We start from the raw sequence: 56096 nt of genomic DNA, 5'->3' as shown, positions 1-56096 counted from the left end.
GCAACGGCCATGCAACTGAATCGGCGGACACTTTTCGGAACCATACGAGCAGAAGACGCAGCAGTCGCCCGCCTTCGGGCGGATCACTGCCTTACATCCCACGCATTCGTGGAAAAAACGGCAGGAGTCTGAAGGCATTGTCTCCGTTGTCTCATAGCCGCAATGCGGGCAGGTGAGCACTGACTCGAGGACAACGCCCCAATCTGTCACCGTTGCATACCGTCATGCAGCTTTGAAGGGAAGCCCGCGTTCGTTGTCGCCTTCACCAGAGCCGATGGGTTTGCCTTCTCAGCGTCATACTTCACTGTCGCCGTCTTGTGATCGTAGTCCACCTTTGCGGACATCACCCCGGGAACCTTTTCAAGAGCTTTCCGAATCGTGATCGAGCACGTGGAACAGGTCATATTCTGTACATCGAGAACGGCGGTTTGAGGGGTCGCAGCCAGAGCGGCCACCGGCAACCCCATCAGCAGGACAGCAATCAGTCTTCGCATCGTACTTTCCTTTCAACGGTAGAAGAGCGGCATCAGCCACGGCGACGCGACCAGCAAGAGCAGCAGAGGAGCGACCAGCCAAAACAACACTTTCTGGAGTTTTCGTGTTCTCTCCGTGACACAAAGTCCATCTGCATCGCAATCGACAGGCGCCAGATAGAGCTTTCGGAAGGCGAGGCCAAGGAAGACAAAGACAAGCACAATGAAGACAGGTCGATAGGGCTCCAGCGCGGTCAGGTTGCCGATCCACGCCCCTCCAATCCCAAGGCTCAACAGCAGAAGCGGCCCCACGCAACAAGCAGACGCTCCGATACCCGCAAGCAGCCCTCCCGTCAACTCGATCTTCGTGTTCGGCGATCGCATCTCGAAGCGTCCCTTTCCACCATCACTCTAAGCTCCGTACCATAGTACGGAGTCAAGTGAGGCAGCGATGACCGACGAAATGACAATTGGAACCCTGGCAATCCATGGCGGCGTCAATGTTGAGACCATCCGCTACTATCAGAGGCGGGGCCTGCTGCATGAGCCATCGAAACCATCCGGCGGCTTTCGCCGCTATTCGACGGAAACCGTGAAGCGAGTGCGATTTATCAAAAGAGCTCAGGCCCTGGGGTTCACCCTCGAAGAGATTACAGGGCTTCTGGCGCTCGATGAAAGAAGGGCCTGCCTGGAGACTCGCCAGGCCGCCGCACAGAAGCTGGCGTTGATCGAAGAGAAGATTTCAGACCTGTCGAGAATAAAGAAGTCTCTCGCCCGGCTTGTGCATGCCTGCGACTCTTCTGCTGCCGGCGAACCATGTCCGATCATTCATCTGCTCATACAGGACTGAACCCTCGGGCGGCCAGCATCCTAGTCGAACTTCCTCAACCAGATATCGCGCACCGAGATCTTGCAGGGCTGGCTCTCGATCTCAAAGCCGATCAAACCCGGCTGGTTGTTCACCGAGTCCTTGTTGTCGTCGATGAAGACCGCCATCAACTGGCCGTTCATGATGTGCATCATCACGCCACCGCGGGCGATGATCTCGTAATCGTTCCACTCGTTGACCTTCACATAGCCGCCCAGCGCCTGTTTGTCGCCAATGTTTGCTACGAGCCGGTTGGTCTGCCCCGGCAGCGCCTGCGTCACCTGGCCGCGATACGCGAGGATGCCCTGCATGGTGTTCTCCGAGTACCACTGGCCGGTGTAAGCAGCCGCTGATGCGCGCACGGGGAACCAGAAGTCAGCCTGCGGGCCCGTCATCATGAATTTGAGGTCATAGGGCGGAAGACCGGCGGGCTGGGGCCTTGTCCACGGTATGCCAGTCTGGCTGCGGTACTGGATGCCGCCACCACCGCCCTTCTCGATCTTCATCTGGAGCTTCAGGTCAAAGTCGCGCATCCTGTCGCCACGATAGACGATGTAGTTGTTGCCCTTCGGCTTGCCCTCGAACGTCTCGCCAATCATGATCCCATCTTCGACCCGCCATATGCTGGGGTCGGCATCCCATCCGGCAAAACTTTTGCCGTCGAAAATCTGCTTGTAGCCCGTATGCTCGTCGATGTCGTAAGGCGCGGGATCGTGAAATTTCGGCATTCCCGGAAGCTTTTCACCGTGCGGCCCAGCCACCGGGGGCCGCGCAGCCGGAGACTCCAACGCCGGCGGCACCGTTTGAGCGCTAAGCGCAACCGGAAAAATCAGGAGCGTAGCTCCCCAAAGAAGTGATGACGAAACGAAGCGCGCACAAGAGCGATACGATGCCGGCATGAGTTTTCCGCCTTCCGAATTGAGACGATTCAAAAACAACGGAAGTTTAGCGGCAGCGACACACCTTTAGCGACATCTTTCTGAAAAAAATCTCGATCCATCACCAGAATGAATCCAGCTCACGGAAAGAATAAGAGCGTTTGATCAGGATGGAGGAAATTGTAATTTGATCCGACAGGGGCTCAGCCAATGGCCGATTCGACGCGAACCAAATGACACGGCCCTGTCCTTCTCCACTTTCAGAATAGCAAATCGAAACCATTGAAAACGAGACTGGTTTTCAGCCTGCTCTCCGGGTAATGTCAACGGACTAACCACCACGGAGGCTCCATGATTCCACAAGAAAAAAGCGAAGCTGTGACTCGCAGCCTGCGCGAGGCTTTCGGTGTAACCGAGATCGAAGACATCCGCCCGATCACCAAGGGACGTACCTCGGCGCTTGTCTTTCGCGTCGTCGCCCGAGGGTCTCCATTCCTGTTACGGATCATCATGCGTCCCAATGCGATGATCGGCCCTGCGCGCCACTTCACCTGCATGAGGGCGGCTGCGGAAGCAGGTCTCGCCCCGCATGTCTGGTACACCAGCATCGAAGACGGAATCTCTATCACCGATTTCGTCGAAGAGGTGCCCTTTCCGGTAAGCGAGGCCCTTGTACGGATGCCAGCTATGCTACGCACGCTACACGCTCTGCCGCCGTTTTCCGGAGTCGAGAATCACCTCAATACCACATGTATGTTCCTGATGAACCAGGGACCTGCCGTCGACGGGTTCATCCAGAAGTTTCAGGAGGCAAACATACTCTCCAGAGAGGAACGTGACGAAATCTTCGGCCGATATGCGCAAATGGCCGCAGCCTACACGCGTCACGAGGAGGACATGGTCTCAAGCCACAACGATCTCTTCAAGCCGGACAATATCCTCTTCGACGGAGACCGCGTATGGCTGGTCGACTGGGAGGCTGCTTTTCTGAACGACCGCTATGCTGATCTGGCAGTCGTTGCAAATATACTCGTCACTGATGACACAGAGGAGAGGGCCTTCCTTCAGGAGTACTTTGGACAGCCACCCGATCGGTACCATCTGGCCCGATTTTTCCTCAGCCGGCAGGTCGCCCACCTCTTCTACGCCACGGTCTTCCTCCTGCAGGGTTCATACGGCAAGCCGCTGAGTCAAAGTGAGAGTGTGCCGGGATACAGAGACTTTCAGCGGAAGTTCTGGGCAGGAGAGATCAGTCTCGTGGACAACCAGACAAAAACCGCCTATGGCAGAGTTCATCTGGAAGAGTTCTTAGAGAACACACGGCAGACACGATTTGATGAAGCATTAAGAATCGTCTCCGACCGCCATGCGTACCGGTGAGACAAGCAGGGCCGGCGCGGGCGAACTCCGCAACCGGCCCCTCTCAACCTCTAAAAACTCATATTAGTGGTTACCGGCGATCCCAGCCGCGATCGCCCCAGCCATCATGGCGTTCGTGCTCCCACCGCTCATGCTGCTCATGGCGCATCCATGCCTGCTGACGCTCCCAGGCCAGTTGGCGCTCGTACGCCTCACGACGCTCGCGCTCGCAACGAAATCGCTCATAGTAGTCTCGGTCGTAGTAACCACGTGGCGCATAGTAGCCTGGATAAACCACCGGCTGCCCAATCTGAACACCAATCCTGAACTGCTGTGCCTCAGACTGCTTTGCCCCGGCAAACATCACCGTACCGGCCACCAAACCCGCCATCATCGCCTTTGTCATCATCGACTTCATCTGAGCGGCTTTCATAACAACCCTCCTCGTTACACACTCAATGAACACACATTCAGTCGCTCGGTTGTGCGCAACTTTTTGTTCACCGGCATGTCTTTAGCGATGTCACCCTTCAAACAGAGTGCGCATCCTAAATTTGTAAGGAGATCTTGATATGGGTCTAATGGACGAAGCCGAAAAAATCGTAGGTGCCGTAGTCGCCGTTGAAGGCGCAAAGAAGATCAACCCCAACGCAAACATCCTCGAAGAAGGCGCCGCCGCCGTCGCGGGCTTTGAAGGAACCGGCGTCGTCAAGGGTGCCCTCGAAAACCTTCTCGGGAAGAAGACCGAGGGCGAGTCCCAGGGCTAAGCCTGCGATCGCTTGAGTTTACTCACACTATTTACGAACTTAGGGCCCTCCATATCGAGGGCCCTAAAGTTTTTGCGCGCAACGGCTCACTTCACCCTCGACAGATACTCCTGCAGACGTCCGAGATGCTGCTTCAGTCCAATCTCGGCCTGGAACGTCTCCTCTGTCCAGCGCTTCGACTCTGTCGTGTCGAAGATCATCGTCACCGTCAGCTTCGTCCTTCCGCCGCCGATATCTTCAAAGGTCACCGTCGTCCGATGGTGCGGCGTCGAGATGTGGTCGTACACCAGCCTCTCCGGCTCGACCACCTCACGATAGACGACGCTGTTCGGATAGTTGCGGCCATCGGGCCCGTGCATCACATGGACCCACTCACCGTCTGGCCGCACGTCCATCTTCTCCGTAGTGTTCGTAAACCCGTTTGGCCCCCACCATTGCGTGACGTGCGCCGGCTCCGTCCAGACCTTCCACAGCAGCTCGCGTGAGGCATTGACGATCCTCGTCTCCGCGATCTCCCTGTCGATTGTGGTCATGACTCTCTGCTCTGTCATTCTCTCTCCCTCCTGGCTGTTGAATCTTCGTTGCTCCATCGCCGGATTCGGTTTACCGGCGCGTTTTCTTCTTCTTTCGCGGCTTGTCCTGAGCCTGTAGTCGCTCGACGTAGGCCTCCATCCGGTCGAGGCTCTCGCTCCAGAACCGGCGGTAGTCCTCCATCCATTGCGCAACCTCCTTCAGCGCCTTCGGCTCAATACGGCAGGGCCGCCACTGCGCCTGGCGACTCTGGGAGATCAACCCGGCATGTTCCAGCACCTTGATATGCCGTGAGATCGCAGGCAGGCTCATGGCGAACGGCCTGGCCAGGTCCGTCACCGTGCTTTCGCCCTGGGCCAGCTTCGCAAGGATCGCCCGGCGCGTTGGATCGGCTAGCGCGGCAAATGTGATGTCCAGTGAATTCATGTAACTTGCCTTATACGTTAATTAACACATAGGTTAAATACAAAAATGAAGGGCCTCCTGTCAACCTGACGGATATCGCTATTTTCTGACTCTGGGAAGGGTTGTTTAGAGAGGCTCCGGGCATCTGATTCCCCTGTGCCGCTGTGTTAATCTCGATGAAGCGGGGTTTGCCGGATACTTGACCTCCAGATATCTCCCCTATGGACTTAATTCTGAAAAGGCCTCTTCTCCCGCTTCTCCTTGGGGCTATCGTTGCTCTGTCTTTTCAGCAAAACACTCTTGCGCAGAGTTCCAGTTCCTCCTCCAGCTCGCTTCCTGACGCCCCCGTGCCGCAGAATGCTGCGCCCGGTCCGCTCGCGCTGGCCGCCTCCATGACCAGCCGGAGCTCTCATACCGAAGACATCAACCTGGTAGGAATGCCCAAGCGCCTGCTGCGCGATCAGGAGGTCATCTGGACGAGTCCGGCGCGTCTCAGGCCAAAGGATGCAATGTGGCTCGTGCCCTTCGGAGTCGCGACGGGAATGCTGGTCGGAAGCGACCAGCACTCCATGACGAAGGCGATCCAGATCACCCCGGACGGACAGAACAAAGCCAATACGCTCTCCAATGGCGCGCTTGCCGGGATTGTCGCAATTCCCGCTTCGGGCTATCTCTGGAGCCTCGTCAACTATGCTCCCCAGGCCCATGAGACTGGACTGCTTGCCGGCGAAGCGCTCATCAACAGCTATGCGGTCAACACTGCGTTGAAAGCCGTCTTTCGGCGCGACCGTCCATTGGTTAATAATGCTGCTGGAAACTTCTTCAGCTCCGGCGCGACGGATTCATCCTTCCCCTCGAACCATGCCGTGCTGGCGTGGTCTGCCGCCGCAGTTGTCGCCTCGGAATATCCCGGATGGCTCACGCGCACAGCGGTCTATGGCCTCGCGAGCAGCGTCAGCGTCAGCCGCGTGCTGGCGGAACAACACTTTCCCTCCGACGTCCTGGTCGGTAGCGTCGCAGGCTGGATGATTGGGCGCTATGTGTACAAGGCCCACCACAGCTACACGCTGAACCCATACGATTCGCCACCGTTGCCGGACAACTATGTCGCCCGTAACACCTCCAACGGAGCCGGGCCGCAGCTTCCCACACCGCCGCCACCGCCGCAGTTTGCGCTTCCCTCCGCGCCAGCTGCGAAACGTACCCTGGTTCGCTACGACGGCGACCCCGATGCCATCGGCTCAACCAATGTGCCCATGGACAGTTGGATCTATCCCGCACTCGAGCGCCTCGCCAACCTCGGCCTCATTTCAACTCAGAACGTCTCGATTCGCCCCTGGACACGGCAGGAGTGCAAGCGTCAGCTTGAACAGGCCGAGGAACTCGCCGACCGGCTCAGCATCTCGAATCCCGGCCTGGTCAACGAGGCCAAACGCCTGATGGCCGATCTCGACCGCGAGCTTTCCGAGGAGTCGACGAGCTATCAGGAGCTTGCTCTCGAATCCGTCTACGCGCGCTATGGAACCATCGCAGGCCCCGCGCTGTATGACAGCTTCCACTTTGGCCAGACATGGTGGAACGACTACGGTCGCCCACTGGGCCGCGGCTCCAGCGCCATCGCAGGCTTTTCAACGCGCGCTCACTATGGGCGGCTCTTCTTTTACGCCCGCGAAGAGATGCAGCATGGCCCCGGCCGACCCAATGAGACGCCGGAAAGAAATCAATTAATCAACACGATCGATTTCATTCAGCCTGGCGATCCGCATATCGAACCCGTTCCCGGCAGCGCGGCCTTTACGCGCCAGCGGCCGCTTGAGCTATACGCTGGAGTGTCCTTCGCTGGGAACGCGTTGTCCTTCGGCAAACAACAGATCTATTGGGGGCCGACCACAATGGGCCCCTGGGCATTCTCGAGTAACGCCGAGCCGACATACAACTTCCGCTTTGTCTCCACCCGCCCACACCCGTTTCCTCTGGTGCCCTCGTGGGGCACATACCGGTTCGATGTCGTCCTCGGCAAGCTCTCCGGGCACTCATACCCTGCCCGCCCCTGGTTCAACGGCCAGAAGATATCTCTCAACTTCGGCGACAACCTTGAGCTGGGCTTCACAAGATGGTCCGTCTTCCTGGGTGTTGGACACCCAATGACGCTTCACACCTTCAAGGACAACATCTTCAGCTTCAACTCCACCGGCGGAGGAATTGGCGGCGGTGGTGGAAGCGCCGGTTATGGAGACCGCGGCGATCCGGGTGACAGGAAGAGCAACTTCGACTTCCGCTACAGGCTGCCCTACTTCGGCAAGTTTGTCACACTCTATGCTGATGCCTACTCCGATGACGATCCCAACCCGATGGCCGCACCACGGCGCGCCGCCTGGAGCCCGGGGATCTACTTCGCCCGGCTCCCATGGCTCCCCCATATGGATCTTCGCGTGGAGGCCGCCAGCAGCCAGGGCCTTGTGCGCGATTTCGGCGGGATACACTTCTTCATCAATAACCAGTATCTCGACAGCAATACCAACAAGGGATTTCTGCTGGGCAATGCCGTGGGCCGTGACGGCCGCGCCATTGAAGGACGCACCGGTTACTGGTTCTCGTCCCGGACGAGGGTTGAGTTGGGTTACCGCCAGAACAAGATCGCTAACGGCTATCTGCCGCAGGGCGGCACCATCACAGACGGATTCCTGAATGGTTCGTTCGCCATCAATCGCCACTGGACCGCGCAGGTCTTCACGCAATACGAGCGCTTCCTCATCCCTTCCTACAAACCGGGATCGCAGAACAATACCAGCGGCTGGCTGCAAATCACATGGAATCCAGAGCTTAGCCTTCGCGAGGGCTTTTCTGCAAAGTAGCCCTCCAGATCGTTTGCACCGCAGGGCAACGAGAAAACGAGGCATTTGAAGGTTGCAAAAATTGCCGTGCATACTTCGCCCCGTCTGCTCACAAGCAATCGTCGACCCGACAAAGAGAGACTCACGGACCCCAGCATTGGACATCTGTCAAGAGATCACCCGTTACGATCGAAGTTCCCACTAGATTGGCTGCAATGCCAACCTCTTGAGAGCTTTATAATCAGTGCAGTTCGCACACGGTTTGTGCCGATTTACCTGTATCTTCGCAGGGATCGTTCATCGCATTAGAACCAGATAGTAGACTGACGTGCGCGGCTCGCACAGATAACCATATTGGAGTTGGCATGGTCCGAAGCATTCGCTGCTTTACTTCTCCAAGGGAGTACGTTTAGATGGCTCGGATCGAAGCAGGCGATTCAGCGATGGACACAATTACACCGCAGGAGGGATCGACTTATCGTTTTTTCCTGTTTCTCGCCAGGCGCTGGCGTTTGATTTTGGGTGTAACCGGGGCCTTCGCGGTACTGGCAATTGTGGTATGCCTCCTAACGCCGAACGAATATACCGCAGAGATCATTGTGCTTCCTCCGGCTCAAAGTTCATCTCTAAGCTCGGCGCTGCTTAGTCAGGCAGGCGGGTCTGCTGCCCTGGCATCACTCGCAGGAAGCGGCCTTGGCATTCGGAATCCAGGCGAAACCTATGCCTCTCTCTTCCGTACAAATTCGCTCGAAGCGGCAATCGTCAATCGTTTTCACCTGACGGACCGGTACCATGTGCGTTATGTCACTGAAGCTGTCAGGAAGTTCGAGCAGCGAAGCAGCGTCAACCTGGGAGTCAAAGATGGCTTACTCCGTATCACTGTAAGCGATCGTGATCCTGGTTTTGCTGCCGAGATGGCCAACGGCTACATCGATGAGTTTCGCAAGCAGTCTGCAAATCTTGCAATTACGGAAGCATCGCAGCGTCGGCAGTTCTTCGAGCAACAGCTAGGGGATGCGAAGGGCCAGTTGGAGAATGCAGAACAGGCCTTTAAACACACTGAGCAAACAACGGGTATCGTGCAGCCGGATAGCCAGGCGCGGTCTCTCATTGAAGCGGCCGCCGTACTGCGAGCGCAGATTGTAACCAAACAAGTTCAGATTCAATCCATGCTCTCATACGCCACTCCCAATAACCCTGAAGTCGTAATGGCTCAGCAACAACTGTCCGCGCTACGCAATCAACTGAGCCGTCTTTCCGGAAGCAGCGAGGACTCGGATACGGGCGTCGTGCTGCCCAAGGGAAAGATTCCGGAAGCCGGTCTCGAATATCTTCGCAAGTATCGCGATGTGAAGTTTGCAGAGAACCTCTATCAGTTGCTTACGATCCAATATGAAGTCGCTCGCCTCGATGAGGCACGTGAAGGGGCGGGTATTCAGGTTGCCGACCCTGCCGTTCGTCCTGAGCTTAAATCCGGACCGCATCGCCTCATCATTATTTTTCTTACGACCCTCGTTGGGTTCGCTGTTTCACTTCTTTTTGCCCGCTTTTTCGATATCTATGTCATTGAATGGCGCACACCGGAGGGGAATCGCAAGGTCCGCATGCTACGGGAACAGTTTTCCGCCAGGGACTAGCCGAATCGAAAAACATGCCTGAGGTCACCAACAAATCGTGGGCCAACCACCTTGTCTCACCTTATGGTCTTGCTCTGTTCTCTTATCTTATATTTTTAATATCCTGTTTCATCCCACCCTCCTCATATACCGCATTCATGAACGAGCCAGATCTTATGTTCATGGATCTTCCGACGATCCTTTTTTACAGTCTCTGCGTAATAGCATTCCTAATAGGCGTCTGGATTTGGCAGTGTCTATTTCCAGCCCGCTCGCTCTCCGAAGAGCAATTGACTGTAAAAATGGACCCAGTGATCTTTGTTGCACTGCCACTTGTGGCGGCAATAGCCGGATCGTTGATATCAAACTATCTATTGCTAAGGAATAACCCTAATATCCTTCTGCTACTGCTCGCCCAGCAAGGGCGTCAGTTGAAGGGCGTAGATGCCCTCGACGACCAAGGCACCATGGTATTCATGGCTCCCATATTGAATGGAATACTTTGGTGGGCGTTCTTTCGTATACCTCAGTTGAAGCTATCGGGTATCAAAAGAACACTTCTCTGGGCTGGTGTGCTCGTGGGGATACTCGCTTCTCTTCTGTCCGCTACCCTCAAGCTCAGTCGCGCGAATTTATTGCTGGTATTTTGCGGACTGACTGTCTTGTACATCTACCGGAGAGCATCGCTGGGAAAACTCAGTACCGGCTCGGCATTGCGCGTCTTAGCGATTTTTCCTCTTACGATTGCGCTCCTTTTTGGTTCCTTTGCGCTGCTTCGCGGATCGGAAGGGATTGACGTCGTTGGCAATCAGCTTGCCGGTTATTCCATTGCATCCTATAACCGTTTGGCTGCCGTGGTGAACGGCAAGCTTCAGTACCCGTACAGCGGTACGGGAAAGACATTGTTTTCCGCCATCACCACAAGTAAGGCGATAGCAAAGGTTTTGCCTTTTCGGGATGCGATGAACTTACCTGACAATGCAGACTTGTTTGGTGGAGATTTTTCCGCAGTGTCTCGAGCCGGTCTGGATCCAACGCTTGTCTGGTCTGGCGCATTTGGCTACATTTTCTCTGATCTCGGGTGGTATTCGCCGTGGTTTCTTTTCGGGTACGGCTTGCTCTACGGTTATATTTGGCAAAGCCTTCTCAAAAAGAATCTCGTTGGCATACTGATCTATCCTTGGGCAGCTTTTGCAATCCTCTTTTGGATTGGCGGAAACTATCTGACCGATTCCAGTATTATCTACTTGGGATTTTGCGGGATTTCCTTAGGAGTATACGAACGTAAATTTTTAGTCCGCTCGCACGCAACTATCTAACAGGTTTCCTCTAATCCCCGAGTAGAGGCATCGACCCTCTTTTTCTTACCTGCAAAGAATAGACAATAAGAGCTGCGACAAGATGAACCCGCTTCTTAATGCGGAGGCGCCAACTTAGTGGAGTCGAGAGATTCTGCCGATGACGTCGATAAAAGAGGAGTGGCTCATCAAGGTATGCCACTTTTCCTCCGGTAATACTGTTGACGGCCATAATCCAGGCATCGTGTTCAACCCAATACTTCGCAGGAAAAGGAAGGATCTTGTAGACATCAGAAGACCGAATAGCCATTGTCGATCCGAGTACACGATTGGACCAGATGTTGGCGATTAATCCTGGGCGAAAACGAGGCCAATTTGAATAGACAGAGTCGTATGTAAACTCCCCGTCATTGTCGATAACTTTAAAACTGGTTGCGACAATCTGAACATCCCTATTACGGTCAAATGCTTGGCATACTTTGTCTACCTTGCCAGGGGGCCATATATCATCCTGGTCGCTAAGGAAAAGAATTTCACCAAGTGCATTCCGGATAGCATCTTCAAATGTCTTCTTTGCACCTGCATTCTTCTTATGCTGAATTAGCCGAATGCGATTATCTCCCATACCGGATATCAGCTCACAAGTTCTATCAGAAGAGCAGTCGTCTACAATGACTATCTCGTCATCTGAGTTGAGTTGTTCAAGAATTGACGCTAGTTGCACTTGAATATAGCGCTCACCATTGTAAGCCGCCATGCAAACGGAAATGCGCGGGCATCTGTGTCCAGATTCCCATCGGTTATCCTGAATACTTGACATTTACTCTCATCCATCAGCTAAAGATGATTACAGGTTGACTGTCTTCCCCATTCGCCCTGATATTCCATCTCGAATGCCCCGCCATATATTGCGAAGCTTTGCCACCTTCTGCTCTTCAAATATGACGAGCTTCACCAATTCTTGAATTGACGATAGGATATCGTGTTTGCACCAGCCCCAGTTACTGTGCAGGAACTTGCGATAGATGTAAATGCGATTCCTGGTGATGTAATATCGCCGTCCTGCATTGTGGTGTGTGCAACCAAATTCCAATCCAACGATTTTATAGGTACGCAAGTTGCCGAGCGAATGCAGCAAAATTGCGTTGGCGCACTCAACAATACTGTATCCATGATTCCTCAATCTTAGACAGAACTCATGGTCCACATAATCCATGAAGAATGCTTCCTCAAAACCTCCACACTCTTGAAACACTTCTGTCAGAACCAAGTTCCCCGAAGTCATGGCTGTATAAGGGTCGCCATTCTTATCAAGGACGGTGCGCAGATGCATGCCGCTTCTCGAATCGAAGTATTGCGGAAAAACCAAGCCGACTTTCTTGTGCTTGCGACAGGCGTCATCATACTCCGCCAGCATCTTGACCACAAACCCCGGTGTAATTGAAGAATCCTGATCGAAAGTAAAAATCGATTTGAATCCGCCATCGACTGCCAATTTAACGCCTTGATTCATCGCCGCTGCAATACCGAGGTTTTCTCCGAGAAGATGAACATGGCATAGCGGCATGCCTCGGAGCGCGTGTAAATGCTCAAGTGAATTGCCGACGGATCCATTGTCAATGACAAACACCCTCTCCACCTGCTGGAGCAACGCCGCGACATTTTGAACGATATGAGGCCCTGGGTAAAAACTAACAACGATAGCACAAGTACTCGGCCGCGCAGTGCTCGGCAGATTCATTGCGAAGCGCTCTTGCGGGAAGATGCTGCATGATCCACGTCCGATGGAACGCCCGTACGCAAAGACCGATATGGGCTGTTCTCATATCCAACCGAGTAATTTGCTGAAAGCGCGGCATACATAAGCGGATTAGGACACCAGATTCTCGTAAGAACATCTGCGGCAGATGTAAGCGGGGATATTAACCACTCATTGTGGGATATAAATCTGCGGAAGGTTCGCCTGAGAGGCGAAGTGGATTTTGGCATACATTCCGGCCACATGTCGTGGAACAGCCGATTCGATTTCCCTACCAATACTTGTCTGCTACATGCTCGCCTGAACGATGTCGGGTGCAAATGATGTGCCAGAGCTTTTGGGAGAAATGCAATTTCAAGCCCATGCTGAATTTGCATGCGATATCCGAGCTCAATGTCTTCCATTCCATACTTGGAAAAACCCTCGTTGAATGGATTCTGTCGCAGGAATTCTGTCTTCACTGAAAGGTTGCTTGTATAAAAATGCCTCCAGTCAGCGCGCGTTCCGCGTAGCAGATCGCCATATGCAAATTGGTTCCCGCTCTCGTCGAGCCAACGCATAAACTTAGTCACCAGCTGACCGGATTCGCTCCATTGCGTCAATCCCAGACAAGCTATATTCAATTCTGGTCTCTGCTGATGGAGAGTGAGATGGGTACGAACAAGATCCGGAGAGGCAAAGATATCATCGCCAATCATCAGGCACACAGGAGCTTGCATTACCGAAGCCGCAACGTTGCGCGCGCGGGCGGCACCGGCATTCTCCTGCCGAATATAGCGGACATGTAAGCGAGTTGAATCGAGGTAGCGTTCAAGCAGCTTCGGCGTCGAATCGGTGGAACCGTCATCAACGATGATCACCTCGAAATCGGCCCATGTTTGCCGCTCCAGATGCTCCAGGCACATCAGGATCGTGTCGGATCGGTTGTACGTGGGAATCACAATGCCAATCGGGAAAACAGCGAATCCCGGCCGCTGATCCTCCGATTGCGGATAAATATCCATACTGTCGCAGTGTAACAAATTAGAATAGTTGTGGGTTCTGTCACCGGACCGGCCAAGGAGAAGCGGCCCATCCAGTTTTTTCTACAGGCAATCGGCATCCGGCAGCAACTTCGACTGTTGGCTCTTCGTATTTGCCAAGTCAAATCCACTTCGTCTCTGCCGCTCTTTTCATCTGGCGGAAACCGTCAGGGACATTCATGGGAGTTGTTGTGCAAATCGTCGTAAGACAAATCAGCGGCCTGGGCAATCAACTGTTTCAATACGCAGCGGGGAAGTACTTCGCAAGACATTATGGTGCGAACATGAAATTGGCCCTCGATCCGCGAGGAGCCAATGCGAATGGCTACCCCAGGCCATTTCTGCTGAATCAATATTCGATTACGTCCCCTTACCACCCGCTCACAACAACGGAACGGATCATGTTATCGCCCAAGCCGCGACTACGGTTGGCAGGGAGCGCGCTTCGGCATTTCTCGCGCACGCAGATCGTGGTCGAAGCGGTAGATCAACGCTACAAGTTCCTTTCTGATTTCGAGTTTGAAAAGGACACGCAGACGATCTATCTCGTAGGCTATTGGCAGGCCTATCGTTTTGCCGACGAAGTCGAGGACGAGTTAAGGTCTGAATTGACACTGCAAATGTCTCCCTCAGGAGAGGATTTGCGTGTTCTTGGGCAAATCCAAGCCGCAGAACATCCTATTTCTCTCCATATGCGCCGAGGAGATTACGTTCTTGGAACGGATGGATTCGCAACCTTATCTGTCGACTATTACAACTGCGCAATACAGTACTTTAAAGAGCGGGTGATGAACCCTAAATTTTTCGTATTCTCGGACGATATCGACTTTGCAAAGAAGTCTCTACCGGCGAACGAACCAATCGTGTTTGTACACCACAACGACTCATCTACCGCCCATGAAGATCTTCGATTGATGTCCTCCTGCCGCGACCATATTATTGCCAACAGTTCTTTCTCATGGTGGGGTGCCTGGTTGAACCCCCGGCGAGACAAGACAGTTTACTCACCGCGCTATTGGCACCTTCACAGCAATCACTCCCTGTCGGAGTTGTTACCCGCCGGTTGGGTCCTTGCAGATAACGAGAGCGAACTTTGCAACCGTCAATTGTCCTCCGAATAGGCTTATGGACCCAAAATCCAGGCACATCATCGAACAAACCGAGTCGCACCCTACAGACGGAAACGATACATCAGTTTCAGGTCTTCCCACCGCATCAATAAAAAGGATGGCGAGGGCACGGCGTGCAGCGGGATTGGCCGCCAGATTCTTCCTTGGTCAAGGGGTGCTGCAAGCAATTCAAATCATTACAGGACTTCTGCTCATTCGCTGGATGAGCGTTGAAGCACTGGCGCAATTCGGATTGACCACTGGAGTCCAAGCGACCATGACTACGCTCATGGACCTGGGCATTTCAAGCACAATCATCCCCCTTATCGGTGACCGCCGAGACGACCGCGCTCTGCTTGGCAGATACGTACGGTCTGCGAAACATTTACGCAACAAAACCTTCCTGGCGCTTGCTCCAGCAACTGTCATCGCGTTTTCTGCCATGGCACACCCGCATCACTGGGACTGGCGTCTTGAGATCGTGCTTGTAGCATCAATCCTCCTGGCGCTGTATTCCAGCGGAAGCATGGCTTGTTTTTCTCCACCGCTTCTAATCTTTCGCCGCTTAGGCGACCTCTACCTGCCTCAAACTCTCGTTGGCACGGCAAGGCTCGTCGCATATCTGGTCTGCTGGGTTCTCGGTGCCCTCAACGCCTCGACTGCGTCCTGCATGAATGCGCTGAATATCGCGGTGAACGGTCTCATTTTAGGGAAACAAAGCCAGAAGTACATTGACTGGCCTCAGCAAAACGACGCTTCCGCGGAACGCGAAATCATTCACTATGCAATGCCAGTTATGCCGGCAATTATTTTTGCCGCTTTCCAGGGACAAATTTCTCTTTTTCTGATCAGCTTCTTCGGAAGCACTGTGTCGATCGCGCAAGTCACAGCGCTTAGCAAACTCGGACAGATGTTCTCGATCCTAATGACGTTCAATGTCGTCCTCATTGAACCGTATATTGCACAAATAAACAGGACTCGTCTTGCTAAATACTATTGCGGCTTCTTGATTTTGGGTGTGCTCTTCTGCGCCTCGATAACATTGCTTGCGTTTGTCTACCCTACTCCATTTCTCTGGCTGCTCGGCCCCAAATACGAAGACCTAAGGGATCTAATGGGATGGGTCGTTTTAGCTTCCTGCATCAACTATGTGGCAGGCATAGCCTGGATCATGAATCGGGCCAGAAAATGGATATTTTGGAGCGGCACAATCCTCGAGATCGCGCTTCTGCTTATCGTTCAGGTTTCCTACATCCTACTGATCGGTGTCCATACAACAAAGGATGCCGTGTTCTTCACATTTGCTTCCAGCTTTTGCTATGTAATCGCACATGGGTATGTGGGGATATACGGATTCCTTCATGGCCCAAAGAAAATGAAGGGAAGCTCCAGCGATGCGCCAATGCCTGAAATCGGAATGCCAGGCTGAACGGACTTCTGCAAAATCTGCCGTTAAGCAGCAATCCCGGTTTTTGTATGCCTGGACTTTATCGTCCCAAAACAGTATTCATTGCAGCCACAGCGATACCAAACTGACCGACGATCTGCGCAATGTCTACAACCGTTCGTAGAGTTTTGCCCTTGTCGAGATTTAGCGGGATAACGACCGTATCTCCTGGATACAGCCTCACTGAATCGAACCCGTGTCCGCGCAGGGATGAACTGTATTGTTTACTAATAACCGACCCTCCTGCGCGAATAACGAAAGCGCGATTTTTATCTGCATCGCGATTGGCACCGCCGGCCTGCTGCACATAGTCTCCCAGACGCAAATGCGGGTCATAGATGAATGAATTCTGGTTGTAGACCGCTCCATCAACGCTCACCGTCGAAGGAACGCGTGGCACCACAAACTTATCTCCATCTTCCAGCGGAAGATCCGGGAGTTGGGAGATATCATGCGCGTCTGGGGTCAATCCAAGCACAATGCGCCCCGTCGCTCGAGCATTGCGCAAATTCGCAACAATATTTTGTGCCTGGGATTGTTGTGCGGCAAGCGCAGTAGCATCTGTAGAACTGATCGCGCGACTCGCGCTGTTTTGCGCATTGGTACTTACCTGCAGGGCTATCTGGTCCACGTATTCGTTCAACTGCAACTGCTGCACACGGCGAGTCGACTCCCGAGTAAACTCCGCCCCATACAAGTAGGCCTCCGGCGAAAGGCCGCCCGCACGTTGAACCAGTTGCCGAAGGGTTTCGCCAGGCTTCACACTGTAGATGCCGGAGGACATAAACTCGCCCTCGAGACGGACAAAACGAGTTTGCTGCTGCTGAGGAACACGAAGATCTGCTTTTGAAAAGATCGTTACCACATCGCCTGGAAGCAGTGCGAGGTTCTCCGAATCATCTCCTCCAAGTACAACCTTTCCGAGATTGAATGAAAGAAGGGATGTCGTTAGATTTTCTTTGCTCTGCCTTTCAATAACTGCATACGACCAATTGATGTCCGGCTCGATGAGCTTTACATCATTCTTAGGCAAAAATTGACCGGCAGAAGCATTGGTAGTAGTCACACCTACACTTGCGTTTGCGGAACCCACTCGATTCGCGCTCGTCGCCTGCTGCGAAGGCACTTGCGGCGACGACAACTGCTGTCCCCCCGGTGTCATATCGCTAGGCGAGAATGGAACATACCCTTGAAAAGATGGCTGGCGCCCGCAATCCAAACCGCCATCCGTACCTACCGCCCCAGCGGCTGCAGCATCATTGTTCGCTAAAGCGTTTGTCGTGCGATCGTCAACGCTTGGCCTGACAACGTTCGTATCCGTCATCGGAAGACCAAGAAGACTTGTCGCGCCCGGATTTCTCACAGAAGAATAGCGCCAATATGGATCGTCTCCCTCATCTCCTACAGGAATGCCATACCGTAGTCCGGGAATACCGAATGGCGACGTCGGCAGGCATGTTGGTACATACGTCATCGACGACTGACCGAGTTGACTACGCTTCAACCAATAGTCTCGCGTTATCAATGCTTCCTTGTTTGGCAGGAGATCTCGTACACGCATCCCCTGCTTCCAGGCATACCGTCCCGGATTGGCAACATTTCCGCGCAAAGTTACTGCGTCCTTGTATTGACCTGCCAGTGCAATGACTTCAAGCAGGTCACCATCCCGCAGACGAACCGTTTTCCCCTCTCGTTCCAGGGAAACCTCCGTCATGCTCCGCATTCGACGCTCGTCCACTCGTTCCAACCGCGCAGTGTCGCCTGAAGCAACACTAGTCAGGCCGGCAGCCATGTCCAAAGCGACACTGACGCTGACTGTATCGTTTGATTTGAGCTCGTAAATGGCAGGAGTATTGACGCTTCCCGCAATTGCCACCTGCGGACCAACAGGTGGAATATAGATAACGTCCCCTTGAAGAAGGGGCACATCCTTCGATTTGTCCCCGTGCAGAATCAGGTCATACAGGTCGAAATCTACGATCAACTGGTTGCCACGCTTAAGCTGGATGTGTCGTAAACTCCCTTGTGGCGCCGGACCTCCGGTGGAGAAAATCGCGTTCACCAGTGTGCTCAACGAACTTACAGTCCAGGTCCCGGGACGACGGGCCTGGCCAACGACGAACACCTGAATCGAACGCAACTGGCCCATGTTGACGTTCAAATCGAAGTTGCGAAAGATCCTGCCCATCTGCGACTTCAGAAACGGTTGAAGCTCCGAAAATCGCAAACCGGCCACATGAACGTTTCCTACTTGTGGAATGTAAATCCCGCCGGAACGATCCACCACGAAGCGGTTGTTCATCGTGACCTGGCCCCATGATTGAATCAGAAGCTCATCGTTGGGCCCGATGATATAGTCCGGCGTAACCGGCACCTGATTCACAGGAGCAAAAGTCGACGGCAGAGTCCTGAATAGCTTCGCTCCATAAATAGGCAGCATTTTGCCCGTCGAATTTGCAACCATCTGCTGAAACTCTGTTGGAGGATCAAGCGGGAGATTCGTCTCTTGAAGCTGCACGCGCTGCTGTTGAGTCTGCGTTGGCAGCTGCTCGTCTAACGTCTGCTGGGTATTCAGATTGGCGCCACGAGTCTGGCTCTGCGGTTCGATGGAGGGGGTCCGTATCGGATTGCTATAGGAAGAACAGCTTGGGTCGGTCGGATTGCATGAACTTTGCTGCCCTGAATTTGGGTTTAATCCTTGATTCAGTATTGGCGACGTCAATTGTGCTGCTGCAGCTGCACAGGACAGCAACACCGCACCGCCCAAAAAACGCTTTACGAAACCGTACGGCATCTGCTAACCTCGCAACCTTCCAAGCTTCACTGGATCCTTTCGTCCGGATAACAACCGCCGTCGATACCGAACGGTGCCTCTTTTGAACGGAGAATACTCATTCCAGAATACTGGAAGTCCCCTCACAGGCCAGCTTAAAGGCCACCGGGGCAGCTTCCGCGATACCTCTTTTTAGAGTCCAACTAGAGGTCAGCGAAGGACGCTTTCCTGGCCGCTTTCCACCGCGCCGGCCACCCGCAGCATCGTGCCCTCATCGAAGTGCCTGCCCATCACCTGCACCCCGATCGGCAGCGCTGCCTTCGTCGTCCCGCACGGTACGCTTACTCCGCAGATTCCTGCCAGGCTCGCGGCCACAGAGTAGATGTCCTCGAGGTACATCTTCACCGGATCGTCCGTCTTCTCGCCCAGCTTGAACGCCGGAGTCGGAGTGACCGGGGCCACCAGCACATCCACGTCGTCGAACGCATTCAGAAAATCGCGCGTCAGCAGCGTCCTCACCTGCTGCGCCTTCTTGTAGTACGCGTCGTAGTAGCCCGCGCTCAGCGCATAGGTCCCCAGCAGGATCCTCCGCTTCACCTCGGCGCCAAAGCCTGCATCGCGCGTCTTGCGGAACATCGCCGACAGCGACTTCGCCTCCGCATCGCGCAGACCGTACCTCACGCCATCGAACCGCGAAAGGTTCGACGACGCCTCCGCCGTCGCGATCACGTAGTACGTTGGAATCGCATACTTCGTATGCGGCAGGCTCACCTTCTTCAGCACACAGCCCGCCGCCTTCAGGCCATCCAGGACCTTCTCGATCGCGGCACGGATCTCCAGGTCCAGCCCTTCGCCGAAGTACTCCTCCGGAATACCGACACGCAGACCTTCAACCGGCCGCTCCAGCTCCTTCACATAGCTCGCGACAGGGCGCGCGGACGACGTTGCATCCATGGCGTCGTGCCCGGCCAAGACCTCAAGCATCGTCGCCGCGTCCTTCACGTTCTTCGTAAACGGGCCCACGCGATCGAGCGACGAGGCAAACGCGATCAAGCCATACCGGCTTACGCGCCCGTAGGTAGGCAGAACACCCACCACACCGCAAAACGCCGCAGGCTGCCGAATCGAGCCGCCTGTATCGGTCCCCAGTGTCGCAACGGCAAAATCGGCAGCCACCGCAGCAGCCGAGCCTCCGCTCGAGCCTCCGGGCACGCGATCGAGCGCCCTTGGATTGAGCACTGGCCCATAAGCCGAGTTCTCGTTCGAGCTGCCCATCGCAAACTCATCGCAGTTGATCTTGCCCAGCAGCACCGCGCCCGCAGCCTCCAGCTTCGCAACCGCCGTGGCGTCATACGGTGGACGATAGCCCTTCAGGATCAGGGAGCCCGCTGTCGCCGGCGCTCCGCGCATCGCCAGCACGTCCTTGATCCCCACTGGCACACCGGCAAGAGGAGGCAGCGTATCGCCGCGTTGTGCCATCGCGTCCACCTTCGATGCCTGCTCCAGCGCGCGCTCCCTGCTCAACGACAGGTAGCTGTTAATCTTCGTGTCCCCGGACTTAATCCGAGCATACTGCTGCTCAGCCAGCGCTACCGCGGTCGTCCTGCCCGCAGCCACCGCCGACCGCACGTCATCGATCGTCAAACCTTCTACCGTCAAACTCATCTCTCTTTTGAAAAGCCCTTTTCTTTCGCTGGAACGCTAGCGTTCGATCACCTTCGGCACCTTGAAGAACCGTCCATCCGTCTCCGGCGCAGCAGCCATTACGGCAGCCCGGTCAACCGAGGGCCGCACAACATCCTGGCGCAGCGTTTCACCGTGGGAGAACACCTCCCCGCCCAGCACCTCGCCAACCTGCGCCATCGGCTCCACCGCGCTCGTATCCAACTCATTCAACTGCGCAATGTGTCCAAGAATGGAGTTCAGGTCGCGTTGCATGCGCGGCTCCTCCTCGGGCGTCAGCTCCAGGTTTGCCAGCTCGGCCACACGCCGCACGTCCTCAATCGATACACCGCTCATGCGTTCCGTTTACCTCTTCACTACAAAGTGTATCCCGGTTACAGGCACCCCGGCGATCCGTGCCAGCTCCGCCGCCAGCTCTGCGCGCATCGACTTCATCTGCTCCAGCCAGGCCCCGGTGGCTACCTCCACCTCTACGACTCCGCCGGAGTAGCCAATCACGGTGCCGCGGCCGGCCATCGCGCGGCCGCACGCAACCACCCAGGCCGCCGCCAGCCGGTCCGGCTCCTGCAACGAACCCAGGCTGCGGCTTATCCCTGTCTTCAGCACATTGCGAACACTATCCATTGGCCTGCTCCACAACGTCAGGTGCTGCCATCACGCCTGCGGCGCCGGGCATCACCGACACGATAAACTCACGCATTCTCTTGAGAAAAACCGCGGCTGCAAACTCCGCCGCCCAGGCGCGGATCGCCTCGCTGCGGAAGACTCCCCTGGCCTCGGCCTCTTCAAAATGAAGGATGCCCTCCATTAGCGAGTCGACCGACTGCTGGCCAAAGTGGACACCAGTTGCAACGCCCTTCGGATTCGCGCCTCCCAGCCCCCTGACCGTCTCGAGCGATCCTCCCGCTCCGTAGGCGATCACAGGCCGTCCGCATGCCTGGGCCTCCAACGGAACCATTCCAAAGTCTTCATCGGCCATAAACAGAAGCGCCCTGCACTCCGCATACTGCTTCCATAACTCGACCGTTGGGAGCTCGCCCAGAAATTCGACCTCTGCCGGACTGGCCAGACGGCGAAGACGGCCCTCCTCCGGCCCCGTACCGGCGATGCGAAGCGGTCTCTTCAGCTTCATACACGCCTCGATCATCAGCTCTGTGCGCTTGTAGCCCACCAGTCGCCCCGCGCAAAGATAGTGCTGTCCTGGCTGCGCAGCCGTTTGGGCGAGATGCAGGTCGATGGGAGGATGAATGACGACACTATCGCGTCCATAGACGCGGCGGATTCGATCGGCAACATAATGCGAGTTTGCGACGAAGTATGTCACCCTCCGTGCCGCCTTCCGGTCCCAGTTCCGCACACGGGAGGCGCTCATCGAAAAGAATGCGCGGGTTACCGGCCCCATCTGCCGGCGATAGGACTCGTAACCGTCATACAGGTAACGCATCGGGGAATGGCAGTAACAGATGTGCACTGCGCCCGGATCGAGCCGGACCCCTTTGATCGGTCCGCTGTCCGACGAGATCACAAGGTCGAACCCCCGCAGATCCAGCCCCTCGGTTGCCATCGGATAAAACGGCATCATGTGCCGGTGGTAGCTCTTCGCTAGAGGGACCTTCTGAAGAAATGACGTGTGGATCGTTCGCTGGGCCAGCCCTTCCGGAACTCCCTTTGCGTCCTTGACGAGGGTAAAGATCTCGGCGCCGGGAAACAGCGACGCAATACATTCGGCGACACGCTCTCCGCCGCCGCGCGTCACAAACCAGTGATGAAGGATCGCTATCCGCACACAACCTGGATTCTAAGCAATGTGCAGCTAAAATGCGCCATCCTGCTTCAAGACGGCACGGATCGTCTTCGCAAGGATTCTGAAGTCTTTTCGCAGGGACCAGCGGTTCACGTACTCGCAGTCCAGGGCCACACGCTCATCGTAAGTGAGTTCGCTTCGGCCCGAGACCTGCCAAAGTCCGGTCAGCCCGGGCTTCACACGGCAATAGCATTCGAACGAATCCGCATACTTCTCGACCTCGGCTGCGACGATCGGCCGCGGCCCCACCAGGCTCATATGTCCACTCAGAACATTCCATAGCTGAGGCAACTCATCGAGGCTGTATCGCCGCAGAAACGACCCGATGGGCGTAATCCGGGGATCGTGACGCAGCTTATGCGTCTTATTCCACTCCAGCCGGGCCTCCGGGTGTTTCGATAGATAGTCCTCAAGCACCTCGGCCGAGTTCACGCACATCGTGCGGAACTTCCACATCGAAAAGAAGGCGCCGTCTTTCCGGATTCTCCGGTGGGAGTAGAAGATCGGTCCGGGCGAACTCAACATCACGACCGCGGACACGGCAGCCATCAGCACCAGAAGCACCGGCGCGGCCACCAGAATCAGCAGGATATCCAGACTTCGCTTGACCACCCGATAGCGAAACAGATCCGCCGGCACCTGCACACGCTTCCGCGCTCGCACAGACGGTCCGGTTGCCGTGTCGATATAAGAATAGGAATCTTCGATGGCCGCAACATTCCGCGACTCAGGAGATTGATATTCAGCCTGCATTGAAAATCCGTGTCTGTATAACGTAGACCTCGCGGGTAGACGCGGCGGGGAAAGTCATACGGGTTGCTCAAGCGTGCTTTGCATTGCGGCAATGACCTCAAAAATCGATAACAGCTCAATTCGCTCAGTCAATTCCGCGTTCTTTTTCCTGCGTCTTGGCGATCACGGCCTTAGCGGCCGGAATCTTCCTGTTGCACTAATGCGCAGTGTTTTCTTTCTTCTATTTGCACGATCTGGGAAACCAATCACTCTATTGTACTAACTGGCTATCTTTTAGCACACTTACATTCTTGTTTCTGTAACCCCTTCGGCTAATGGCATACCCAATTCGGTATAGTCCGGCACTGGACTTCTAACCCGTCGTCTAAACTTGTGTGATGCAGGTATACTCTACGCCGCTGCACGATGTCCTACTCCTTCAACCCCGACGCTTTGGAGATAGTCGCGGTTGGTTCGCAGAAGTTTTCAACGCAACTGCCTTTGCTTCTGCCGGTTTACCATCCAGCTTTGTTCAGGACAACCAGTCCTTCTCCGCCCGGGGGGTACTCCGCGGCCTGCATTACCAACTCGGCAAACCACAGGGGAAGCTCGTTCGCGTCCTCTCCGGCCACATATGGGACGTCGCCGTCGACCTCCGCCGCAACTCGTCCAGCTTCGGAAAATGGGCCGGCTTCCATCTCAAACCCCGTAACGAGGCTGGTGAGCTTGAGATGCTCTGGATCCCGGAAGGCTTTGCCCACGGTTTTCTCGTCCTGTCCGAAACGGCGGAAGTCCTTTATAAGACGACAGATGTCTACTACCCGGCGGGGGAGCGATCGATACTCTGGAACGACCCCACCCTCAATATCGGCTGGCCCCTCGATGCCCTTCAGGGCGTTCAGCCCTCAGTCAGCGCCAAGGATGCCGCCGGGAGCCCGTTTCTCTCCGCCGAACTGCCCTGATCCTTCCCTGAATCAGCCGTGCTGAAGCAGCCAGGCTTCGACCTCGGAGAGTGTCTTGACATCAAGATAATCTCCGGGGCAGCCCGACTCCTCCGTTCCAGCGACCAGAAATGCCTGCCTCAACCCTGCTGCCTTTGCCGCAGCGATGTCGCTGCACCGGTCGCCGGCCATGACGCTCTCGGCCAGCGAGACGCCCAGATCGCGCACCGCGCGGAGCAGCATCCCTGTGCCGGGCTTTCTGTCCTCATGCTCGCGCCTGTACTCCCCCACACCGTGTTCGGGGTGGTAGGGGCAGTGATAGACAGCATCGAGCTCTACTCCATCCACCCTGAGTTGTTCTCGCATCCACGCCATCAGCGTCTCGTAGTCGGCCTCGGTGTAGAACCCCCGTGCGATCCCCGCCTGGTTGGTGACGACCACCAGCTTGTAGCCCAGGCGCATGGCGGTGCGGCAGAGAGAGACGATTCCCGGCACAAACTCAACATCTTCAATGCGATGCAGATAGCCGACCTCGACGTTGACCACGCCGTCCCGATCCAGAAACAGCGCCCGCGATGGTTTTTCGGGCTTCATGACTTGATCTCGTAGACGTGCTCGTGGCCGGGGGCCTCGATCAGCTCCACCATGAAGCGCTGCTGGGTGATCAAGAACTGCACCCTGGCGCCTCCGTAGGCTACCGCAGGCTTGGCGGGACCGGCCATCATGGAGCCCATCTGTTGCAGGCGGTCTGCCTCCGCATCGAGATCGGAGGTCAGGTACGCGACGTGGTTGAGGATGTTGATTCCCCGCTTCAGAGCTGTCCGCACCGGGCTGGCGTCGCTGAGCGGCGCAATCAGCTCGTAGCAGGGGCCTTCGGCCGTTCGCCCGAACTGCACATAGACATCGATGACAGGGTCCTCGAAGACCTGCGTCCAGCGATCGATCCCGAAGATGGCTTCGAGCGCTGCCCTTCCTTCGCCCATCTCGTCGACGACCAGGCCAATGTGATCGAACCGCAGCCCATTCATATCTCGGCCATGACCTCTTTCAGGGAGTCCTTCCAGTCCATCATCTTCCAGCCGAACTCCCGCCGCAGCTTCTCGTCGTTCATGCGTGAGTTGGAGGGTCTCCTGGCCGGGGTGGGATACTCAGCCGCCGTGATCGCTTCCAGCCCGGCAAACTTTGTGCCCGGTTCGCGTCCCGCGGCCAGCTTGACAGCCTCTTCTGCGAAGCCGAACCATGTCGTCTCGCCCGCACCCGCCGCGTGATAGATGCCGTTCCATTGCTGCAAGGCGTCTTTTAGCTCACGGCCACGCGCCGAGGCCTCGACGCGATCGATCGCGTGCGCCGTCATCCTCGCCAGGTCGCGTGCCCACGTGGGAGCGCCGTGTTGGTCGGCCACGATGCGCAGGTTCTCGCGTTCACGCGCCAGCTTGAGGATGGTCAGTAGAAAGTTCTTTCCGCTTGCTCCATACACCCAGCTTGTGCGAAAGATCATGTGTCCGGCGCCGCTTGCCGCCAGCGCACGCTCTCCAGCCAGCTTGCTGGCACCGTAGACACTGACCGGCCCCGGCGAATCGTCTTCGACGTAGGGTTTCGTACCTGTGCCGTCGAAGACATAATCGGTCGAGAAGTGGATGACACCGGCGCCGATCTTCTGTGCTTCTTCGCCGATGGCGCGCACTGCCGTCTCATTGATGGCGTAGGCCAGCTCCGGCTCACTCTCCGCCTTGTCTACAGCCGTGTAGGCTGCCGGATTGACGATCCAGCGCGGGCGCACGGAACGGATCTGCTCCCGCACAGAATCTTGATTGGCCAGGTCCATCTCGCCGCGCCGTGGGGCGACGATCTCTCCGAACGGTGCCAGCGTGCGAAGGAGTTCGGCACCTACCTGTCCTGTGGTGCCTGTGAGAAGAATTCTGTTTGTTGCCATCTTTAACATTCTGTCATGCGCTGCCGCGCGGGCCTCCTGCGCGGACGGCGGTCACTTCGTGACTTGTGCCGAGCTTCGCGTGGACCTCCCGCTGGTCGGCAAGAGGAATCGCGTCTCAGTAGACCGTCTCCTCAAGCAGCCGCAGAAGATACTGCCCGTAGGTGCCTTTGGCGATCCTGTTTGCAAGCTCTCGCAACTGGTCTGCGGAGATGTAGCCCAAACGGTAGACGATCTCCTCGGGACAGGCGACCTTGAGCCCCTGGCGTTTCTCGATGGTGTGGATGAAGGTCGCCGCCTCGAGCAGGGAGTCGTGCGTTCCCGTGTCGAGCCACGCCATGCCGCGGCCCAGGACCTCGGTCCTCAACTGGCCGCGCTCGAGATACCAGCGATTGACGTCCGTAATCTCAAGCTCGCCGCGCGGCGAAGGCTTGAGACCTTCAGCAATGCCGACCACCTGCCCGTCGTAGAAGTAGATTCCAGTGACAGCGTAGCGCGACTTCGGCTTCAGCGGCTTCTCTTCGATCGAGATCGCCTTGCGGTTGGCATCGAACTCGACAACGCCATAGCGCTCGGGATCAAGGACGGGGTAGGCAAAGACGGTCGCTCCGTCCTTATTTGCCGCTGCCGAGCGCAGCGTCTTGACGATGTCGTGGCCGTAGAAGATGTTGTCGCCCAGCACCAGGCAGCATGGCCCGCCGCCGAGAAACTCCTTGCCGATGAGGAAGGCCTGTGCCAGGCCATCGGGAGAGGGCTGCACGGCGTATTCGAGCGTGACGCCCCACTGGCTTCCATCGCCGAGAAGCTGCCTGAAGCGCGGAGTATCTTCGGGCGTCGAGATGACGAGGATCTCGCGGATTCCCGCCAGCAGCAGTACGCTGAGCGGGTAGTAGATCATCGGCTTGTCGTAGACAGGCAGAAGCTGTTTGGAGACGGCCTGCGTGACTGGATGAAGACGTGTGCCGGAGCCGCCGGCGAGGATGATGCCCTTCATCGCGCGCCTCCTGCTACGGCTTCGCGACCGCCGTAGTTCTTATCGACCCACTGCTGATAGGCCCCGCTGGTGACGCGCTCGACCCATCCGGGGTTCGCCAGATACCACTCGACCGTCTTGCGCAGGCCGGTCTCGAAACTCTCCTCGGCGCGCCAGCCCAGCTCGCCTTCGAGCTTGCGCGCGTCGATGGCGTAGCGGCGGTCATGACCCGGACGGTCGGCGACGTACTGGATCAGTTGCGCGTGCGGCTTGAACTTCGAGTCCGGCACCAACTCGTCGAGCAGAGCGCAGAGCGTGTTGACGACCTCGAGATTACTGCGCTGGTTGCCTCCACCGACGTTGTAGGTCTCGCCGACGCGGCCCTTCTCAAGCACGGTCATCAATGCGCGGCAGTGGTCGGCGACGTAGAGCCAGTCGCGGACCTGCTGCCCGTCGCCATAGACGGGAAGCGGCTTGCCCTTCTGCGCATTCGAGATCATCAGCGGAATCAGCTTCTCGGGGAAGTGATGCGGGCCGTAGTTGTTCGAGCAGTTGGTAATCATCGCCGGAAGGCCGTAGGTATGCACCCAGGCGCGGACGAGGTGGTCGCTGGCGGCCTTCGACGCCGCATAGGGAGAGTTCGGCGCGTAGGGCGTCTCCTCGTGAAACGCCGGGTCGTCAGGCTCAAGCGTGCCGTAAACCTCATCGGTGGAGACGTGCAGGAAGCGGAAGCGGGCCTTCTCCTCTCCTGAGAGCGAGTCGTAGTAGGCGCGGGCGGCCTTGAGCAGCTTGAAGGTGCCGTCGATGTTTGTCTTCAGGAACGCTTCAGGCCCGAGGATCGAGCGGTCGACGTGGCTTTCGGCGGCGAAGTGCAGCACGGCGCGGGGGCGGTGCTGCGTCAGCAGGCTTGCCACCAGCTCTTCGTCGCAGATATCGCCGTGGACGAAGGTGTACGCGGGGTTGCTGGCGACGGAGGCAAGATTCTCAGGGTTGCCCGCATAGGTGAGCTTGTCGAGATTGACCAGCGGCCCCCTACCCGCCGCCATCCACTCCAGCACAAAGTTCGAGCCGATGAAGCCCGCTCCTCCGGTGACCAGGACAGTCGCCCCGGAGCAAGCCGCATCTTTTACCTGCGTTGCATCCATGCTCTTTGTGAGCTCCCTCTACAGAAGTACGTCAAAACTCAATGATCGCCGGAACATACGGGTGCTCAGCAATCCCCAATTCGCATCACCACAAGAGTACCGCACCCATCTGCTGCCTGCCGTTCCCTGAAATCGCAGGAGCATTTTCGTCCGATCTCGCGCGCTGAAGGCTGACTGGAAACAAAACCTTTATTTGCTGTACTTTGAGCGTCGGCCCGCGAGGTTTTTGCGCAGCAAATCCAACTGCGGGGAGCGGCCCCGGCATCCAATTCAGTATTGCGCAAGCAATAAAGGACTGACTCATGAGTTACTCAGACTGTCCCCAGGTCGAGGTTCTTACACGCCGGTTGGTGGATGCCTACCGCGAGATGAGTGAAAGCGAGATCGAGTCCGGAGAGTTCGTCAACGACCTGCACCTCGCAATCATGGAACATAAGGCGAGCTGCATTCTCTGCAAGAGGATGCTGTTCAAGTCATCCGCTTCGGTTGCCATCATGGGAACGCAGCGCGTCGCCTAGGTGATAGACGCGTTGCCATCTATGGCACTACCGGCGAAGAGCAGATTCTTCCGCTCGCGCTTTGCGCTTCGGTCGGAATGACAAGAAAATTTGAGATCGCAACAACTCGTTAAAGAATTTTCCCTTGAGGTGTAGCTCATCTCTGAGAACGTATGTGCCGCGCCTTCAGCGCTCTGGTTGATCTTCGGCCTGTAAACCTAGGCCTTCGGCCTAGGCTGGTATGTTGGCGGGCCTTCGGCCCTAAAGCAAGAACTACACCTATAAGAAGGAAAATTCTCTAGTCCAGTTGCATCATGTCGCGCATCTGGATGTGCAGATGCTCCATCTTTTGCTGAAGTTCGGGTGAGTTCATGCGCTGACGGGTGGCGTCTGCGGCGGCCTGCACCTGGCGTTGCGCCGTCTCCATCTGGCGCTGGAACTCCGGGTTTGACGACCATGCCTGGAGCTTCGCCATCATCTGCGTCATCTCGGGGGTGGCGCGGACCTCTTCAAGCCGCTGCCGCATACTGGCTGCCATGGCGTCGAACATCGGTTCGAGCTCGGCGAGCGTGGCGCGGGTTTGCTCGGCCTGATCGGAGTTGCCGAAGAACTCCTCGAGGCCGGTGCCGGCGTCGACGCTGGAGCGCTTCTTTTCGTCGGGTCGCAGGGTCAGTGTCTGCTCCTTCTTGTCGCGAAGGATGTCGACGTTGACCTGCTTGCCGCGGTTCTCGTGGATGGTCTTCGTCCAGTCGCTGCCGGTGACCACGGCCTGCGAGTTCAACCTGACGACGACATCGCCGGCCTTCATCCCGGCATCGGCGGCGGGCGAGTTGGGGTCGACCTGGCGAACGAGAAGACCGGCGCTGCCCTGCGCGCCGAAGAACTCCGCCAACTGCGGCCCCATCACCTCAAGCTTGGCGCCGGTGTAGGACGAGCTGACGAGCATGCTCGTACCAAGGAAGCTGTGCGTTCCCTTGAGCGCGCCCGAGGCCGACGGCGAGGAGTGGAAGAAAGAGTTGCCGCGTTTGGGTGCATACACCGGCGCGTTGTCCGGCTCGGGCACGGTGTAGCGATTCTCCCACGCCAGACGCTCGACCTCGTCGCGATTGGCCATCTGCGTGTTGACGTTGCGCTGTTGTCCGTCGCGGCTGACGACGAAGCTCACCTGGCGGCCCGCCGGGGTCTCGCGCAGGATGCGACGAAGCTGCTCGGATCCCTCGATGCTCTGCCCATTGACCTGAAGAATGACATCGTGGACTTCGATGCCTGCCTTGCAGGCGGGACCGTCGTGGTCTACACCCACCACCTCGGCGCCGTGGGCCTCCTTCATTTTGAGCGAGGCGAGCTGTTCGTCACTGACGTCGCGGATGTCGACTCCAAGATAGCCCTGCGTGCTGCGCGGTGTACCGGTCTTGATGGAGCCGGACTGCGCCTGCGCCTGTGCCGCGAAGCCTCCCGGGAAGAGGCTTACACCCGCCAGCGCTAGAACACCGATCGATCTCGTCACCGCCGAGCCCAAGTTCATTCCTGCGTGTGCCATCTTGTCTTCCCTACTGGATCGAGTCCGATCCCTGCAATGCGTTGTAGCTCACCGTGCGGATGTATGGGTTTTCGTCCTGCGTGGAGGCGTTGCGGAGGACCTTGCGCACGCTGGAGTCGTGCTGTACCGGCTCAAGCAGGCTGACGGTCGCCATACGCACCTTGGCATCGGGGTCGCTGGCCAGCGAGTCGAGGATTGCGTCGCGGACCTTCTGGTCCTGCGCGACGTAGGGCTCGAGCCCTTCGAGGGCCTTCAGACGCACGCCGGCGTCCTTGTCGTAGCGCAGAGCGACCAGCAGCGCGTTGCGGACTCCCTTGCCATCGTCGCGCGACGGGCACTGGTGGCCGGCCTTGCACTCACCCGCCAGCATACTGACTGACTCGGCGCGAACGTTGTCGGTGGGAGCCATGGCACCCTTCAACAGCAGCTCACGGATCTCGGCCGAGTCAAGCGAGCCCTCCACCGTCTCGGGAACGATCTTGTTGTAGTGCACCTGCACCAGCTCGGAGTCCGGCGTACGGTCGATGCCGGTGACATTGCCAATCACGGCATGTGTCTCGTTGGTATACGTGGGGCCGGTGCGCGGACGAGGCTGACTCGCCACCTCGTAGCGGTTCAGAAAGTTGCCGCCGATGAAACCGACGCCGACCAGCAGCGTCGCCAGCGCGGGCGCGCTTCTAAGATGGCCCATCCATGCGAAAAAATTTGTCCTGAGGCGGGTGAGGAAGCCGTGGGGTGGAATCGAGTCGAGCGCGTCGTCGAGACGCATGCGCGACTGGGCGAGCAGGTTGGGTGTGGGCTCGACCATGGGGATGGCGGCCAGCGGAGTCTCCATGGCCTGGATCGCCTCAAGCTCATGCCTGCACTCCTCGCATGTCATCAGGTGCTGCTCGAGCGATCCAGCCAGCTCATCGGGCAGTTCACCGTAATACGCGAGGATTACGTTGTCCTTTGCCATTTCGCACTTCATCTCTCTACCTCAACTGACCTCAAAATCTCTTTCCTGGCCGGGTCTGTACAGCCTGCCCGTACCTTGTTTCCTGCATCTCGTACTAAGCTCCACGAAGCTCGGCGAGGTTGGCCCGCAGCTTGCGCGTGGCCCGGAACAGCGTGTTCTTCGCTGTTTCCTCCGTGGTGCTCAACATCTCTCCAATCGTCCTCAGCTTCAGGCCCTGGTAGTGCTTCAGCTCGAAGACCATCCGCTCGCGCGGAGTGAGCTTGTCGAGCGCCTCCCGTATGCGCTCGCCCATCATCTTGCGCTCCAGCTCACGGGCGGGGTTCGCCATCGCCCGGTCGTCGGAGATGTTCGCCAGCAGGTCCATCTCGTCGCCGCTGGAGTCGATCGCGGTGGACGGGTCTTCGCGGCGGCTCTTGCGGCGGCGCAACTGGTCGAGACAGAGGTTCGTCACGATCCGGTAGAGCCACGTATAAAAACTGCACTCGAACCGGAAGTTGCCGAGGTGCCGGTAGGCCTTGATGAAGGCCTCCTGGTGCACGTCCTGCGCATCCTGTTCGTTGCCGAGCATGTGCAGCGCCAGCCGCAGCACGCTCTGGTCGTAGCGGCGGACGAGGGTGTCGAAGGCCGCGCGCTGCCCCTTCTGGGCCTCGCGGATCAGCTCGTCATCCTCGGCGCGCTGCTGGGCGCGGGCCTCCAACTGGGCCTGCGTCAGCTTGCCGCCTCGTGCGCCGGGTTGGGTCGCTGCCTTTGCCATCGCTGGCAAAGATTCTACCGTCCCGGCGCGTAAAACCGCGCCATCGCGCCATCCGGGGGAAAAAGTTCCGGGACGCCGCCCCTTGGGGGCCATGGGGAGACTGCTCGCCAGCTCCCCGCCAGGATTCACTGTTACTTCAGCATTCATGCATCTGACTCCGGAGTCAGGACATCTTGTTACTGCTTGAATAGACCGCATCAGCACCCGGAAGGTAAGCAGGCTCCATGCGAACGAATAGGGGATGCAGCCGCCGGATGTTGCCTTTCCTATAAACTCGACGGATGTCCCAACGCTCCGCTCCCAGCCTCTTCGCCGAAACCGCGCCCTCCAACCCCTCAGGGTGGGTGACGGCCCACTGCGACGGCGGCGCGCGCGGCAACCCCGGCCCGGCAGGCTACGGCGCGGTGATGACCGGTCCCAACGGCGAGCCGCTGGCGGAACTGAGCGAGTTTCTGGGCTTCCGCACCAACAACTTCGCTGAGTACTCCGGCCTGCTCGGGGTGCTCGACTACGCGCTGGAGCATGGCTACCGGCGGCTGAAGGTAGTCTCGGACTCGGAGCTGATGGTGAAGCAGATCCAGGGCAAGTACAAGGTCAGCTCGCCCGACCTGAAGCCCCTCTGGCAGGAGGCGAAGAGTCGCATCGCAAAGCTCGAAGCCTTCGAAATATCACATGCCCTCCGGCACAAGAACAAGGACGCCGACCGGCTGGCCAATCAGGCCATGGACCGGGGGATGAAGCGCCCTCATGCTCCGGGGCAGCCTGTTCCCGCTCCGTTGAAGGCGACGCCTTATCCGGCGAAGTCCCCGGCGCCGCCAAACCCCGATGCCCGCCCGGCAGCTCCTGGCCCCAGCGCGATGCTGCGCGGGTTTACCCGTGACGGCGTGGTGCATGTGCTTGGAGGCAAGACGTTGCCGGATGGAGTCTTTGTGAAGATCATTCCGGAGTGAGGAAGTGGTTCTCACTTGTCGGTTGGCTTCCTGAAGCATCCTGCAAAGAAATACAGGTCCTTCGACTGCGCTCCCTTCGGTCGCTTCGCTCAGGATGACAAAATTTTGAGTTCGAGTTTGAAGGGCCGGAACAGCCTGCATCAACACTAGAATTTTAGTTTGCTTATCCCTGAGTAAGACGCGAGCACAGGCGCTCTACCGCATCCATCTGTTTCAGCATTGTCTCGAGTTTTGTTGCTCCGACTTCAACTTCGATCTGCGACTGCATGCGGTCGAGGATTCCGGCAACCCGGGCCGCGCGCTTCTTCCCTGCGGGTTCCAGCTCGAGCAGGAAGCCGCGTGCGTCTTCGGAGTCGATGCGGCGGCGAATGAGGCGTTTGGCTTCGAGCGATGAGATCGAGTGGCTGACGTTGCCGCGCGTGGTCTCGAAGGTGCGGGCCAGCTCGGAGGGACGAACGCGCTTCTTCTCAAGGAAGATCGCCGCCAGCATCAAAGATTCGGAGAGGGTGAGTCCCTCGTGTCTCAGAATGGCGTTCAGCGACGCCTCCATGCGGCGCGCGACGCGGCTGGCCTGGAAGACAGGGCTTTGCTGTAAGAATGACTCGATCCGCATCGTGTTCTCCCTTAGTGAAGCGCACAAACCCGGGTGCCCCATCTTCGCGACGGTTTTATCGTCGCTGAGGTGGGTTTTGCAGGATATTGAGTGCAACGCCGGATCGCCCTCAGGCGCGATTGCCACCTTAGCCGCTGCGCGGCGAAGATGGGGCACCCGATTTCTTACTTCACGAAGATTTTAGTTGAAGTGGTCAATTACTTACATGCGAACAAAACTACCTGCACTGTGAGACGGTGTTGGTAGATCATCGTTCTGTGTTTGTTCTTCGATCAGCCGTGTTTTTCGCAATCGGAGCTGCGTCGCTCGCAGCTCAGCAGCCTCAGTCCTCTGCACAGGTGAAGCCGGTCGAGCAGTCGGTCACCGTCACGACAGCGATTCCGCCGATGCCGCTTTCGGAGTCCAACCGCTCCGTCATGACGCTGGACACGCGCGAGCAGCCGTTACTCTTCAACAACGTGACCGATTACCTGCGCCAGGACACCTCCTTGAATGTGCAATCGCGCGCGGCGAACGGCGTGCAGGCTGATCTGTCGATTCGCGGCACGACGTTCGAGCAGTCGCTGATTCTCGTCAACGGGCTGCGCGTCAACGATCCTGAGACGGGGCACCTGAACCTCGACATCTCCGTGCCACTCGATGCGTTGGCGCGGGTTGAGGTGTTGCACGGGTCGGGTTCGACGTTCTACGGCTCGGACGCGATCGGCGGTGCGGTGAACATGATCACGGAGCGTCCGGCGACAGACAAGCGACTAAGCCTGATTGCGAAGTCAGGCGCGGGAAACTACGGCTCGCTCGAGAATCACCTCCGCGCCGACTATTCCACCCACCGCGTGTCGGAGCAGTTGACCGGGAGCCGCGATACGTCGAACGGCTTTATCGCCGATCGCAATTATTCGAGCAACGCTCTGTCGTCGGAGACGTGGCTGAACGTGTTGAAGCCGGGCACGACGGACATTCTGCTGGCCGCGAGCGACCGGCCCTATGGGGCGAACCTTTTCTACGGGCCTTACAACTCGTGGGAGAGGACGAAGGGATGGTTCGCGGCGATCCAGCAACAGCTTGGCGAGCGAACCTCGGGGTCGTTTGCCTACCGCAAGCACACCGACCTGTTTGTGCTCTTCCTCGACCGGCCAAACTACTACTGCAACAACCACGTCACCACAGCGTGGCAGAGTGCCCTGCGACGAGCCGATCCCATTAGCACCAACACGACACTCTCCTATGGGCTTGAGGCGAACGGCGATGGGATTCACAGCACGAACTTGGGCGTTCATGCGCGTAATCAGGGAGCGGGTTATGTGAACCTGTCGCTGCGTTCGCTGAAGCGGTTTTCGCTGTCAGCCGGTGCGCGAGTACAGGTCTTCAGCGGAGGCGATGCCGTCTTCTCGCCATCGGTGGCAGCCGCTTATGCGCTTAGCGGCACGGTGCGCGTGCGCGGCTCAGTGGGGCATGGCTACCGGCAGCCGACGTATCTCGACCTGTACTACTCGGACCCGACGACGATTGGGAACCCAAACCTGAAGCCGGAGTCGTCGTGGAGCTACGAGGGAGGGCTGGACTGGACGCCATCGCGCGCGCCGCTGACGCTCTCGGCCACGGGCTTCAGCCTGCGGCAGAAGGACGGCATCGACTACTCCAAGTACGACCTGACGAAGCGATGGCAGGCGGTGAACGTCGCCGACTTCGCCTATAACGGCGCGGAGGCGAATGTACGGCTGCGGCTGCCGGCTTCGCAACAGCTTCAACTGGGATACACGGCGGTCCAGGCGACGTCGCCGCCGAAGGTGCTTATCTCGCTTTACGCCTTCAACTACGCGGCGCAGTCGGCGCTGATCGCGTGGAGCGGGCAGCTGCCTCTCCAGATCGCCGCGCGCACGCAGCTTGCCGTAATCCAGAAGACGACGCAGCAGCCATATCCGCTATGGGATGTGTCGCTGGCGCGCGATGCGGGGCGCGTACGGCCGTATGTGCGGGCGCTGAATCTAACGGGCACGGCGTACCAGGAGGTGCCGGGGGTTCCGGTGCAGGGGCGCACCATCATGGCGGGGGCAGAGTTGAACTGGTCGCGGCGGCAGTGATGCCTGTAAACAAATTCATCTCTGCCTGACGCCGCTTTGTGAGTCCTGCCACGACCTTGCCGCCTGCTCTGTTCCAGCGGAGAAACTGCGGCGCGGCATCGCTGAAGTCGCCAGCGTTGACCAGCCGCAGAAGCGTGGACTGGCCTAGGCTGGCGCAGCCGAGGTTGAAGACGAAGTCCACCATCGCGTCGAACTGGTTCTGGTTGATGTTCGAGGTAACAAACTTGTTGACGCAGGTGAGGGCCCACGCCACATCGGCGGCAAGCAGGATGGAGGCCTGGTCTTCGGTGATCGTCAGGCCCTGCTTGACGTCGGTGCCGGTGTGGCCGTAGCCGATCGTCCATACGCCGACCTGGTCCTGATATGCGGTCAGAACACACCCCTCAAATTGTTTGGTAAGAGCCAGCCCCACCGCGCTGTATGTGAAGTTTGCCATAGCCATCTCCAGAAAAGAAAATGGGAAAGCGCCTTCGGGCCCTCTCCCATTTCGTTGAACAAAATTAGTCCTGCTTGTTAAGGATAGCAACTGGCAGGTATCTAATGCGCACTTTGCGACTGGCCAATTTTTCTTTCTGAATGAATGATTTACGAGGAAAGTGGGGCCTTTACCCTCTTGACAGCTTTTCGCTGCAAATCGCAATCGTCTTGCGACCGGCGCAAAAATGCAGGTTCTTCGACTCGCCACGCTCGCTCAGGATCACAGGTTCATGGGAGTTCCGGCAGCGTGGAGTTTCCCGGTACCCTACTTTGCCAGCTCTGCCTTCACCAGTTCGCTGACGAGCTTGCCGTCGGCGCGCAGTGCGGCTGCGGCGATCTTCTGTTGCGCGGCCTTCATGACGGTGCCCATGTCGCGCGGGCCGGGCTTGTTGCCGGTGGCGGCGGCCACCTCGGCGATGGCTGCAACGACGACGGCGCGGACCTCGTCTTCGCCTGCGGCCTGGGGCAGGTAGCCCTCGATCATCGCGATCTCGATGCGCTCTTTCTCGGCGAGCTCCGGGCGGTTGCCTTTGGTGAAGCTCTCCACCGACTCCTTGCGCTGCTTGATCAGGGTGGTCAGTATCTGCGACTCCTCGGCGTCGGTCAGCTCGGCGCGCTTGTCGATGGCCTTGTTCTTGAGCGCGGACTTCACCATGCGGAGGGTCGTCAGCCGGTGCTCTTCCTTTGCTTTCATGGCCGCGATGATGTCGGCGTCGATCTTCTGGGCAATTGCCATGCTGCTGTCTCCGTTCAGGTATGACTCTCCATTTTAGAACGGCGGCCGTTTACCGCCCCATCGCTACAATAGAAGCATGATCCGGAAAACGCGCCTCTTCACCCCTGGGCCAACGCCCCTGCTTCCCGCCGCCCAGTTTGCCATGGCGGCTGCGGATATTCACCATCGCACGCCCGAGTTTCGCGCCCTGTTCACCCGCGTCCTCTCGCAGCTCAAGGACTTCGTTGGCACCTCGACCGGCGACGTCATCGTGCTCTCCAGCTCGGGCACCGGAGCGATGGAGGCCGCCGTCTCGAACCTGACCTCACCCGGCGACCGCGTACTCGTTCTGACGGCTGGCAAGTTCGGCGAACGCTGGACCGCGCTGACCAAGGCCTTCGGCTGCCACGCCGACGTGGTGGAGAAGCCCTATGGACAGACCTTCACGCTCGACGAGGTGAAGGCCGCCCTCAAGCTCGAGACCCGCGCCGTCTTCGTGCAGGCCACCGAGAGCTCGACCGGCGTGCGCCACGACGTGCAGGGCATCGCGAAGCTGCTGAAGGACGAGAAGTCCGAGGCGCTGCTCATCGTCGACGCCATCACCGGACTCGGCACGACGCACCTCGACATGGACGCGTGGGGCATCGACGTTCTGATCGGCGGATCGCAGAAGGCCGTGATGATGCCCCCGGGGCTCAGCTATATCGCCATCAGCCCGCGCGCGTGGGACCGCATGGAGTCGACCTACAACCCGCGCTACTACTTCGACCTGCGCAAGGAGCGCAAAAACGCCGCCAAGGGCGAGAGCGCGTACACGCCTCCCGTGGCGCTGATCGCCGCACTGGGAGCTTCGCTCGACTACATCGCGGGACAAGCTGACGGCAATCTCGCCGAGGGCCGCAAGAAACTGGTGAACAACGCCGAGACCTGCGCCGCGATGACTCGCGCCGCGGCGACGGCACTTGGCTTCAAACTCTTTGCTCCGAAGGGCTACGAAGCTGCTGCCGCAACGGCCATCATGGCTCCCGAGGGAACGGATTCGGGCACGCTGGTGAAGGGCCTGAAGTCGCAGTTCGCCGCTATCGTGACGGACGGACAGGGCGACATGAAGGGCTCGCTGTTCCGCATCGCGCACATCGGCTTCTTCGATTACATGGACACCATCGCCATCATCGGCGCTCTGGAACAGGTGATCGCGAAGGTGAAGACGCCGCTGCCGGGGTTTGAGTTCGGTAAGGGGCTGGTGGCTGCTCAGAAGGTGTTCGTCGAGCACACCTCGAAGTAAGTACCAATGTATGTAGAGCCCGCACCGGTACACTCAGGTGCGGGCTCGTTTTCTGCCATGAAGCCATTCATCCACATTGCCGGAAGCCTTCTCGCGGTGACGCTTCTTATCGTCTCGCCATCCTTTGCCGCTCCCGTCGCGCCCTGTAAGGTGGTGGCGAAGCTTCCACATTCGACGGAGAACTATACCGAGGGCTTCTTCTACCGGGACGGCCACTTCTACGAGGGCACGGGACGCGAGGGGCATTCCTCTCTCATAATCACGGAACCTGCAACAGGCAAGGTGCTTCAGCGTCACGACCTTCCCTCCACGTACTTCGGTGAGGGTATCGTCGATTGGCATGACAATCTGCTGGAGTGGACGTGGCAGTCGCATACCGGCTTCATTCTTGACCGTGTCTCCCTGCGCATCATCGGCCAATTCCACTACGATGGCGAGGGTTGGGGGATGACTCGTACTGCAACGGAGCTGATCACCAGCGATGGCTCAGCCATCCTGCGCTTCCGCAATCCTGATACTTTCGATAAGACGCGGCAGATCGTTGTGCGTGATGGCGACAGACCAGTACAACAGCTCAACGAGCTTGAGTTTGTCGATGGCGAAATTTACGCCAACATCTGGCACTCCGATCGCATCGCGCGTATCTCTCCAAAAGATGGCCGCGTGCTGGGATGGATAGACTGCACTGGCTTGCTTGATGCCAGTCAAAAGATAGATGCTGAGTCCGTACTGAATGGCATTGCTTACGATGCACAGCATCACCGGCTCTTCGTCACAGGCAAACAATGGCCGAATATCTTCGAGATTCGAGTGCCGACCGCACGGTGATTTTTGATTGCTGTGATGTTTTCGTTGAAACTGGAGAAGGCGAATGCTGAGATTCTTCGCTGCGCTCAGAATGACGGTGTTTGGCGGTCTTGCGGCTGTTTGCCTCGCAGGCATTCTGAAGGCTCAGATGCAGGATCCGCGGCCCCTCATCTTCACCTTCGATGTGCAGATCACTCTCTCCGACAAGGCGGCAATGCGGCTGAAGATGCGGAACGAGAGCATCGTGGTTTCTGCGGCCTACTCGGGCGAGCCGAAGAAGGATGCTGAAGGACGCGCCAACGAGATCGGCATGATCGATCTCGGCGTGGAGAGCGTTGAGGTGGTCGGCGCCGAGGGTCTGGTGCGTGTGACCGGCACGAAGATCGACATCAAGCGGCTGGACTGGATCAAGGGGCCGGTGATGCTGAACGTGAATCTGTTTTCGGGAAGACATGCGAGCGCGGACAACATTCTGGCGTGCGACTTCTTTGACGGCAAGCTGAGCAGCGCGGTGCGGAAGACGCCGCAGTTGCATTGCTCGTTGATTGAGGAGCAGGAGAAGACGGAGCACAGGCACTAAGACCGCAGTGCAACCTTGAACCTGAATCCTGCAATCTGGGTACCCCATCTTCGCGACGGCTTCATTGTCGCTAAAGTGGGTTTGCAGGGAGCCTGGTGAGATAAACCGGTTCGAGCTTCGCTCGAATGATCCAGCCGAGTGCACCGCAAAGTAAGAATCGTTAGTTACGCAAGTAGGACGGTAAAGTAACGGATCTAAATTTCTGGTGTTGATACATTTGTTTCTAATCCCCCAAGGCTACTACCTTAGGGGGATTAGAAATTTGTTGCACCATCTTGTCGCGAACTACATAAGATCCCTTTTCCACTATCCAGTATGATATTTCGGCCGATCCCAGGATCATCAGAACAATCAGCCAACGCCGTCCATGAAATAAAAAGGACGGTCCCACATACAATTGCTGCCACAAATAAAGACCGTACGAAATTATCCCGAAATGACAGACCACTCGATTGTTCAGGAGCTTACCGATCAAAGTGTTTGGGTTTGCGATGGAGTAAAGCATGATGTAGGCGAGGAGTATGCCCTCAAGACTTATTCCTACGAGAGCCTGGAAATACGAAGATTGCATGTTCAGCCTCAGAACCGCAACTAATACCAGAAGAGCTGCTAACCCAGATATTTTGCTTGTAGTCAATGCGACAAGTAATGAGCGCCATCGTGGAATGGCCCAGATTAGAGCCAGAACACTCCCAGCGATAATCGTATCGATACGCGTGTGAAACATTCGGAAAACCTGACCGTCAAATGCGAGCCCTGGATAAGAGTTCAACATTATGAGGCGGGAAACCGGCACCACGAGCAACAGAGCTATTCCAACTTTAATCGACTTATCTTTGCCAAGAAAATGCAAAGATACAGGCCAGAAAAGATAGAACTGTTCTTCTAAGCTCAGCGACCAAGTATGCCCTACGAGCCATCCTTGCGACTCTGGGTGGCTAAGAGAATAGGGATAGTAGTTAGAGGTGTAAGTAGCAGCGGAGATCAGACCTCCCCAATTCAGGGGGACCCTATGGTTAATCCACAGGATGGTGATGACAAAGAGATAAAAATAAAAGGGCGGGAAGATGCGAAAACAACGGCGCAAGTAAAAACGCTTTAAGTCTATTCGGCCGGTTTCGAGCCTTTCTTTCAAGAGTAATGTTGTAATGAGATACCCACTGATAACGAAAAACAGGGATACACCCAAATCACCTGCGTCTATTTTCAGGATGGTCGATGCGATGCCAAGATGGGACTTGGCTGCGAACGACTCTACCTTCTCAACAAAGCCAACATGGGCGAAGATCACCAAAAGAACAGCGATTGCCCGAAGGCCGTCAAGACTGGGTATTGACCGCTTGGGCGAGTCCAATGGTTGACCTCTCATCACCGACTGGATTCGGTTTGCTAAAAGATATCCGTGCACGTTGCTGCTAGCTGACACTCATCATAAGCCAGCGAAACTCGACATCGCAATCACCCGTTCCAAGCATGAAAGCCAGGTCCATGCATGAAGCGCGCAGCGCTCCGGCCGGGATGACAATCTCGAAATAGAGAGTCCTTACGTAGTTCTTCGCCTCGAAGTGACGAGATGCCTGCACTTTTACAGCTTCGTTGGCCCGCGACTTGTTACTCTGAGTAGCGACGCCATGCGCCGTTCGACCAAAGTCGCCGCTCCCCTTCTCGCCGCAACAGCTCTCGCGATGATGAGCGGCTGCCGCAAGCCGGAGATGCAGCGCTGCGTCGACGAGAACAATAAGGTCGTCGACGACAGCTTTTGCGCGAACCTTCCGCAGAACAATGGCAATCAGCAGTATCCGAACATGGGCGGAGGTGGTTTTGTGCCCTACGTCCCGCTCTACCACCGCTACTACGGCGGCTGGGGAGGCTATGCGCTCGGCACGCTGGTGGGAGGCGGAAGCACCTCTCCCGTTGAGGGACACAGCTACATCACCTCGCGCGGCGTCCGTACAGGTACCGTCCGCGGCGGCTTCGGGCGGTCGATGTCCTCGGGAAGCCACGGCGGCGGAGCAGGTGAGTAATGGAGCGGCTGCCCATCACCCCACGCGACGCCTGGGAAGACAAGGTGGCTTCCGCCGGCCTGGTGTATCACTCGCCTGCCGGTGAAGGCCCCGGCTCTCCGCAATCAGATCGCCCTTACTGGGACGAGTCCGCATGCTATCGCTTTACCGAGGCCGAGATCGACACGCTGGAGGCGGCGGGAAACACGCTACAGCAGATGTGCCTCAACGCCGCGCAGCACATCATCGACAAGAAGCGCTATGCCGAGCTTGAGATTCCTACGGCTGCTATTCCTGCGATCGAGTGGGCGTGGGAGAACGAGCCTCCCGCCATCTACAGCCGCTTCGACGTGGCATACAACGGCGACGACCCGCCCAAGCTGCTGGAGTACAACGCAGACACACCGACATCGCTGCTTGAGGCGGCGGTCATCCAGTGGGCGTGGCTCGAGGAGCAGTTCCCGAACGCCGACCAGTTCAACTCGATCCACGAAAAGCTGATCGCCAAGTGGCAGGATGTCGCGCCGTACCTCTCGAAGCCGGTCTACTTCGCCGGGCTCGACAACGCGGAAGACCAGTTGACGCTGGCTTACCTCCGCGACACCGCCGAGCAGGCCGGTCTGCCGGCACAGCCGCTGCTGATGGAAGAGATCGGATGGAACGCCGACCGTCAGGCCTTCGTCGACCCGGACGAGCGGCAGATCTTCTCCATCTTCAAGCTGTATCCGTGGGAGATGATGCTCGACGAAGAATTTGGCCCGGCGGCGCTCGAAACATACAAGGACATGCGCTGGATCGAGCCGATATGGAAGATGCTTCTCTCGAACAAGGGCCTGCTGCCGATCCTCTGGGAGCTTTACCCCAACCACGAGCTTCTGCTGAAGTCATGCTTCGAGGGACGCGCCAGCGATGGCTCGTTGCGCGACTACGTTCGCAAGCCGCTGCACTCGCGCGAAGGCGCAAACATCACGGTGGTGCGCAACGGCGTCACCGTAGCCGAGACCGAAGGCCCCTATGCAGGCCCCGCGATCATCCAGGCTCTGGCGCCTGAGGCGTCGTTCGCCGACAACCTGCGCCCCGGAGCCGCCCGCTACCCCGTCGTCGGCCTGTGGATGATCGATCAGGAGTGCTGCGGCATGGGGATTCGCGAGTCCTCGGGCCCGATTACCGACAACCTGAGCTCCTTCGTACCACACTACTTTGAATAGCGTGCGAGTCGCGTCACCCCGTCTGGCGGTGGCAGAGATGACGAGGATTGCGCTTCCCTCTACCACCGGCTTTCGTTACGATTGGGCACTCTGAGATGTACGGCTGAGGAGTGCTCTTATGCTGCGGTTTATCGGCGGTCTGATCCGTCCCTATCGCGGGACGCTGGTGATCATCCTGGTTGCCATGCTGGTCGAGACGCTGATGAGCCTCGCTGCTCCCTGGCCGCTCAAGATCATCCTCGACAACGTCGTTGCCGACAAGAAGATGGCTCCGTGGCTCCACGACATCCTGAGCCCGATGCTGGAGCACAGCGGGCGGCTGCACGTTGCGCTGGTAGCGGCGTGCCTTTACGTTGCGATCTCTGCGCTGGGAGCGCTGGCCTCGTACATCGACAACTACTTCACCGAGAGCGCCGGGCAGTGGGTGGCGCACGACCTGCGCATGAGGATGTACAACCACCTGCAGCGGCTCTCGCTGGGCTACTACAGCACACACCAGACGGGGCCGATCCTCAGCACGCTGACCTCGGACATCTCGACGATCCAGGGCTTCGCCTCGTCGTCCACACTCGACATTCTCGTCGATATGCTCACCATCGTCTCCATGCTGGGGCTGATGTTCTGGCTCAACTGGGACTTCACGCTGATCGCAGTTGCCGTCACGCCGTTTCTGCTGTTCTTCGTCTCGCGTTTCAAGAAGGCCGTGAAAGCCGCGACGCACGAGGTGCGCAAAGAGCAGAGCGCCATCGTCGCCGTGGTGCAGCAGGGGCTGGAGTCGATACAGGCCGTCAAGGCCTTCGGGCAGGAGAAGACCGAGGAAGAGATGCTGCAAACCGTGAGCCAGGCCACGGTAGCCGCCGCTTTGAAGGCGCGCAGCGTCAAAGCCCTTCTGTCGCCTGTGGTGACGGTCGTTGTAGCCCTTTGCACGGCGATTGTGCTGTGGCGCGGAGCCGCGTTGATCCTGGCCGGAACGATGACGGTGGGTTCGCTGACTGTGTATCTCGCCTACCTGAGCCGCTTCTTCAAGCCGGTCAAAGACCTCGCCACGACCACCAACGCCATTGCGCAGGTTACGGTAGGCGTGGAGCGCGTTCGCTCGATCCTCGACACCGACACCGTCATTCCCGAGAAGAGCGATCCCATCGATGCGACGAAGATCAAGGGCGACATCGAGTTGCGCAACGTGGCCTTCGGCTACGATGCCGCGACGCCGATCCTTACCGACGTCTCGTTCCGCATCGGGCCGGGTGAGTTCGTTGGCATCGTAGGGCCAACGGGCGCGGGCAAATCCACCGTCGTCAGCCTGATTCCCCGCTTCTACGACGTGCAGGGCGGTTCTGTGCTGGTCGATGGCATCGACGTGCGCGACTACCGCATTCCATCGCTGCGCGACAACATCGGCTACGTATTGCAGGATACGGTGCTCTTTCACGGCACCATCTACGAGAACATCGCCTTCGGAAATCCGCACGCCACGAAGGACGAGGTGATGGCCGCCGCGAAGCTGGCTAACGCCGACGAGTTCATCGCGAAGATGCCGCTCGGGTACGACACGCCCGTGGGGGAGCGCGGTTCTACACTCTCGGGCGGGCAGCGACAACGCATTGGCATTGCCCGGGTGATGGTGCGCGATAACCCCATCCTGTTGCTGGACGAGCCAACAGCGGCCCTCGATTCCGAATCGGAGAAGCTGGTGATCGACGCCCTGGAGAAACTGATGAAGGGCAAGACAGTGATCGCCATTGCGCATAGGCTGACGACCATCCGTGACGCCGACCAGATCATTGTCATCTCCGGCGGCGTGGTTGCCGAAGACGGATCGCACGCGGAGCTGCTCCAGAAGAACGGAATCTACGCCGATCTCTACCGGACGCAGTTCGATACCGGCGAAAAGGCAGCCGTCTCGTAGAATAGGGATGTACACGAGATTTGTCTGCTTCTCTGCCGGAATGCCACCAGCCTCGGCACAAAGGAACGGTAATGTCGCGCTCGCTCATAGTTTTGCCCGACGATTCGGCGCAACCACTGCTGGATGCGATCAAAGGCGCAAAGTCGTCTCTACGCATCAAGATGTTTGTCTTCTCGGATACCTCGCTGCTGGACGAAGTGCTTGCGGCGCATAAACGCGGTGTCAAGGTGCGCGTGATGCTCAACCCCGAACGCCGCGATGGCAAGAAGGAGAACGGCGAGACGCGTGCCAGACTGAGTGCAGCAGGAGTCGAAGTGCTGGACAGCAATCCCTGCTTTGACGTCACGCACGAGAAGTCGATGGTGGTTGATGACGCCACGGCCTTTATCGAATCGCTCAACTGGGAACAACGCAATCTGACGGAGACACGCGACTACGCCGTCGTTACCTCACACAAGCACGAAGTGGACGAGGTGATGCAGGGCTTCGACGCCGACTGGAACCGCACCGACTTCAAGTCCGGCGAGCACTCCCACCTGATCTGGTGCATCGGCAACGGCCGGCAGCGCATGTGCGAGTTCATCGATAAGGCAAAGCATACTCTGTGGTTGCAGAATGAGCGCTACCAGGACCCCGTCGTCATCGAGCACCTCGTTCGAGCGCACGCGCGTGGGGTGAAGATTCATGTGATGGCGCGCCCTCCGCACAAGCTGAAGAAAGAGAAACTGGTAGAGGGTGTCAGCGGCCTGCGCACCCTCGCCGATCTTGGAGTGCCCATTCACAAACTGAAGCACATCAAACTGCATGGCAAGCTGATGCTGGCCGACGACGCCCGCGCCATCATCGGCTCGATCAACATTGCGCCGGGCAGCTTCGACAGCCGACGCGAGCTGGCAATACAGATTGATGACGATCACTTAATCAAGCGCATCATCAAGACGGTTCATCGCGACTGGGAGAACTCAAGGCCCCTCGACCTTTCGGACGAAGGCCTGCTGAAAGAGTTGGAGAGCTACGACCCTGACGTGGTAGAGGACCTTGGCATCACCACAGACCGCAAATGAAACTTCTGCAAAGAATCGTCGCACAGCAAAAGGGCGCATCCTCGCGCTGTTGTTGATCTGCAACTCTCTTTTCCCCGCCGTATCTTCCTCGTCCACCTTGTCAAAGTAAAATAGGAGTTACATGAAGATCGTTCTCGCTGAAAAAGTCTCCCCCGCCACAGCCGCCATCTTCCAGCAGGAGCCCGGCTGGCAGATCGTTACCGCCGACCAGATTAAGAACGGCCTCGCCGCCGAACTTGCCGACGCCGACGCTCTCGTCGTGCGCTCCGCCGTCCAGGCCGACGCCAAGCTGCTTGAGTCCGCGCCAAAGCTTCGCGTCATCGGTCGCGCCGGCGTGGGCGTCGACAACATCGACACCGACGCGGCTACCCGCAAGGGTATCGTGGTGATGAACACACCCGGAGCCAACGCCATCGCCGTGGCCGAGCTGACGCTGGGCCTGATGGTGGCGCTCGCGCGTTCCATTCCACGCGCCACCGCGACCATGCATGCCGGCAAATGGGAGAAAAAATCGCTGCAAGGACAGGAGCTTCGCGGCAAGACCTTCGGCATCGTGGGCCTGGGCCGCATCGGCCTCGAGGTCGCGCGCCGCGCGCGCAGCTTCGGCATGGAGCTGATCGGCTACGACCCCTTCATCGCGCCTGTGATCGCGCGCGAGAACGACGTCACGCTCGTGCCGATCGACGAGATCTTCCGCCGCTCGGATTATCTAACGTTGCACGTCGGCCTGACGCCGCAGACCGAGGGCCTGATCAACGCCACCTCGCTGGCCATCATGAAGAAGGGCGTGCGCATCATCAACTGCGCGCGCGGCGAGCTGATCGTCGAACAAGCGCTTGCCGACGCGCTGAAGTCCGGCCACGTGGGCGGCGCCGCGCTCGACGTCTTTCACCAGGAGCCGCTTAAGGACTCGCCCTTCTTCGGGCTCGACAACGTCATCCTCTCACCGCACATTGCGGGCTCCACCGATGAGGCGCAGGAGGCCATCGGCATCCAGCTTGCGCGCCAGGTGCGCGACTACCTGAAGCTCGGCGTGGTGCAGAACGCCGTCAATGTGCCCTCGCTCACGCACGAGGAGTACACCGAGATCGCGCCCTACATCGAGATGGCCGACCGTCTCGGGCAGTTCCTCTCGCACGCCACGCCGGGTAATCTTGAGAACATTCAGATCAGCTACTCCGGCCGCCTTGCTGCGGGCAAGACGGACCTCGTTCGCAACGCCGCGCTGGCCGGCGTCTTCGCCGACTCCGACGGCGGCAGCACCGCCAACCGCATCAACGCCGCTTCGGTCGCGGAAGAGCGCGGCATCCGCGTGCAGGAAGACAAGAAGGAGTTCACCACCGGCGGCGCGGGCTCTGTACTCAAGATGATCCTGCACTCCTCCGAGGGCGATGCCTCGGCGTCAGCGACGGTGCTACACGGCACCTCGCCACGCCTGCTGACCTATGACGGCATCGACATCGAGGCGCCGCTCACGGGAACGCTGGTCGCCATCCGCAATCACGACGTGCCCGGAGTGATCGGCCGCATCGGAACGATCCTGGGCGACAACTCGGTGAACATCGCCAACTTCGCCCTGGGCCGCGCCAACGACCCCGCACGCGAAGCAAAATCGCAGCGCGTACCGCAGGGCCAGGCGCTCGCCGTCGTACAGATCGACGTGCCCAACGCGGCAGCCGCCAACGCAGCCATCGAGGCGCTGCGCAAGGTCGAGGCCATCGCCAGCGTTCGCCTGATTGAGCTTGGGAAGCTGTAACCGACGCCTGAAGAGTTAATTTGCATTTAACTGCTCCATCCGTTTATATATGGGCGGAGCAGTTTATTTTATAAATACCAGCAATAACCTCTAACCTACAGGAAGACTAGGCTAATGACGAATGATTCCAGAACCACCCTTTCCACAATTAGCGACGTCGAAAGTGCCATACAGGCAGGTCTCGAAGCTCTGCGTAACGCTCCGTTAAACGATAGGATTACCGCTGCGCTCAGCTTTCTGGCACCGGAGGGCTTTACCCCGGTGATTCAGCTTGAGGAAGACGGCAGAAAAAAGCGCAACACGGCTGCCGCTTCGAACTGGAGCCCGGAGAACGGTGAAATCCTCATCTACTTCGAGCCGGCACCGAATAAAGCATCGACCTCCGCAGGAGCCACGCCGGAGCCGACCTTGACGTCCCAGCAAACTGCATCGCCAGAGGCTCCGCCAGCCTCGCTGAGGTCGACTGGAGTCACTACCGACGAGATCAGGCAGTGCTGCGAGGCGCTGGCCGAAGTGGAGATCGGAAAGCTCTTCGTTGCATTGACCCGGTTTCGCGATAAGGACCTTCCCCGATATCCCTTTGCCTGGGCTGCATCGGCCGACTCACGTCACCGCGTTCTAACGGGCGCGATCGAAAGCGGCGCCATCCTTGTGAATAAAATTCACAATCCAAAGTCGGAACATCAGACGACAACCGTCAAACTGAACCGGAGCGGGCAGATGCGACAGATCGTCTCCGCACGCTTCCACCCGGTTCCCGTCCGAGGTGAGCCGGTATCGGCGACGATCATGCGCGAAAGGGGAAGCCTCTGACGCATTACTTCATCGACTCCAGCGCCCTCGTCAAGCTCTTTGTCGCCGAGGCCGGCTCGGAGTCCATCGTTCAACTTGTGACCGAGGTCGACGATCAGAGGAAGCAGGTCTCTGCGCTTGCCTTGATCGAAGTGAGGTCAGCCATACGGCGGCGTCAGCGGGCGGGAGATATCTCGGATGCTGACGCCGATTCTTCGATTGCAGCCTTGGTTGGCGAGTCCCAGCGCCTCCTCGAGCACCCGGTCACGGCAGCGATCGTGGAACATGCGTCCGCCCTGGTTGATCGTCAAGACCTTCGCGCTCTGGACTCTCTCCAGCTCGCCTCCGCGATCGTCGCAAGAGACTCCATGCGCGGGGATGACAGGCTTCAGTTTGTCACTTCGGACCAGAAGCTCCTCAAGGCCGCGCAGTCAGAGGGCTTCGACGTATGGGACCCGCAGGCCGATACTTAGTTTTGCAGCCGCTTTACATCAGGAAAAGGACCATCTATGCCGCTTTACGAATACGAATGCACCAACTGCCACAAACGCACGGAAAAGATACAGAAGTTCTCAGACCCTGAGATTACCGAGTGCCCGCACTGCAAAGGCCACCTGGAGCGCGTGCTCTCGGCGCCAGCTGTCTCCTTCAAGGGCGGTGGATGGTATGCGGACGGCTATGGCAACGCCAAACCTAAGTCATCCGGCGACTCGAGCGGCAGTGCGGCTTCGCCGTCGGCAAAATCCGAGACGACGAGCACCGCTCCCGCTGCGCCAGCGGCTTCCTCACCCGCACCCGCTGCGGCATCAGCCTCCTCCGCCGCTTCGTCCGGCAAATAGTTACCTTTCTGGAAGAAGCATTTACCGTCGCATGTTATCTGCGCTCAGTGCAGGTGACGCCTGCGTCTCCAGATCACGAGCCACGCAAGAACTCCCATTGCGATCATGCCGATGAGCCGCAGCAGCATCCTCCGCATCCACGTCGGCGTGCGCTCAAGCGAACCGTCCTGCCATGCCGCCTTCACCTGCGTAAGGTCATCGGCGAGTCCCGGTATCGTAATCGCGTTGAGATTGCCGGTTGGCAGCGAGCCGAAGATGCGCTCCGGCGATGGCAGACCTCCGTCAGTGTCTTTCGGTATCGCCGACATCATCGCATTTACTTCCTCATCGCGAGGATCGTCGAACAGCGATGTGTCTGCCGTATTCGGAAACAGCGAGTCGCTGCCCGTCATCTTCTTTTCAATCGCCGCGACGCCATCCTGGCAGACGCCAAGCGGGTAGTAGCCCCCGAAGGGAAGATCGGGACGGCGCAGATGCTGGTGCATGAAGGCTACGACCATCTTGCCGACGAGCCGTGTCACTTCGACAGCATCCTTATCGCGATAGGTGTGCGCGTGGCGGCCCAGCACCCACGCCTGGTCCTGCGTGTCCATGGTGCGGAACTCGCTCTTGCCGTCGATCCCGAAGTACCAGCTGATGTTGGCGTTGATCTTCGGCCCGCGAATCTCCCACTCGTATTCCGCATGACTCACAGGCACCAGCAGCGAACGCTTTGATCCGGGGATCGCAATCTGCGAGTCGACCCAGAACGGCATCATCACCTCCTGCCCCTTGAAGTGGAAGTGGCCGAAGTTGGCGAAGTAGCGCGCATCGTAGACGCTGACGGTATGACCAGATGCCGTAAGGGCTATCACCAGCTCTTCGGGAGTCGAAGCTGTATGAGCGTCGATGGTCGCTGTTACCGGCCTGACGCCATGCAACGCATTCATGCTGAGCCGATTCATCACATCGGCCAGACGCTGGCTCTCGGCATGTAAAGGAGCAAGCGTTGCGTTCGGCCCATCGCCGCGCATGACTCCCGCGCCAAGTTCGCTGACGATGCCTTCGGTCGTAAACCCCGGCAGGGTCGAAGGCTTGCCCAGGTCGACTGTCTCCGCATGCTCCAGCGTGTAGGGCCCAAGATCGATGTACGGCTTCACGCGCTCCGTCGTCGCAGGCGTGTTATCGACAGGAGCGCTCTCCTTCACTCCACCGCTGTGGTCCGGTGTGCCATCGTCTTTTTTAGTAAAGATGCGCCCGGCGATCTTTACCGTCGGATTGATGCCTGCAAGCGTCCAGCCGGGAAAACGATCCAGCCCCTGCCAATCCTTGCCGAGGATCATGTCCTTCAATGTCTTGATCAGGCGCGGCGACATCAGCGCCGGCCCCTGCTTGTTGCCGTTCAACTGTGCGATCAGAGAATCGGTAAAGCCGGGGGTTGCCGAAAGCTCGCGCATCATTCCCGATAGAAGAATTGTGTTTGGCGGTAACGGATCTTCAGGCACCACGTACGGTTCGTCTCCCATGCACCCGGCCAGTGCCAACGATACCACTGCGCCAAGAACGCCCGCACGCAGATACGGCTTCATCATTCGCCCATTAACCTCAAGAGCCGATGTTGCGATTGCTTTTTCAGCAGTTGAACCTGCCGCTACAGCACAGGCGAATCGTCGTGCAGCATCGCCTTGCGGATGACCTTGACCGGCGCAAAGCCCTGGCGCATGAAGTCGTCGTGGAACTGTTGCAGGCTGAAGGCCGCGCCCTGCTTCTTCTTCACGTCTTCGCGCAGCTTCATGATCTCCAGCTTGCCCAGCGTGTAGTAGAGATACGTCGCGTCGGCGGTGCCGCGCTTGGTTTCGACCAGCCCCACCGAGCGTGACTGGTAGCCTTCCTTCACAAAGAAGTCGACCGCCTGATCGATCGTCCACTTGCCGCCCGGTTCACCCAGCCCCGTGTGCAGCTTGATCGAGTTGACGAAGCGCGCGTCGCGCAGAAGAGCGTCCTGCAATTGGCCAAGTTTAATGAGTCTCGCCTCGCGCACCTGCGCCGGCGTGGCGTTCGGAGGCGCGGCGGCGTAGCCCTCGTCGAGCATCATCTCCTCGGTGTAGTGCGCCCAACCCTCGATGTTCGAGTTCGCCCAAACGATCTTCCTCACCTTCGACGGAAACTGGTTCTGAAAGAGGAACTGCACATAGTGGCCGGGATAGGCCTCGTGAATGCTGGTCGAGATGATGGTTCCCACGTTGAAGCTTGCCATGTGCCCGGCAACATGCTCCTGCGACCAGCCTTTTTCCGGTAGTGTGACGTTGAAGTACGCCTTCGTCGATCGCGTCTCGAACGGCCCCGGAGGGTCCATCGAAGCGAAGGTCGTTGCGCGCATGAAGGGCGGCGTCTCCTCGAGCACCGGCTGCACGTCGCTGGGGATCGTGATGATCTTGTGCGCGCGTATGTAGGCAATCAGGGAGTCGAAGGTGCCGTGAAAGGTGTCGAGAAGTTTGTCCGGCGCGGGATGAATGGTCGCCAGCTCGGCCAGCACCTCTAGCGGCGTCTTCGATGGATCGACCTCCTTCGCGATGCGCGCGAACTCCTGCTGGTTGCGGTGCAGGTCGGCCATCGCGATATCGAGAAGACGCGGCAGCGGAACATCGACCATCTCGTCGTAGCTGAGCTTCTTCGCGAACGTCTCCGCTCCCAGCCTATAGTCGCCGTTCGAGCGCGGCAGCAGGTCGGTCTTCATCCACGCGCCATATTCTTTCAACGCGTTGATGACCGCTGCATTCGACGCCGCAAACTCTGCCTTTGCCTTCGTATCGTCGGCCTCGGCGAAGGCAGCCGGAACGTCCTTCTCGAAGAAGCTCACCAGGCCGTCGATCTGCTCGAGTGCAATCTCGGTAAAGATGCGCGGCGGGTTCTTCAGGTTCTTCCGCGCCTCCACGAAGACCCGCGGGATCTGCTTCTCGCGTTCCACGACGGAGCGCAGACGAGCATTCGGCGGAGCGAATGGCCGCTCCATCAGCACGAAGATCGAGTTGGTAACGCCGCTCGAATAGTTGTCGGGGCTCTTCTCCCAATTGCGGATCACCTCAAGCGAAAGCAACTGCGAGCGGATGCTGTTAAGCAGGATCGCCTGGTCGGAGGCGACTGGCGCGTCCATCGCTGACGAATCGATCGCAGCGATCTTTTTCTCGTAAACCTTCAGCGCGACCACCTGCTTTTCAACCGTACCGGCGGAGTAGTTTTCCAACTCGTTGTCGTACTGGTGTAGCCCCATCTGCGTTCCCAGCGTGGGCGAGAAGTGGAAGAGCACGTCGTTGAAATACTGGTCCGCGAGAAAGGTGAAGGTCTGGTTGCCGCCGTCGGCAGAGACTCGTTGCGCAGATGCAGATGTCAGCATGGTTGTCCCAAGAAGTATGGAAGATACGAGGCCGCGAAGTTGCATGGTCGTCACACACAGCAGTGTAAGGCAACTGAGCCGCCGCTGAAATAGTTACCGCGTGATCGGCGTTACACCGTAGCGGTTCATCACCTCGCCGATCGCCGCGACGTCGGGCACGTCTGCATTGAAGTGTTGCGCGATCTCGCGGAAGTATTCGGGCCCCATCATGCCTGGAGTTTGCAGGCACACCATGCGGGCTGTCGTCTCGTGCAGGTTGGCGAAGAAGTGCGGCGTGCCGCGCGGAATCATGATGCGGCCGCCCGGATGCAGCTCGATGACCTCGCCGTCCAGCGTCCACGTCGTGATGCCGTTCATGCCGAGGACGATCTCGTCGTAGTCGCGGTGGATATGCGGCACAACAACGCTGACGACAGGAGGCAGCGTGACCTCATACATCTCAAGCGCGCCGCCGGTCTCGTGGCGCGTCTTCAGAAAAGTCACGCTCATCTCGCCGACCCGGATCGTCTCATGCATGAGCTGCCTCATCGATCAGAATGCGATCATACCGCCGGCTCGCTCGGCGCGCAGCATATTTTTCCCACAGGCCGTCTGCATTCGTCACATTCTTTCCCGCAAGTGGTTTAGAACGTTGAATCAATATCAACCACTTTTGTTTGTCAGCGAATCGAGTAGCGCTCGCGTCTCTTCCAGGACAACGTCCGCCTTCGCACTCGTCAACGGCCAGCGCAACACGCCCTGCGGCGTAAACTGCGCGCCGCGTTTCGTGTTGCGGCTCACCAGCTTCATCAACACGCCGGGATCGACGCTGTTGGCATTGCTCTGCGCCGCGCCGTCGCGCTCCGCGAACTTCACATGCAGCATCTCGACGAAGGTCTTCACCTTGTTCTGCTCGACCTGCGTGCGCTTGCGGTCGATCAGTGCGACGCCAAGCTGCTGTGCCATCAGACGAATCTCGCCTGCCGCAAGCAGGTTCTCGACGGACTCAGGCGGCTCTCCGTAGCGATCCTTGAGTTCTGCCCGCACATCGGCCAGCATCGACACGTCCTCCGCGCCGGCAATCTTCTTGTACATCCGCAGACGCTGGTTCTCCTCCGGGATGTAGTCCGCGTCGATACGCACGCTGATGCCCAGGTTGACCTGCGTATCGGCGTGCGCGGGCTTGTCCTCTTCGCCCTTGATCTTGCGCACAGCCTCTTCGAGCATCGACGTGTACATCTCGAAGCCGATGGCTTCGATGTGTCCCGACTGCTCGCCGCCGAGCATGTTGCCTGCACCGCGCAGCTCCAGATCGAGCGCTGCGATCTTGAAACCTGCGCCAAGGTCCGAGAACTCCTTCAATGCCGCAAGGCGGCGGCGCGCAATCTCCGTCAGCTCCTGCTCCGGCGGAATCAGCAGATACGCATACGCGCGGCGGTTCGAGCGCCCCACACGACCGCGCAACTGATAAAGTTCGCTCAATCCGTGGCGATCTGCGCGGTTGATGACGATCGTGTTCGCAAGCGGAATGTCTAGCCCGTTCTCGATGATCGATGTCGCCACCAGCACGTCGTACTCGTGATTCATAAAGGCGAGCATCACGCGCTCCAGCTCCGCCTCCGGCAACTGTCCGTGGCCCACGACGATGCGCGCCTGCGGCACCAGTTCTCGTATCTTCGCGGCGATGTCGTAGATCGTCTCCACGCGGTTGTGCACGAAGTACGCCTGCCCGCCGCGCTCCAGCTCCACCTCGATGGCCGTGCGCACCAGCTTCTCGTCGAACTTCGCGACGATGGTCTGGATCGCCATGCGGTCCTTCGGCGGCGTCTCGATAACGCTCATGTCCCTCAACCCGATCAGCGACATATGCAGTGTGCGCGGAATCGGCGTCGCCGACATGCTCAACACATCGATGGCCGTGCGCATGTGCTTCAGCCGCTCCTTATGGCGCACGCCGAAGCGCTGCTCCTCGTCGACCACCAGCAGGCCGAGGTCCTGAAACTTCAGGTCCTTCGACAGGATGCGGTGTGTGCCGATCAGGATGTCGATCTTGCCCTCGGCGGCCTTCTCCAGAATCTCCTTCTGCTCCTTTGGAGTCCTAAAGCGCGAAATCATCTCGACCGTGACCGGGAAGTTCGCGAATCGGCGCTTGAAGCTCTCGTAGTGTTGAAAGCTGAGCACCGTCGTCGGCGTCAGCACCGCCACTTGCTTCGAGTCCTGCACTGCCTTGAAGGCCGCGCGCATGGCGACCTCGGTCTTGCCGTAGCCCACGTCACCGCACAGCAGGCGGTCCATCGGCTGCGTCGACTCCATGTCCTGCTTGATGTCGGCGATGGCGTTCAACTGGTCGTCGGTCTCGTTGAAGTCGAAAGCGTCCTCAAACTCGCGCTGCATGTTGGTGTCGGGCGAAAAGGGCATGCCCTGCGTGGCCTCGCGCTGGGCATAGAGCTTCAGCAGCTCCGCGGCCATGTCGGCCATCGCCTTCTTTACGCGCGCCTTGGTCTTCTGCCATCCCTGCGAGCCGAGCTTGTTCAACACAGGCGCGGGGCCCGTCTCGGTTGAGCGATACTTCTGGATCAGGTCGAGCCGCGTCAGCGGAACATACAGCTTCGCCTCGTCGGCGAACTCCAGGATCATCAGCTCGAGCGGAGGCTGACCGTTCTCCTCGATCACGCGCAGCCCCATGTAGCGCGCGATGCCGTGCTCCACATGCACGACGTAGTCGCCGACTGCGAGGTCGCGAAAGTCGGAGATGAACGCCGCCGCCTTCGACTTCGCTCGCCGCACCGGACGCGCCGTGACGTCGGCTTCGTCCGAGAGGTCCTGTGCGCCGAAGACGACAATCTGCCGCGCCGTCGTCTTGTCCTGGTCGAGTATCTGCACGCCCGCCGCAATCGCCGTCTTGACGATCACCGGCGTGCGCAGGTCACCCGCCAGATAGCTCGACTCCGAGTACACCGTCGACGAGCCATGCTGCTCCGTGCGCGACCCCAGGCGATACGGTACCTGATACTCCTGCAACAGTCCGGCCAGCCGCTCCACCTCACCCTGGTTCGGCGCGGTCAGCAGAATGCGTGCCTCCTGCCGCATCAAAGACTGCAAGGCTTCGATCATCGCCGGGATCGAACCATGAAAACGCTGCGTGGGCCGCGTCGAAAACTCGATCTCTGAAAGCTCGTTGCGCTCGGCATCGAGAACATCCACTGCGCCTAGCTGGTCAAGGTCGCAGCCCGTCGTGCGGCGCAGCCGGTCCTCAAGCTCCCACGGCGACAGATAGATGTCCTCCGCGCGCACCAGCGAGCCGATGCCCGAGCGCTCGTGCCTCTGCTCCACCTTGTTCCACCAGCGCTCGCCCTGGTTCTTCACCATCGCCGGCTCTTCGACGAAGACGCGCGTCGACGGACCCAGCAAATCGAGCAGGGTGCTCTTCGCGCCCGCAACCGGCGCGAAAAACTCCCAGCCGGGGAATACTGTTGCCTCACCCGTACGCGTAGCAACGTGCGTCTGCAACTCCACCGGCTCCTCGCCACCCTCAAGTGCGGCGCCTGCAACACCAGCACGTGTAAGCC

At 58.3% G+C, this 56096-nt stretch carries 54 protein-coding genes (1 of these 54 running past the window's edge); 23 read left to right on the top strand and 31 right to left on the bottom strand.

What is annotated here, in order from left to right; all coding sequences use genetic code 11:
• Window positions 1-206 precede the first annotated feature (206 nt).
• Window positions 207-494: a cation transporter gene (locus tag JSS95_10785; GenBank protein ID MBS1800302.1), complete on the bottom strand. Its 288-nt coding sequence runs from the start codon at window positions 492-494 to the stop codon at window positions 207-209.
• A 12-nt stretch (window positions 495-506) separates the two neighbouring features.
• The gene (locus JSS95_10780; protein MBS1800301.1) at window positions 507-857 is read right to left on the bottom strand and encodes a mercury transporter MerT; all 351 of its coding nucleotides are present in this window, start codon (window positions 855-857) and stop codon (window positions 507-509) included.
• Window positions 858-924: 67 nt separating this feature from the next.
• Between JSS95_10780 and merR the strand changes: the two genes are divergently transcribed.
• Entirely contained in the window at window positions 925-1323 is a 399-nt protein-coding gene (gene merR, locus JSS95_10775; GenBank protein MBS1800300.1) for an Hg(II)-responsive transcriptional regulator, read from the top strand.
• A 20-nt stretch (window positions 1324-1343) separates the two neighbouring features.
• Here the strand turns inward: merR and JSS95_10770 are convergent, their stop codons facing one another.
• The gene (locus JSS95_10770; protein MBS1800299.1) at window positions 1344-2240 is read right to left on the bottom strand and encodes a DUF1080 domain-containing protein; all 897 of its coding nucleotides are present in this window, start codon (window positions 2238-2240) and stop codon (window positions 1344-1346) included.
• A gap of 330 nt (window positions 2241-2570) precedes the next feature.
• Here JSS95_10770 and JSS95_10765 point away from each other — a divergent pair, with 330 nt between their 5' ends.
• Window positions 2571-3599 carry a phosphotransferase gene (locus JSS95_10765; GenBank protein MBS1800298.1) on the top strand — a complete coding sequence of 343 codons (1029 nt, stop codon included), beginning with the start codon at window positions 2571-2573 and terminating at the stop codon, window positions 3597-3599.
• A 70-nt stretch (window positions 3600-3669) separates the two neighbouring features.
• On the opposite strand, the gene JSS95_10760 is transcribed toward JSS95_10765, so the two are convergent.
• Window positions 3670-4011, bottom strand: a complete 342-nt coding sequence (locus JSS95_10760; protein MBS1800297.1) for a hypothetical protein — start codon at window positions 4009-4011, stop codon at window positions 3670-3672.
• Window positions 4012-4150: 139 nt separating this feature from the next.
• On the opposite strand from JSS95_10760, the gene JSS95_10755 reads away from it, so the two are divergent.
• The gene (locus JSS95_10755) at window positions 4151-4345 is read left to right on the top strand and encodes a hypothetical protein (GenBank protein ID MBS1800296.1); all 195 of its coding nucleotides are present in this window, start codon (window positions 4151-4153) and stop codon (window positions 4343-4345) included.
• An 86-nt stretch (window positions 4346-4431) separates the two neighbouring features.
• Here the strand turns inward: JSS95_10755 and JSS95_10750 are convergent, their stop codons facing one another.
• Together JSS95_10750 and JSS95_10745 are read right to left on the bottom strand one after the other, a co-directional pair.
• On the bottom strand, window positions 4432-4878 hold the full coding sequence (locus JSS95_10750; protein ID MBS1800295.1) for an SRPBCC family protein: 447 nt from the start codon (window positions 4876-4878) through the stop codon (window positions 4432-4434).
• Between the two features lie 70 nt (window positions 4879-4948).
• Complete coding sequence (locus tag JSS95_10745) at window positions 4949-5302, bottom strand: winged helix-turn-helix transcriptional regulator (GenBank protein ID MBS1800294.1); 354 nt, start codon at window positions 5300-5302, stop codon at window positions 4949-4951.
• 326 nt (window positions 5303-5628) lie between these two features.
• On the opposite strand from JSS95_10745, the gene JSS95_10740 reads away from it, so the two are divergent.
• The 3 genes from JSS95_10740 to JSS95_10730 all read left to right on the top strand — a co-directional run bounded on the left by JSS95_10740 (window position 5629) and on the right by JSS95_10730 (window position 11050).
• Entirely contained in the window at window positions 5629-8136 is a 2508-nt protein-coding gene (locus JSS95_10740; protein MBS1800293.1) for a phosphatase PAP2 family protein, read from the top strand.
• A gap of 392 nt (window positions 8137-8528) precedes the next feature.
• Window positions 8529-9752, top strand: coding sequence for a chain length determinant family protein (locus JSS95_10735; GenBank protein ID MBS1800292.1), 1224 nt, complete (start codon window positions 8529-8531; stop codon window positions 9750-9752).
• A gap of 161 nt (window positions 9753-9913) precedes the next feature.
• Entirely contained in the window at window positions 9914-11050 is a 1137-nt protein-coding gene (locus JSS95_10730) for a hypothetical protein (GenBank protein ID MBS1800291.1), read from the top strand.
• 10 nt (window positions 11051-11060) lie between these two features.
• Here the strand turns inward: JSS95_10730 and JSS95_10725 are convergent, their stop codons facing one another.
• From JSS95_10725 to JSS95_10715, 3 genes are read right to left on the bottom strand one after another with little or no spacing between them, the layout of a single operon-like run.
• Window positions 11061-11849 carry a glycosyltransferase gene (locus JSS95_10725; GenBank protein MBS1800290.1) on the bottom strand — a complete coding sequence of 263 codons (789 nt, stop codon included), beginning with the start codon at window positions 11847-11849 and terminating at the stop codon, window positions 11061-11063.
• 27 nt (window positions 11850-11876) lie between these two features.
• A complete protein-coding gene (locus JSS95_10720) occupies window positions 11877-12770 on the bottom strand; it encodes a glycosyltransferase family 2 protein (protein ID MBS1800289.1) in 894 nt (297 codons plus the stop codon).
• Window positions 12767-13792, bottom strand: coding sequence for a glycosyltransferase family 2 protein (locus JSS95_10715; GenBank protein MBS1800288.1), 1026 nt, complete (start codon window positions 13790-13792; stop codon window positions 12767-12769). Before JSS95_10715 ends, JSS95_10720 begins: the two co-directional genes overlap by 4 nt.
• Window positions 13793-13989: 197 nt before the next feature.
• Between JSS95_10715 and JSS95_10710 the strand changes: the two genes are divergently transcribed.
• Both JSS95_10710 and JSS95_10705 read left to right on the top strand, forming a co-directional pair.
• On the top strand, window positions 13990-14931 hold the full coding sequence (locus JSS95_10710) for an alpha-1,2-fucosyltransferase (GenBank protein MBS1800287.1): 942 nt from the start codon (window positions 13990-13992) through the stop codon (window positions 14929-14931).
• Between the two features lie 4 nt (window positions 14932-14935).
• Window positions 14936-16348, top strand: coding sequence for a hypothetical protein (locus tag JSS95_10705; GenBank protein ID MBS1800286.1), 1413 nt, complete (start codon window positions 14936-14938; stop codon window positions 16346-16348).
• 58 nt (window positions 16349-16406) lie between these two features.
• On the opposite strand, the gene JSS95_10700 is transcribed toward JSS95_10705, so the two are convergent.
• The 6 genes from JSS95_10700 to JSS95_10675 all read right to left on the bottom strand — a co-directional run bounded on the left by JSS95_10700 (window position 16407) and on the right by JSS95_10675 (window position 23379).
• A complete protein-coding gene (locus JSS95_10700) occupies window positions 16407-19160 on the bottom strand; it encodes an SLBB domain-containing protein (protein ID MBS1800285.1) in 2754 nt (917 codons plus the stop codon).
• A gap of 189 nt (window positions 19161-19349) precedes the next feature.
• A complete protein-coding gene (gene gatA / locus JSS95_10695) occupies window positions 19350-20804 on the bottom strand; it encodes an Asp-tRNA(Asn)/Glu-tRNA(Gln) amidotransferase subunit GatA (protein MBS1800284.1) in 1455 nt (484 codons plus the stop codon).
• A 36-nt stretch (window positions 20805-20840) separates the two neighbouring features.
• Window positions 20841-21158: an Asp-tRNA(Asn)/Glu-tRNA(Gln) amidotransferase subunit GatC gene (gene gatC, locus JSS95_10690; GenBank protein ID MBS1800283.1), complete on the bottom strand. Its 318-nt coding sequence runs from the start codon at window positions 21156-21158 to the stop codon at window positions 20841-20843.
• A gap of 9 nt (window positions 21159-21167) precedes the next feature.
• A complete protein-coding gene (locus tag JSS95_10685) occupies window positions 21168-21446 on the bottom strand; it encodes a DUF721 domain-containing protein (protein MBS1800282.1) in 279 nt (92 codons plus the stop codon).
• Window positions 21439-22608 carry a glycosyltransferase gene (locus tag JSS95_10680; GenBank protein MBS1800281.1) on the bottom strand — a complete coding sequence of 390 codons (1170 nt, stop codon included), beginning with the start codon at window positions 22606-22608 and terminating at the stop codon, window positions 21439-21441. The genes JSS95_10685 and JSS95_10680 overlap by 8 nt, the downstream gene beginning before the upstream one ends.
• Before the next feature lie 27 nt (window positions 22609-22635).
• Window positions 22636-23379, bottom strand: coding sequence for a sugar transferase (locus JSS95_10675; GenBank protein ID MBS1800280.1), 744 nt, complete (start codon window positions 23377-23379; stop codon window positions 22636-22638).
• 377 nt (window positions 23380-23756) lie between these two features.
• Here JSS95_10675 and rfbC point away from each other — a divergent pair, with 377 nt between their 5' ends.
• The gene (gene rfbC / locus JSS95_10670) at window positions 23757-24320 is read left to right on the top strand and encodes a dTDP-4-dehydrorhamnose 3,5-epimerase (protein ID MBS1800279.1); all 564 of its coding nucleotides are present in this window, start codon (window positions 23757-23759) and stop codon (window positions 24318-24320) included.
• Window positions 24321-24332: 12 nt separating this feature from the next.
• Here the strand turns inward: rfbC and JSS95_10665 are convergent, their stop codons facing one another.
• The 5 genes from JSS95_10665 to rfbB all read right to left on the bottom strand — a co-directional run bounded on the left by JSS95_10665 (window position 24333) and on the right by rfbB (window position 28347).
• The gene (locus JSS95_10665; protein MBS1800278.1) at window positions 24333-24893 is read right to left on the bottom strand and encodes an HAD family hydrolase; all 561 of its coding nucleotides are present in this window, start codon (window positions 24891-24893) and stop codon (window positions 24333-24335) included.
• Window positions 24890-25327: a VOC family protein gene (locus JSS95_10660; GenBank protein ID MBS1800277.1), complete on the bottom strand. Its 438-nt coding sequence runs from the start codon at window positions 25325-25327 to the stop codon at window positions 24890-24892. The genes JSS95_10665 and JSS95_10660 overlap by 4 nt, the downstream gene beginning before the upstream one ends.
• Window positions 25324-26232 (bottom strand): dTDP-4-dehydrorhamnose reductase, encoded by a 909-nt coding sequence (gene rfbD, locus JSS95_10655; protein MBS1800276.1) that lies wholly within the window; start codon window positions 26230-26232, stop codon window positions 25324-25326. The genes JSS95_10660 and rfbD overlap by 4 nt, the downstream gene beginning before the upstream one ends.
• 115 nt (window positions 26233-26347) lie before the next feature.
• Window positions 26348-27223, bottom strand: coding sequence for a glucose-1-phosphate thymidylyltransferase RfbA (gene rfbA / locus JSS95_10650; protein ID MBS1800275.1), 876 nt, complete (start codon window positions 27221-27223; stop codon window positions 26348-26350).
• The gene (rfbB, locus tag JSS95_10645) at window positions 27220-28347 is read right to left on the bottom strand and encodes a dTDP-glucose 4,6-dehydratase (GenBank protein MBS1800274.1); all 1128 of its coding nucleotides are present in this window, start codon (window positions 28345-28347) and stop codon (window positions 27220-27222) included. The genes rfbA and rfbB overlap by 4 nt, the downstream gene beginning before the upstream one ends.
• A 302-nt stretch (window positions 28348-28649) precedes the next feature.
• Between rfbB and JSS95_10640 the strand changes: the two genes are divergently transcribed.
• Entirely contained in the window at window positions 28650-28865 is a 216-nt protein-coding gene (locus tag JSS95_10640) for a hypothetical protein (protein MBS1800273.1), read from the top strand.
• 277 nt (window positions 28866-29142) lie between these two features.
• Here the strand turns inward: JSS95_10640 and JSS95_10635 are convergent, their stop codons facing one another.
• From JSS95_10635 to JSS95_10625, 3 genes are all read right to left on the bottom strand, one after another.
• Window positions 29143-30384: a PDZ domain-containing protein gene (locus tag JSS95_10635; GenBank protein ID MBS1800272.1), complete on the bottom strand. Its 1242-nt coding sequence runs from the start codon at window positions 30382-30384 to the stop codon at window positions 29143-29145.
• Between the two features lie 10 nt (window positions 30385-30394).
• A complete protein-coding gene (locus JSS95_10630; GenBank protein MBS1800271.1) occupies window positions 30395-31354 on the bottom strand; it encodes a HEAT repeat domain-containing protein in 960 nt (319 codons plus the stop codon).
• 82 nt (window positions 31355-31436) lie between these two features.
• A complete protein-coding gene (locus JSS95_10625) occupies window positions 31437-32189 on the bottom strand; it encodes a sigma-70 family RNA polymerase sigma factor (GenBank protein MBS1800270.1) in 753 nt (250 codons plus the stop codon).
• 188 nt (window positions 32190-32377) lie between these two features.
• Between JSS95_10625 and JSS95_10620 the strand changes: the two genes are divergently transcribed.
• Window positions 32378-33046, top strand: a complete 669-nt coding sequence (locus JSS95_10620) for a reverse transcriptase-like protein (protein MBS1800269.1) — start codon at window positions 32378-32380, stop codon at window positions 33044-33046.
• 163 nt (window positions 33047-33209) lie between these two features.
• Here the strand turns inward: JSS95_10620 and JSS95_10615 are convergent, their stop codons facing one another.
• Window positions 33210-33659 carry a MarR family transcriptional regulator gene (locus tag JSS95_10615; GenBank protein MBS1800268.1) on the bottom strand — a complete coding sequence of 150 codons (450 nt, stop codon included), beginning with the start codon at window positions 33657-33659 and terminating at the stop codon, window positions 33210-33212.
• A gap of 386 nt (window positions 33660-34045) precedes the next feature.
• On the opposite strand from JSS95_10615, the gene JSS95_10610 reads away from it, so the two are divergent.
• Window positions 34046-35740: a TonB-dependent receptor gene (locus JSS95_10610; GenBank protein MBS1800267.1), complete on the top strand. Its 1695-nt coding sequence runs from the start codon at window positions 34046-34048 to the stop codon at window positions 35738-35740.
• On the opposite strand, the gene JSS95_10605 is transcribed toward JSS95_10610, so the two are convergent.
• A complete protein-coding gene (locus tag JSS95_10605) occupies window positions 35700-36176 on the bottom strand; it encodes a lysozyme (protein MBS1800266.1) in 477 nt (158 codons plus the stop codon). The genes JSS95_10610 and JSS95_10605 overlap by 41 nt on opposite strands.
• A 306-nt stretch (window positions 36177-36482) precedes the next feature.
• The gene (locus JSS95_10600; protein ID MBS1800265.1) at window positions 36483-36953 is read right to left on the bottom strand and encodes a GatB/YqeY domain-containing protein; all 471 of its coding nucleotides are present in this window, start codon (window positions 36951-36953) and stop codon (window positions 36483-36485) included.
• Window positions 36954-37029: 76 nt separating this feature from the next.
• Here JSS95_10600 and JSS95_10595 point away from each other — a divergent pair, with 76 nt between their 5' ends.
• Genes JSS95_10595 through JSS95_10585 form a run of 3 tightly spaced genes read left to right on the top strand, consistent with a single transcriptional unit; the run spans window position 37030 to window position 39604 of the window.
• Entirely contained in the window at window positions 37030-38217 is a 1188-nt protein-coding gene (locus JSS95_10595) for an alanine--glyoxylate aminotransferase family protein (GenBank protein ID MBS1800264.1), read from the top strand.
• 57 nt (window positions 38218-38274) lie between these two features.
• On the top strand, window positions 38275-39045 hold the full coding sequence (locus JSS95_10590) for a glutaminyl-peptide cyclotransferase (GenBank protein MBS1800263.1): 771 nt from the start codon (window positions 38275-38277) through the stop codon (window positions 39043-39045).
• Window positions 39046-39088: 43 nt separating this feature from the next.
• Complete coding sequence (locus JSS95_10585; protein ID MBS1800262.1) at window positions 39089-39604, top strand: hypothetical protein; 516 nt, start codon at window positions 39089-39091, stop codon at window positions 39602-39604.
• Between the two features lie 223 nt (window positions 39605-39827).
• Here the strand turns inward: JSS95_10585 and JSS95_10580 are convergent, their stop codons facing one another.
• The gene (locus JSS95_10580) at window positions 39828-40958 is read right to left on the bottom strand and encodes an acyltransferase (GenBank protein ID MBS1800261.1); all 1131 of its coding nucleotides are present in this window, start codon (window positions 40956-40958) and stop codon (window positions 39828-39830) included.
• 277 nt (window positions 40959-41235) lie between these two features.
• Between JSS95_10580 and JSS95_10575 the strand changes: the two genes are divergently transcribed.
• The 8 genes from JSS95_10575 to JSS95_10540 all read left to right on the top strand — a co-directional run bounded on the left by JSS95_10575 (window position 41236) and on the right by JSS95_10540 (window position 49175).
• Window positions 41236-41628, top strand: coding sequence for a hypothetical protein (locus JSS95_10575; protein MBS1800260.1), 393 nt, complete (start codon window positions 41236-41238; stop codon window positions 41626-41628).
• Window positions 41628-42815 (top strand): glutathionylspermidine synthase family protein, encoded by a 1188-nt coding sequence (locus JSS95_10570; protein MBS1800259.1) that lies wholly within the window; start codon window positions 41628-41630, stop codon window positions 42813-42815. Before JSS95_10575 ends, JSS95_10570 begins: the two co-directional genes overlap by 1 nt.
• 118 nt (window positions 42816-42933) lie before the next feature.
• Window positions 42934-44724 (top strand): ABC transporter ATP-binding protein, encoded by a 1791-nt coding sequence (locus JSS95_10565; protein ID MBS1800258.1) that lies wholly within the window; start codon window positions 42934-42936, stop codon window positions 44722-44724.
• Between the two features lie 71 nt (window positions 44725-44795).
• Complete coding sequence (locus tag JSS95_10560; protein ID MBS1800257.1) at window positions 44796-45788, top strand: phospholipase; 993 nt, start codon at window positions 44796-44798, stop codon at window positions 45786-45788.
• A gap of 121 nt (window positions 45789-45909) precedes the next feature.
• A complete protein-coding gene (locus JSS95_10555) occupies window positions 45910-47544 on the top strand; it encodes a phosphoglycerate dehydrogenase (protein MBS1800256.1) in 1635 nt (544 codons plus the stop codon).
• Window positions 47545-47658: 114 nt separating this feature from the next.
• On the top strand, window positions 47659-48357 hold the full coding sequence (locus tag JSS95_10550) for a hypothetical protein (protein ID MBS1800255.1): 699 nt from the start codon (window positions 47659-47661) through the stop codon (window positions 48355-48357).
• A complete protein-coding gene (locus JSS95_10545; GenBank protein ID MBS1800254.1) occupies window positions 48321-48809 on the top strand; it encodes a type II toxin-antitoxin system VapC family toxin in 489 nt (162 codons plus the stop codon). Before JSS95_10550 ends, JSS95_10545 begins: the two co-directional genes overlap by 37 nt.
• A 36-nt stretch (window positions 48810-48845) precedes the next feature.
• A complete protein-coding gene (locus tag JSS95_10540; protein ID MBS1800253.1) occupies window positions 48846-49175 on the top strand; it encodes a zinc ribbon domain-containing protein in 330 nt (109 codons plus the stop codon).
• Window positions 49176-49219: 44 nt separating this feature from the next.
• Here the strand turns inward: JSS95_10540 and JSS95_10535 are convergent, their stop codons facing one another.
• The 4 genes from JSS95_10535 to mfd form a co-directional block, all read right to left on the bottom strand.
• A complete protein-coding gene (locus JSS95_10535; GenBank protein MBS1800252.1) occupies window positions 49220-50680 on the bottom strand; it encodes a hypothetical protein in 1461 nt (486 codons plus the stop codon).
• Window positions 50681-50805: 125 nt separating this feature from the next.
• Window positions 50806-52548: a DUF885 domain-containing protein gene (locus JSS95_10530; protein ID MBS1800251.1), complete on the bottom strand. Its 1743-nt coding sequence runs from the start codon at window positions 52546-52548 to the stop codon at window positions 50806-50808.
• 93 nt (window positions 52549-52641) lie between these two features.
• On the bottom strand, window positions 52642-53064 hold the full coding sequence (locus tag JSS95_10525; GenBank protein MBS1800250.1) for a cupin domain-containing protein: 423 nt from the start codon (window positions 53062-53064) through the stop codon (window positions 52642-52644).
• Window positions 53065-53190: 126 nt separating this feature from the next.
• Window positions 53191-56096: the 3' portion of a transcription-repair coupling factor gene (mfd, locus tag JSS95_10520; protein ID MBS1800249.1), read on the bottom strand. 766 nt of this gene lie beyond the right edge of the window; the window shows 2906 of its 3672 coding nt (coding positions 767-3672); the start codon falls outside the window, past its right edge — the gene reads right to left on this strand; its stop codon occupies window positions 53191-53193.

Source organism: Acidobacteriota bacterium (assembly GCA_018268895.1).
Classification (GTDB): domain Bacteria; phylum Acidobacteriota; class Terriglobia; order Terriglobales; family Acidobacteriaceae; genus Edaphobacter.
Note: the sequence above shows the minus strand (reverse complement) of the source record. Positions and strands in the feature narration are given on the sequence as shown.

What these genes read in the sequence shown, in the direction of transcription:
- rfbB (MBS1800274.1), bottom strand. Translation starts at nt 28,347, where the DNA reads ATGGATGCAACGCAGGTAAAAGATGCGGCTTGCTCCGGGGCGACTGTC.
- JSS95_10780 (MBS1800301.1), bottom strand. Translation starts at nt 857, where the DNA reads ATGCGATCGCCGAACACGAAGATCGAGTTGACGGGAGGGCTGCTTGCG.
- gatC (MBS1800283.1), bottom strand. Translation starts at nt 21,158, where the DNA reads ATGAGCGGTGTATCGATTGAGGACGTGCGGCGTGTGGCCGAGCTGGCA.
- JSS95_10575 (MBS1800260.1), top strand. Translation starts at nt 41,236, where the DNA reads ATGCGCCGTTCGACCAAAGTCGCCGCTCCCCTTCTCGCCGCAACAGCT.
- JSS95_10770 (MBS1800299.1), bottom strand. Translation starts at nt 2,240, where the DNA reads ATGCCGGCATCGTATCGCTCTTGTGCGCGCTTCGTTTCGTCATCACTT.
- JSS95_10730 (MBS1800291.1), top strand. Translation starts at nt 9,914, where the DNA reads ATGGATCTTCCGACGATCCTTTTTTACAGTCTCTGCGTAATAGCATTC.
- JSS95_10605 (MBS1800266.1), bottom strand. Translation starts at nt 36,176, where the DNA reads ATGGCAAACTTCACATACAGCGCGGTGGGGCTGGCTCTTACCAAACAA.
- JSS95_10675 (MBS1800280.1), bottom strand. Translation starts at nt 23,379, where the DNA reads ATGCAGGCTGAATATCAATCTCCTGAGTCGCGGAATGTTGCGGCCATC.
- JSS95_10720 (MBS1800289.1), bottom strand. Translation starts at nt 12,770, where the DNA reads ATGAATCTGCCGAGCACTGCGCGGCCGAGTACTTGTGCTATCGTTGTT.
- merR (MBS1800300.1), top strand. Translation starts at nt 925, where the DNA reads ATGACCGACGAAATGACAATTGGAACCCTGGCAATCCATGGCGGCGTC.
- JSS95_10525 (MBS1800250.1), bottom strand. Translation starts at nt 53,064, where the DNA reads ATGCATGAGACGATCCGGGTCGGCGAGATGAGCGTGACTTTTCTGAAG.
- JSS95_10625 (MBS1800270.1), bottom strand. Translation starts at nt 32,189, where the DNA reads ATGGCCCCCAAGGGGCGGCGTCCCGGAACTTTTTCCCCCGGATGGCGC.
- JSS95_10610 (MBS1800267.1), top strand. Translation starts at nt 34,046, where the DNA reads ATGCCGCTTTCGGAGTCCAACCGCTCCGTCATGACGCTGGACACGCGC.
- JSS95_10660 (MBS1800277.1), bottom strand. Translation starts at nt 25,327, where the DNA reads ATGAATGGGCTGCGGTTCGATCACATTGGCCTGGTCGTCGACGAGATG.
- rfbC (MBS1800279.1), top strand. Translation starts at nt 23,757, where the DNA reads ATGCAGGTATACTCTACGCCGCTGCACGATGTCCTACTCCTTCAACCC.
- rfbA (MBS1800275.1), bottom strand. Translation starts at nt 27,223, where the DNA reads ATGAAGGGCATCATCCTCGCCGGCGGCTCCGGCACACGTCTTCATCCA.
- JSS95_10585 (MBS1800262.1), top strand. Translation starts at nt 39,089, where the DNA reads ATGCTGAGATTCTTCGCTGCGCTCAGAATGACGGTGTTTGGCGGTCTT.
- JSS95_10785 (MBS1800302.1), bottom strand. Translation starts at nt 494, where the DNA reads ATGCGAAGACTGATTGCTGTCCTGCTGATGGGGTTGCCGGTGGCCGCT.
- JSS95_10550 (MBS1800255.1), top strand. Translation starts at nt 47,659, where the DNA reads ATGACGAATGATTCCAGAACCACCCTTTCCACAATTAGCGACGTCGAA.
- JSS95_10530 (MBS1800251.1), bottom strand. Translation starts at nt 52,548, where the DNA reads ATGCTGACATCTGCATCTGCGCAACGAGTCTCTGCCGACGGCGGCAAC.
- JSS95_10590 (MBS1800263.1), top strand. Translation starts at nt 38,275, where the DNA reads ATGAAGCCATTCATCCACATTGCCGGAAGCCTTCTCGCGGTGACGCTT.
- JSS95_10715 (MBS1800288.1), bottom strand. Translation starts at nt 13,792, where the DNA reads ATGGATATTTATCCGCAATCGGAGGATCAGCGGCCGGGATTCGCTGTT.
- JSS95_10735 (MBS1800292.1), top strand. Translation starts at nt 8,529, where the DNA reads ATGGCTCGGATCGAAGCAGGCGATTCAGCGATGGACACAATTACACCG.
- JSS95_10570 (MBS1800259.1), top strand. Translation starts at nt 41,628, where the DNA reads ATGGAGCGGCTGCCCATCACCCCACGCGACGCCTGGGAAGACAAGGTG.
- JSS95_10760 (MBS1800297.1), bottom strand. Translation starts at nt 4,011, where the DNA reads ATGAAAGCCGCTCAGATGAAGTCGATGATGACAAAGGCGATGATGGCG.
- JSS95_10755 (MBS1800296.1), top strand. Translation starts at nt 4,151, where the DNA reads ATGGGTCTAATGGACGAAGCCGAAAAAATCGTAGGTGCCGTAGTCGCC.
- JSS95_10555 (MBS1800256.1), top strand. Translation starts at nt 45,910, where the DNA reads ATGAAGATCGTTCTCGCTGAAAAAGTCTCCCCCGCCACAGCCGCCATC.
- JSS95_10640 (MBS1800273.1), top strand. Translation starts at nt 28,650, where the DNA reads ATGAGTTACTCAGACTGTCCCCAGGTCGAGGTTCTTACACGCCGGTTG.
- JSS95_10725 (MBS1800290.1), bottom strand. Translation starts at nt 11,849, where the DNA reads ATGTCAAGTATTCAGGATAACCGATGGGAATCTGGACACAGATGCCCG.
- JSS95_10565 (MBS1800258.1), top strand. Translation starts at nt 42,934, where the DNA reads ATGCTGCGGTTTATCGGCGGTCTGATCCGTCCCTATCGCGGGACGCTG.
- gatA (MBS1800284.1), bottom strand. Translation starts at nt 20,804, where the DNA reads ATGAGTTTGACGGTAGAAGGTTTGACGATCGATGACGTGCGGTCGGCG.
- JSS95_10750 (MBS1800295.1), bottom strand. Translation starts at nt 4,878, where the DNA reads ATGACCACAATCGACAGGGAGATCGCGGAGACGAGGATCGTCAATGCC.
- JSS95_10710 (MBS1800287.1), top strand. Translation starts at nt 13,990, where the DNA reads ATGGGAGTTGTTGTGCAAATCGTCGTAAGACAAATCAGCGGCCTGGGC.
- JSS95_10535 (MBS1800252.1), bottom strand. Translation starts at nt 50,680, where the DNA reads ATGGGAGACGAACCGTACGTGGTGCCTGAAGATCCGTTACCGCCAAAC.
- JSS95_10600 (MBS1800265.1), bottom strand. Translation starts at nt 36,953, where the DNA reads ATGGCAATTGCCCAGAAGATCGACGCCGACATCATCGCGGCCATGAAA.
- rfbD (MBS1800276.1), bottom strand. Translation starts at nt 26,232, where the DNA reads ATGGCAACAAACAGAATTCTTCTCACAGGCACCACAGGACAGGTAGGT.
- JSS95_10595 (MBS1800264.1), top strand. Translation starts at nt 37,030, where the DNA reads ATGATCCGGAAAACGCGCCTCTTCACCCCTGGGCCAACGCCCCTGCTT.
- JSS95_10635 (MBS1800272.1), bottom strand. Translation starts at nt 30,384, where the DNA reads ATGGCACACGCAGGAATGAACTTGGGCTCGGCGGTGACGAGATCGATC.
- JSS95_10540 (MBS1800253.1), top strand. Translation starts at nt 48,846, where the DNA reads ATGCCGCTTTACGAATACGAATGCACCAACTGCCACAAACGCACGGAA.
- JSS95_10705 (MBS1800286.1), top strand. Translation starts at nt 14,936, where the DNA reads ATGGACCCAAAATCCAGGCACATCATCGAACAAACCGAGTCGCACCCT.
- JSS95_10665 (MBS1800278.1), bottom strand. Translation starts at nt 24,893, where the DNA reads ATGAAGCCCGAAAAACCATCGCGGGCGCTGTTTCTGGATCGGGACGGC.
- JSS95_10685 (MBS1800282.1), bottom strand. Translation starts at nt 21,446, where the DNA reads ATGGATAGTGTTCGCAATGTGCTGAAGACAGGGATAAGCCGCAGCCTG.
- JSS95_10765 (MBS1800298.1), top strand. Translation starts at nt 2,571, where the DNA reads ATGATTCCACAAGAAAAAAGCGAAGCTGTGACTCGCAGCCTGCGCGAG.
- JSS95_10560 (MBS1800257.1), top strand. Translation starts at nt 44,796, where the DNA reads ATGTCGCGCTCGCTCATAGTTTTGCCCGACGATTCGGCGCAACCACTG.
- JSS95_10630 (MBS1800271.1), bottom strand. Translation starts at nt 31,354, where the DNA reads ATGAAGTGCGAAATGGCAAAGGACAACGTAATCCTCGCGTATTACGGT.
- JSS95_10615 (MBS1800268.1), bottom strand. Translation starts at nt 33,659, where the DNA reads ATGCGGATCGAGTCATTCTTACAGCAAAGCCCTGTCTTCCAGGCCAGC.
- JSS95_10620 (MBS1800269.1), top strand. Translation starts at nt 32,378, where the DNA reads ATGTCCCAACGCTCCGCTCCCAGCCTCTTCGCCGAAACCGCGCCCTCC.
- JSS95_10745 (MBS1800294.1), bottom strand. Translation starts at nt 5,302, where the DNA reads ATGAATTCACTGGACATCACATTTGCCGCGCTAGCCGATCCAACGCGC.
- JSS95_10700 (MBS1800285.1), bottom strand. Translation starts at nt 19,160, where the DNA reads ATGCCGTACGGTTTCGTAAAGCGTTTTTTGGGCGGTGCGGTGTTGCTG.